56 protein-coding genes (2 of these 56 cut by a window edge) are annotated in these 57,671 nt (G+C 37.1%); 33 read left to right on the top strand and 23 right to left on the bottom strand.

Annotation, left to right across the window (positions count from 1 at the left end):
* On the top strand, positions 1-1,882 hold the 3' portion of the coding sequence (clpB, locus tag BLT95_RS00565; RefSeq protein ID WP_089664140.1) for an ATP-dependent chaperone ClpB. 725 nt of this gene lie to the left of the window's left edge; the window shows 1,882 of its 2,607 coding nt (coding positions 726-2,607); the start codon falls outside the window, past its left edge; its stop codon occupies positions 1,880-1,882.
* Positions 1,883-1,952: 70 nt separating this feature from the next.
* Here clpB and BLT95_RS00560 read toward each other — a convergent pair whose 3' ends face one another.
* Positions 1,953-2,138, bottom strand: coding sequence for a CsbD family protein (locus BLT95_RS00560; protein ID WP_089664139.1), 186 nt, complete (start codon positions 2,136-2,138; stop codon positions 1,953-1,955).
* Between the two features lie 121 nt (positions 2,139-2,259).
* Here BLT95_RS00560 and BLT95_RS00555 point away from each other — a divergent pair, with 121 nt between their 5' ends.
* A complete protein-coding gene (locus BLT95_RS00555) occupies positions 2,260-3,375 on the top strand; it encodes an esterase-like activity of phytase family protein (protein WP_089664138.1) in 1,116 nt (371 codons plus the stop codon).
* A 33-nt stretch (positions 3,376-3,408) separates the two neighbouring features.
* The gene (locus tag BLT95_RS00550; protein WP_089664137.1) at positions 3,409-3,933 is read left to right on the top strand and encodes a phosphoglycerate mutase family protein; all 525 of its coding nucleotides are present in this window, start codon (positions 3,409-3,411) and stop codon (positions 3,931-3,933) included.
* Here BLT95_RS00550 and BLT95_RS00545 read toward each other — a convergent pair.
* Positions 3,930-4,676 (bottom strand): DUF6503 family protein, encoded by a 747-nt coding sequence (locus BLT95_RS00545; protein ID WP_089664136.1) that lies wholly within the window; start codon positions 4,674-4,676, stop codon positions 3,930-3,932. The two genes, BLT95_RS00550 and BLT95_RS00545, sit on opposite strands and share 4 nt — an antisense overlap.
* Before the next feature lie 113 nt (positions 4,677-4,789).
* On the opposite strand from BLT95_RS00545, the gene smpB reads away from it, so the two are divergent.
* Both smpB and BLT95_RS00535 read left to right on the top strand, forming a co-directional pair.
* Complete coding sequence (gene smpB / locus BLT95_RS00540; protein ID WP_041250099.1) at positions 4,790-5,245, top strand: SsrA-binding protein SmpB; 456 nt, start codon at positions 4,790-4,792, stop codon at positions 5,243-5,245.
* Between the two features lie 43 nt (positions 5,246-5,288).
* Complete coding sequence (locus tag BLT95_RS00535) at positions 5,289-7,754, top strand: DUF5686 and carboxypeptidase regulatory-like domain-containing protein (RefSeq protein WP_089664135.1); 2,466 nt, start codon at positions 5,289-5,291, stop codon at positions 7,752-7,754.
* Between the two features lie 199 nt (positions 7,755-7,953).
* Here BLT95_RS00535 and BLT95_RS00530 read toward each other — a convergent pair whose 3' ends face one another.
* The 3 genes from BLT95_RS00530 to ruvX all read right to left on the bottom strand — a co-directional run bounded on the left by BLT95_RS00530 (position 7,954) and on the right by ruvX (position 9,545).
* On the bottom strand, positions 7,954-8,379 hold the full coding sequence (locus BLT95_RS00530; protein WP_089664134.1) for a DUF5606 domain-containing protein: 426 nt from the start codon (positions 8,377-8,379) through the stop codon (positions 7,954-7,956).
* A 57-nt stretch (positions 8,380-8,436) separates the two neighbouring features.
* Complete coding sequence (gene def, locus BLT95_RS00525) at positions 8,437-9,027, bottom strand: peptide deformylase (protein ID WP_089664133.1); 591 nt, start codon at positions 9,025-9,027, stop codon at positions 8,437-8,439.
* A 110-nt stretch (positions 9,028-9,137) separates the two neighbouring features.
* Entirely contained in the window at positions 9,138-9,545 is a 408-nt protein-coding gene (gene ruvX / locus BLT95_RS00520) for a Holliday junction resolvase RuvX (protein WP_089664132.1), read from the bottom strand.
* 88 nt (positions 9,546-9,633) lie between these two features.
* Here ruvX and BLT95_RS00515 point away from each other — a divergent pair, with 88 nt between their 5' ends.
* The 3 genes from BLT95_RS00515 (at position 9,634) to BLT95_RS00505 (ending at position 12,626) form a co-directional block, all read left to right on the top strand.
* A complete protein-coding gene (locus BLT95_RS00515) occupies positions 9,634-10,449 on the top strand; it encodes a 2,3,4,5-tetrahydropyridine-2,6-dicarboxylate N-succinyltransferase (RefSeq protein ID WP_089664131.1) in 816 nt (271 codons plus the stop codon).
* An 81-nt stretch (positions 10,450-10,530) separates the two neighbouring features.
* Complete coding sequence (locus BLT95_RS00510; protein ID WP_089664130.1) at positions 10,531-11,559, top strand: glycosyltransferase family 9 protein; 1,029 nt, start codon at positions 10,531-10,533, stop codon at positions 11,557-11,559.
* Entirely contained in the window at positions 11,556-12,626 is a 1,071-nt protein-coding gene (locus tag BLT95_RS00505; RefSeq protein ID WP_089664129.1) for a CDP-glycerol glycerophosphotransferase family protein, read from the top strand. Before BLT95_RS00510 ends, BLT95_RS00505 begins: the two co-directional genes overlap by 4 nt.
* Here the strand turns inward: BLT95_RS00505 and BLT95_RS00500 are convergent.
* Positions 12,623-13,378 (bottom strand): lipopolysaccharide kinase InaA family protein, encoded by a 756-nt coding sequence (locus BLT95_RS00500; protein ID WP_089664128.1) that lies wholly within the window; start codon positions 13,376-13,378, stop codon positions 12,623-12,625. The two genes, BLT95_RS00505 and BLT95_RS00500, sit on opposite strands and share 4 nt — an antisense overlap.
* A gap of 85 nt (positions 13,379-13,463) precedes the next feature.
* Between BLT95_RS00500 and BLT95_RS00495 the strand changes: the two genes are divergently transcribed.
* The 7 genes from BLT95_RS00495 to BLT95_RS00465 all read left to right on the top strand — a co-directional run bounded on the left by BLT95_RS00495 (position 13,464) and on the right by BLT95_RS00465 (position 20,776).
* Entirely contained in the window at positions 13,464-14,540 is a 1,077-nt protein-coding gene (locus tag BLT95_RS00495; protein ID WP_089664127.1) for a glycosyltransferase family 1 protein, read from the top strand.
* 3 nt (positions 14,541-14,543) lie between these two features.
* Positions 14,544-15,653, top strand: a complete 1,110-nt coding sequence (locus BLT95_RS00490) for a glycosyltransferase family 4 protein (RefSeq protein WP_089664126.1) — start codon at positions 14,544-14,546, stop codon at positions 15,651-15,653.
* Positions 15,640-16,209 carry an L-threonylcarbamoyladenylate synthase gene (locus BLT95_RS00485; RefSeq protein WP_089664125.1) on the top strand — a complete coding sequence of 190 codons (570 nt, stop codon included), beginning with the start codon at positions 15,640-15,642 and terminating at the stop codon, positions 16,207-16,209. Before BLT95_RS00490 ends, BLT95_RS00485 begins: the two co-directional genes overlap by 14 nt.
* A gap of 3 nt (positions 16,210-16,212) precedes the next feature.
* Positions 16,213-17,643: an HD domain-containing protein gene (locus BLT95_RS00480; RefSeq protein ID WP_089664124.1), complete on the top strand. Its 1,431-nt coding sequence runs from the start codon at positions 16,213-16,215 to the stop codon at positions 17,641-17,643.
* 208 nt (positions 17,644-17,851) lie between these two features.
* Positions 17,852-18,892: a COX15/CtaA family protein gene (locus BLT95_RS00475; RefSeq protein WP_089664123.1), complete on the top strand. Its 1,041-nt coding sequence runs from the start codon at positions 17,852-17,854 to the stop codon at positions 18,890-18,892.
* Positions 18,893-19,118: 226 nt separating this feature from the next.
* Positions 19,119-19,631, top strand: coding sequence for a hypothetical protein (locus tag BLT95_RS00470; protein WP_089664122.1), 513 nt, complete (start codon positions 19,119-19,121; stop codon positions 19,629-19,631).
* 86 nt (positions 19,632-19,717) lie between these two features.
* Positions 19,718-20,776: a nucleoid-associated protein gene (locus BLT95_RS00465; RefSeq protein ID WP_089664121.1), complete on the top strand. Its 1,059-nt coding sequence runs from the start codon at positions 19,718-19,720 to the stop codon at positions 20,774-20,776.
* 146 nt (positions 20,777-20,922) lie between these two features.
* On the opposite strand, the gene BLT95_RS00460 is transcribed toward BLT95_RS00465, so the two are convergent.
* The gene (locus tag BLT95_RS00460) at positions 20,923-21,987 is read right to left on the bottom strand and encodes a hypothetical protein (RefSeq protein WP_089664120.1); all 1,065 of its coding nucleotides are present in this window, start codon (positions 21,985-21,987) and stop codon (positions 20,923-20,925) included.
* Between the two features lie 94 nt (positions 21,988-22,081).
* Here BLT95_RS00460 and BLT95_RS00455 point away from each other — a divergent pair, with 94 nt between their 5' ends.
* The 4 genes from BLT95_RS00455 to BLT95_RS00440 all read left to right on the top strand — a co-directional run bounded on the left by BLT95_RS00455 (position 22,082) and on the right by BLT95_RS00440 (position 27,341).
* Positions 22,082-22,987 carry an ABC transporter ATP-binding protein gene (locus tag BLT95_RS00455; protein WP_089664119.1) on the top strand — a complete coding sequence of 302 codons (906 nt, stop codon included), beginning with the start codon at positions 22,082-22,084 and terminating at the stop codon, positions 22,985-22,987.
* Positions 22,987-23,823 carry an ABC transporter permease gene (locus BLT95_RS00450; protein ID WP_089664118.1) on the top strand — a complete coding sequence of 279 codons (837 nt, stop codon included), beginning with the start codon at positions 22,987-22,989 and terminating at the stop codon, positions 23,821-23,823. Before BLT95_RS00455 ends, BLT95_RS00450 begins: the two co-directional genes overlap by 1 nt.
* 205 nt (positions 23,824-24,028) lie before the next feature.
* A complete protein-coding gene (uvrB, locus tag BLT95_RS00445) occupies positions 24,029-26,032 on the top strand; it encodes an excinuclease ABC subunit UvrB (protein ID WP_089664117.1) in 2,004 nt (667 codons plus the stop codon).
* A 91-nt stretch (positions 26,033-26,123) separates the two neighbouring features.
* Positions 26,124-27,341 carry a hypothetical protein gene (locus tag BLT95_RS00440; RefSeq protein WP_089664116.1) on the top strand — a complete coding sequence of 406 codons (1,218 nt, stop codon included), beginning with the start codon at positions 26,124-26,126 and terminating at the stop codon, positions 27,339-27,341.
* A gap of 59 nt (positions 27,342-27,400) precedes the next feature.
* Here the strand turns inward: BLT95_RS00440 and BLT95_RS00435 are convergent, their stop codons facing one another.
* The gene (locus BLT95_RS00435) at positions 27,401-27,844 is read right to left on the bottom strand and encodes an Hsp20/alpha crystallin family protein (protein WP_089664115.1); all 444 of its coding nucleotides are present in this window, start codon (positions 27,842-27,844) and stop codon (positions 27,401-27,403) included.
* Between the two features lie 196 nt (positions 27,845-28,040).
* Here BLT95_RS00435 and BLT95_RS00430 point away from each other — a divergent pair, with 196 nt between their 5' ends.
* Both BLT95_RS00430 and BLT95_RS00425 read left to right on the top strand, forming a co-directional pair.
* Positions 28,041-29,336, top strand: coding sequence for a DUF2254 domain-containing protein (locus BLT95_RS00430; RefSeq protein ID WP_089664114.1), 1,296 nt, complete (start codon positions 28,041-28,043; stop codon positions 29,334-29,336).
* Positions 29,337-29,339: 3 nt separating this feature from the next.
* Positions 29,340-29,576, top strand: a complete 237-nt coding sequence (locus BLT95_RS00425) for a DUF1456 family protein (RefSeq protein WP_011710164.1) — start codon at positions 29,340-29,342, stop codon at positions 29,574-29,576.
* Positions 29,577-29,661: 85 nt separating this feature from the next.
* On the opposite strand, the gene ettA is transcribed toward BLT95_RS00425, so the two are convergent.
* Complete coding sequence (gene ettA / locus BLT95_RS00420) at positions 29,662-31,353, bottom strand: energy-dependent translational throttle protein EttA (protein WP_089664113.1); 1,692 nt, start codon at positions 31,351-31,353, stop codon at positions 29,662-29,664.
* A gap of 68 nt (positions 31,354-31,421) precedes the next feature.
* Positions 31,422-31,901: a DinB family protein gene (locus BLT95_RS00415; protein WP_089664112.1), complete on the bottom strand. Its 480-nt coding sequence runs from the start codon at positions 31,899-31,901 to the stop codon at positions 31,422-31,424.
* A gap of 360 nt (positions 31,902-32,261) precedes the next feature.
* Here BLT95_RS00415 and BLT95_RS00410 point away from each other — a divergent pair, with 360 nt between their 5' ends.
* The 4 genes from BLT95_RS00410 (at position 32,262) to BLT95_RS00395 (ending at position 36,918) form a co-directional block, all read left to right on the top strand.
* Positions 32,262-33,890, top strand: a complete 1,629-nt coding sequence (locus BLT95_RS00410) for a carboxyl transferase domain-containing protein (protein ID WP_089664111.1) — start codon at positions 32,262-32,264, stop codon at positions 33,888-33,890.
* Between the two features lie 3 nt (positions 33,891-33,893).
* The gene (locus BLT95_RS00405; protein ID WP_089664110.1) at positions 33,894-34,781 is read left to right on the top strand and encodes a hypothetical protein; all 888 of its coding nucleotides are present in this window, start codon (positions 33,894-33,896) and stop codon (positions 34,779-34,781) included.
* Entirely contained in the window at positions 34,771-36,408 is a 1,638-nt protein-coding gene (locus tag BLT95_RS00400) for a M1 family metallopeptidase (RefSeq protein ID WP_089664109.1), read from the top strand. The genes BLT95_RS00405 and BLT95_RS00400 overlap by 11 nt, the downstream gene beginning before the upstream one ends.
* Before the next feature lie 87 nt (positions 36,409-36,495).
* Positions 36,496-36,918 (top strand): DoxX family protein, encoded by a 423-nt coding sequence (locus BLT95_RS00395; RefSeq protein WP_089664108.1) that lies wholly within the window; start codon positions 36,496-36,498, stop codon positions 36,916-36,918.
* Between the two features lie 11 nt (positions 36,919-36,929).
* Here the strand turns inward: BLT95_RS00395 and BLT95_RS00390 are convergent, their stop codons facing one another.
* The 9 genes from BLT95_RS00390 to holA all read right to left on the bottom strand — a co-directional run bounded on the left by BLT95_RS00390 (position 36,930) and on the right by holA (position 45,502).
* The gene (locus tag BLT95_RS00390; RefSeq protein ID WP_089664107.1) at positions 36,930-38,261 is read right to left on the bottom strand and encodes a M24 family metallopeptidase; all 1,332 of its coding nucleotides are present in this window, start codon (positions 38,259-38,261) and stop codon (positions 36,930-36,932) included.
* A 12-nt stretch (positions 38,262-38,273) separates the two neighbouring features.
* Positions 38,274-39,371 (bottom strand): AMP-binding protein, encoded by a 1,098-nt coding sequence (locus BLT95_RS00385; RefSeq protein WP_089664106.1) that lies wholly within the window; start codon positions 39,369-39,371, stop codon positions 38,274-38,276.
* A gap of 124 nt (positions 39,372-39,495) precedes the next feature.
* Positions 39,496-40,236 carry a hypothetical protein gene (locus BLT95_RS00380; protein ID WP_089664105.1) on the bottom strand — a complete coding sequence of 247 codons (741 nt, stop codon included), beginning with the start codon at positions 40,234-40,236 and terminating at the stop codon, positions 39,496-39,498.
* A gap of 6 nt (positions 40,237-40,242) precedes the next feature.
* Entirely contained in the window at positions 40,243-40,749 is a 507-nt protein-coding gene (locus BLT95_RS00375; RefSeq protein WP_089664104.1) for a hypothetical protein, read from the bottom strand.
* A 93-nt stretch (positions 40,750-40,842) separates the two neighbouring features.
* Positions 40,843-41,784, bottom strand: a complete 942-nt coding sequence (locus BLT95_RS00370) for a CPBP family intramembrane glutamic endopeptidase (protein ID WP_089664103.1) — start codon at positions 41,782-41,784, stop codon at positions 40,843-40,845.
* A 7-nt stretch (positions 41,785-41,791) separates the two neighbouring features.
* A complete protein-coding gene (locus BLT95_RS00365) occupies positions 41,792-42,826 on the bottom strand; it encodes an o-succinylbenzoate synthase (RefSeq protein ID WP_089664102.1) in 1,035 nt (344 codons plus the stop codon).
* Entirely contained in the window at positions 42,827-43,507 is a 681-nt protein-coding gene (locus BLT95_RS00360; protein WP_089664101.1) for a metal-dependent hydrolase, read from the bottom strand.
* A gap of 86 nt (positions 43,508-43,593) precedes the next feature.
* On the bottom strand, positions 43,594-44,496 hold the full coding sequence (locus tag BLT95_RS00355; protein WP_089664100.1) for a 1,4-dihydroxy-2-naphthoate polyprenyltransferase: 903 nt from the start codon (positions 44,494-44,496) through the stop codon (positions 43,594-43,596).
* Between the two features lies 1 nt (position 44,497).
* On the bottom strand, positions 44,498-45,502 hold the full coding sequence (gene holA / locus BLT95_RS00350; protein WP_089664099.1) for a DNA polymerase III subunit delta: 1,005 nt from the start codon (positions 45,500-45,502) through the stop codon (positions 44,498-44,500).
* An 83-nt stretch (positions 45,503-45,585) separates the two neighbouring features.
* On the opposite strand from holA, the gene BLT95_RS00345 reads away from it, so the two are divergent.
* From BLT95_RS00345 to BLT95_RS00330, 4 genes are all read left to right on the top strand, one after another.
* Entirely contained in the window at positions 45,586-46,035 is a 450-nt protein-coding gene (locus tag BLT95_RS00345) for a type I restriction enzyme HsdR N-terminal domain-containing protein (RefSeq protein WP_089664098.1), read from the top strand.
* The gene (locus tag BLT95_RS00340) at positions 46,032-47,024 is read left to right on the top strand and encodes a glycosyltransferase family 2 protein (RefSeq protein WP_089664097.1); all 993 of its coding nucleotides are present in this window, start codon (positions 46,032-46,034) and stop codon (positions 47,022-47,024) included. The genes BLT95_RS00345 and BLT95_RS00340 overlap by 4 nt, the downstream gene beginning before the upstream one ends.
* A gap of 97 nt (positions 47,025-47,121) precedes the next feature.
* Entirely contained in the window at positions 47,122-47,967 is an 846-nt protein-coding gene (locus tag BLT95_RS00335; protein WP_089664096.1) for an OmpA family protein, read from the top strand.
* Positions 47,968-48,093: 126 nt separating this feature from the next.
* Positions 48,094-49,191 (top strand): hypothetical protein, encoded by a 1,098-nt coding sequence (locus BLT95_RS00330; protein ID WP_157717995.1) that lies wholly within the window; start codon positions 48,094-48,096, stop codon positions 49,189-49,191.
* A 167-nt stretch (positions 49,192-49,358) separates the two neighbouring features.
* Here BLT95_RS00330 and BLT95_RS00325 read toward each other — a convergent pair whose 3' ends face one another.
* The 4 genes from BLT95_RS00325 to BLT95_RS00310 form a co-directional block, all read right to left on the bottom strand.
* On the bottom strand, positions 49,359-50,195 hold the full coding sequence (locus BLT95_RS00325) for an alpha/beta hydrolase (protein ID WP_089664094.1): 837 nt from the start codon (positions 50,193-50,195) through the stop codon (positions 49,359-49,361).
* 105 nt (positions 50,196-50,300) lie between these two features.
* The gene (locus BLT95_RS00320) at positions 50,301-50,921 is read right to left on the bottom strand and encodes an L-threonylcarbamoyladenylate synthase (RefSeq protein WP_089664093.1); all 621 of its coding nucleotides are present in this window, start codon (positions 50,919-50,921) and stop codon (positions 50,301-50,303) included.
* Between the two features lie 61 nt (positions 50,922-50,982).
* Positions 50,983-51,195 carry a DUF2945 domain-containing protein gene (locus tag BLT95_RS00315; RefSeq protein WP_089666800.1) on the bottom strand — a complete coding sequence of 71 codons (213 nt, stop codon included), beginning with the start codon at positions 51,193-51,195 and terminating at the stop codon, positions 50,983-50,985.
* 320 nt (positions 51,196-51,515) lie between these two features.
* On the bottom strand, positions 51,516-53,837 hold the full coding sequence (locus tag BLT95_RS00310; RefSeq protein ID WP_089666799.1) for a UvrD-helicase domain-containing protein: 2,322 nt from the start codon (positions 53,835-53,837) through the stop codon (positions 51,516-51,518).
* Between the two features lie 155 nt (positions 53,838-53,992).
* Between BLT95_RS00310 and BLT95_RS00305 the strand changes: the two genes are divergently transcribed.
* The 4 genes in view from BLT95_RS00305 to BLT95_RS00290 are tightly spaced (at most 13 nt apart) and all read left to right on the top strand, a layout consistent with a single transcriptional unit that may run on beyond the window.
* Positions 53,993-54,529: a DsrE family protein gene (locus BLT95_RS00305; RefSeq protein ID WP_089664092.1), complete on the top strand. Its 537-nt coding sequence runs from the start codon at positions 53,993-53,995 to the stop codon at positions 54,527-54,529.
* Positions 54,530-54,533: 4 nt separating this feature from the next.
* The gene (locus BLT95_RS00300) at positions 54,534-55,814 is read left to right on the top strand and encodes an amidohydrolase (protein ID WP_089664091.1); all 1,281 of its coding nucleotides are present in this window, start codon (positions 54,534-54,536) and stop codon (positions 55,812-55,814) included.
* Positions 55,814-57,409: an FMN-binding glutamate synthase family protein gene (locus tag BLT95_RS00295; RefSeq protein ID WP_089664090.1), complete on the top strand. Its 1,596-nt coding sequence runs from the start codon at positions 55,814-55,816 to the stop codon at positions 57,407-57,409. Before BLT95_RS00300 ends, BLT95_RS00295 begins: the two co-directional genes overlap by 1 nt.
* 13 nt (positions 57,410-57,422) lie before the next feature.
* Positions 57,423-57,671, top strand: the start of a protein-coding gene (locus tag BLT95_RS00290; protein WP_089664089.1) for a hypothetical protein. The gene runs 273 nt beyond the window's last position; the window shows 249 of its 522 coding nt (coding positions 1-249); it begins with the start codon at positions 57,423-57,425; the stop codon falls past the right edge of the window.

Here is a 57,671-nt window from a genome sequence, read left to right as displayed (position 1 = left end):
TTTGATCGCAGGGGCCAAATACAAAGGTGAATTTGAAGAACGCTTAAAAGCCGTTATAAAAGAAGTTACTTCCAGTGATGGAAGTATTGTATTGTTCATAGATGAAATTCATACGCTTGTTGGCGCCGGTGGCGGCCAGGGAGCTATGGATGCTGCAAACATTCTTAAACCAGCACTTGCCCGCGGTGAATTAAGAGCGATTGGTGCCACAACTCTGGATGAATACCAGAAATACTTTGAAAAAGATAAAGCACTAGAACGTCGATTCCAGAAGGTAATCGTGGAGGAACCGGATACTGAAAGTGCCATTTCAATTCTTCGCGGAATCAAGGAGAAATACGAGACACACCACAAGGTTAGAATCAAAGATGAGGCTATTATTGCTGCGGTAGAACTTTCTCAGCGATATATAACCAATAGATTCCTTCCGGACAAGGCGATTGACTTGATGGATGAAGCGGCTTCAAAACTAAGAATGGAGATCAATTCTAAACCAGAAGAATTAGACGTACTTGATCGGAAGATCATGCAATTAGAGATCGAGATTGAAGCAATTAAGCGTGAAAAAGATGAAGCAAAGCTAAAATCGCTTCGATCTGATCTAGCAAACCTGAAAGAAGAGCGTAATGATCTGCATGCAAGATGGATGAGTGAAAAAGATATTGTAGATAATATCCAGAATGCAAAGTCTGAAATTGAAGAATATAAACTGGAAGCAGAAAGAGCTGAACGTGAAGGTGACTACGGCAAGGTAGCTGAAATTAGATACGGAAAGATCAAGGAAGCTCAGGAAAAACTTGAAAAGTTTCAAAAACAGGTAGCCGAAAATCAGAGTGAAAAATCTTTGATCCAGGAAGAAGTCACTAATGAAGATATTGCTGAAGTAGTGGCGAAATGGACCGGAATCCCGGTCACTAAAATGCTGCAAAGCGATCGTGAAAAATTACTTCGTCTGGAAGAAGACCTTCACAAAAGAGTCGTTGGCCAGGATGAGGCGATCATTGCGGTTAGTGATGCCGTAAGAAGAAGTCGTGCGGGATTGCAGGATCAGAACAGGCCTATTGGTTCATTTCTATTCCTCGGTACCACTGGAGTTGGTAAAACTGAATTAGCAAAGGCGCTTGCTGAATATTTGTTCGATGATGAATCTGCAATGACCCGAATAGACATGAGTGAATACCAGGAGAGACACTCGGTTAGTCGATTGGTTGGTGCACCTCCGGGATATGTTGGATACGATGAAGGTGGACAATTGACGGAAGCTGTTCGAAGAAAACCTTATTCTGTAGTGCTTCTTGATGAGATAGAAAAAGCGCACCCAGATACTTTCAATATATTACTTCAGGTACTTGATGAGGGAAGATTAACCGATAATAAAGGTCGTGTAGCAGATTTTAAGAACACTATCATTATTATGACCTCTAATATGGGTAGCCACATAATCCAGGAGAAATTCGAAAATATCAAGGATGTAGATACTGCCATGGAGACTGCAAAATCTGAAGTCTTAGGCTTATTAAAGCAAAGCGTACGTCCTGAGTTTATTAACAGGATAGATGATATTGTAATGTTTAGCCCGTTAACTCAAAAAGACATAAAAAAGATTGTAGGATTACAATTAAAAGGCTTGAAAAAGATGCTGGCGAAACAGCACATAGTGCTGGACGCTACCGAGGAAGCTATCAAATATCTTTCAGCAAAAGGATTTGATCCTCAATTTGGTGCGAGACCGGTAAAAAGGGTGGTGCAAAAAGAGGTTCTAAACAAACTTTCCAAAGATATTCTGGCAGGAAAAATTCAAACTGATAGTATTATTCTTTTAGATGAATTTAATGAAGAATTGGTATTTAGAAATCAAGGAGAGTTAAAAGAAAATGAATAGATCAAACTGGTATTAATAAAAACGGCGGTAGAGTGATCTACCGCCGTTTTTTTCATTAATTCATCAATCATCACCATCTATCAATTTCCTTTTTCAATTCTTCTTTAGACCTACCGGTCTTCTCCTGCATGCGACCAAGCATTTCGTCAAATTTTCCTTCAGAATATTTGACATCATCATCGGTTAGCTTACCATATTTCTGCTTAAACTCACCGCGAATTTGCTTCCATTTTCCTTCAATTTGATCTTCATTCATAACATATTGGTTTTAATCGTTAATAGAATAAAGGTATCTAAACATCACTCTTAGACCTCCTAAAAAAAAGCCATATTTGTCTTAAACATTTGTTATTTTTGGTCACCAACTTACATTCTTCATGAGACAAATAATTCTGCTTCTCCTTTTATATATAGTGTTAAGCAGCTGTGCAGTTACCCGAAAAATTGAAAATGATAATATTCAATTAAGGTTTTTAGATGAATATGTGTTAGCCTCAGATATACAGGTTAAAAAAACCCTTGTAGGCGGGTTATCTGGAATAGATTACAAAAACGGAAAATACTACCTGGTGAGCGATCAGGCATCCAATCCTAGAATTTACCAGGCGGATATTGATATTTTCAACAATACGATAAAAAATATTGAAATTAATCAACTCATAAAAGTTAAGAAACCCGCTAATTTCTCAAATAAAGTACTCGACCTGGAAGCGGTAAGTTTTGATGAAATGCGGGAGGAGTTTGTGGTGACCAGTGAAGGAATGATTGATGACGGTAAAGATCCCGGCATTTACAGACTGTCTAATACTGGAGAGATTCAGAATTCTTTTGAAATTCCTGAATATTTTAAGGCAAAAAAAGAACAAAAACCCAGAAACAATGGAGTTTTTGAAGGACTCACAGAAAGCTATGATCAGCAGGCATATTGGGTTGCAATGGAGTCTCCACTGGAAAAAGATTCTTCCAAACCAAAGATCTTCCCATCAAGATCGCATGTGCGCATCACTAAATTTGATAAGAACACAGGTGAGGCCATAGATCAGTTTGTTTATAAGCTGGATGGAATTGCCAAATTGCCTATTAATTATTTTGCGGTGAATGGCGTAACAGAAATTATCGAATATGCCCAGGATAAATTCTTAATTCTGGAAAGAGCCTATTCTGCAGGATATGGATCGCATGGAAATACTGTTAAAATATTTGAAGTTGACGCCTCTAAAGCTAGTAACACCCTGAATATTGATCAATTGAAAGGGCAAAAATATCAAACAGCGGAAAAGAAACTATTATTCAATTTTAATTCAGTGAAAAAGCAATTAACCAATAAAATTATAGACAATATTGAAGGGATGTGCTTTGGACCTGCGTTACAAAATGGAAAAAAATCTTTACTCCTTGTTTCTGATAATAATTTCAACAGTTTCGCTAAGCAGATAAATCAATTTATTTTAATGGAAATTGATATAAAACATCCGGCTACCGTAACAAATTAAAGAACTAACCGTCCTACCAACAAATAAAACATCATGGCAAATATTATTACACTTTTCTTTTCTATAATTCTGAGTTTTGGATCAAATACTGAACAGCAAATTCCTAAACCATCCAATGATTCTGTGACCACTTTTTATCTCATTCGGCATGCTGAAAAAGACAGAACAAACTCAGAAAATCATGACCCCGCTCTTACTGAAAATGGGCTAATGAGAGCTATAAACTGGGCCAAGGTTTTAAAGGAAGTTGAGTTTGATGCTATTTATAGCACAAATTACAAAAGAACCATCCAGACGGCTAAACCCCTGGCAGATCTTAACAAGTTAGAAATACTCCAATATGATCCCGCTAAATTATATGATTCGAACTTTCAAAAAACAACTTCCGGAAGAACGGTTTTAGTTGTGGGACATAGTAATACCACCCCACAGTTCGTCAATAAAATTTTGAATAAAAAGCAATATGAAAATATTGATGATTCAGAGAACGGAGCTTTGTTTATCGTACAGGTGTTGGAAGATGGCACCGTATTAAGCCAGATGATCTATATTAATTAAGAACCCAGTTTTACTTTTACATCCTTGGTCTCTATAAGTGAAAGAAGTTCCAGTTCTCGTTTTTCATAAAGACTATCTAAATCCTGAAGCGGAGTTGAGAGAATTTCGTATTTATAATTCTCGTAATCTACAAACCGAATCCCTTCGATGATGCGATGATTGAATGCTTTTCTAAACCGAATTCCACCATCATTCACTTCAAAATTATAAGCCAGATAATCCACTTCAAAATTCTGGGTGTCTATCCAATAAAGATATTCGTCTTCATGATCTGTGCCGCCACCGTTTTCCTCAAAGGTTACTTTTAACTCATAATATTCCCGCCCGGCGATACTATCCTTTCCAAGAAGTTCTTTATTGGCCGCACCGGCATTTAAACCGAAAGGCAACTGAACGAAATAGTGTACCGAATTAATTGAATTTCCAACCGGAAGTACTAAAGAATCCTGAAGTTTCACTAAAGTATCGTTCACATAACGCTCCAGACCATCATTATTCAAGATATCGTAAACCTTATTTCCAGCTGAATCTACCTCAGTTCTTTCAAATTGAAATTTCCCACCTTCCCTAATGCTTTTATAAGCTTTATTTCTGAATACAAAATCAATTTCAGCATTTTTATACCGATCCCCGCCTGCATTTTTTATCGCATTATTCACGATTTCATCTGTGGTAAGCTCCTTCTTTTTTTCTGAACAGGCTGAAAGAAGTAATATGATCAATAAAAGCGATAGGTATTTCATAGGGATCTTTTAATTGTCGCAAAAGTAAAAATTTTTGATTAGTCCGTGGCTGTAGATAATTTTAAAATTGCTTTAGTACAAAATTAGCTTAAAGCTTGTATTTTTGTGCTTATATGAAGAATTCTATCAACATAAAAAACCGTAAGGCCAAGTTCAATTATGAGTTTCTGGATAAGTACACCGCTGGAATTAAATTAGCAGGAACAGAGATTAAAGCTATACGGGAAGGGAAAGCAAATATTGCAGAAAGCTTTTGTGAATTTAACAATCATGAACTTTTTGTTATTAATATGCACGTTGAAGAATATTCGCATGCCACTCACTTTAACCATAATCCCAGGAGCCAGAGAAAGTTGTTACTGCAAAGAAGAGAATTGCGAAAACTGGAAAAAGAAGTCACCAATTCAGGTTTAACCATCATTCCGCTACGATTATTCATTAATGATCGCGGGCTGGCTAAATTACAGATTAGTCTCGCCAAGGGTAAGAAATTGTATGATAAAAGAGAGACTATAAAAGATCGTGAAAGTAAGCGTCGCTTAGATCGAATTCAAAAAGAATACAAATAAACCCAATAACTTTTCGTTCTCTTTATAATCCAAAATCTATCCAATGCTTAAAAAGCTGCTTGGCTTATTATTTTTATTGGCAATTTCCAATGCCTACGCGCAGATCACCGGGGTGGTGAAAGATAAAGATGGCGAGCCTCTCCCCTACGTAAATATTTATACTGAAACCGGCTCAAAAGGCACCACGACAAATGAAGAAGGTGTCTATGAGCTGAAATTAACTGAAGCAGGTAAGTACACGCTCGTCTATCAATTTCTGGGATATAAAACACTTAAGAAGCAAATTGAAGCTACAGACTTCCCAGTGAAAATTGATATTATTCTAAAAACTGAAAGTACCAGCCTGGATGAAGTAACAGTCCAAAGTGGGGAAAATCCCGCGAATAGAATCATCAGAAATGCCATAACGCAAAGAGAACTTAATGCAGAAAAATTAGAATCTTTTACTGCTGACTTTTATTCCCGTGGTTTATGGCGTATTAAGAATGCTCCAAAGAAAATTTTAGGCCAGGACGTGGGTGATCTTGGAGGAGGCCTGGATTCTACAAGAAGTGGAATTGTATATTTGAGTGAAACCATTTCAGAAATTGCTTATCGAAAACCAGACGATTTCAAAGAAAAGATCATCGCCTCTAAAGTAAGCGGTGACGACAATGGTTTCAGTTTAAATTCAGCACAGGAAGCCTATTTCTCTTTTTATGAAAACACCCTGGAGATTAATAGTGAAATGGTCTCTCCTATTGCAGAATATGCCTTTAATTATTATCGCTATAAGCTGGAAGGCACTTTTTTTGACGACCAGGGAAATATGATCAACAAGATCTTAGTCACTCCCAAACGTGAAGGAGACAGGATATTCTCAGGATTCATCTACATAGTGGAGGATTTATGGCAAATTTATGGCGTGGAGCTTACTACCACAGGCCAGGCCATTCAGGTTGCTCCCATCGAGGAAATTGTCTTCCGCCAGAATTATAAATATTCTGAAGAAAACAAACTTTATATACAGATCTCCCAAAGCGTGGATTTCAGTTTTAAAATCTTTGGATTTGGAGGAGACGGAAGATTTACCGCAGTTTACAGTAATTATAATTTTACACCCGCATTTGATAAGAACAGTTTTGGAAGAGAGATCCTGAGCTTTCAGCAACAGGCTAACACTAAAGATTCCGTCTTTTGGGAAAAACAAAGGCCGGTGCCGCTTACCTCGGAAGAGTTAGAGGATTATGTAAGTAAAGATAGCATCCAGGAAGTGAAAAGTACTAAAAAATATAAAGATTCAGTAGATCACGTTAGAAACAAATTTGGACTTACAGATGTTCTCTTTGGTTACTCTTATCAAGATTCATGGAAAAACAGAAGCTTTAGTATTAGCGCTCCCATTTCGGGAATAGGCTTTAATACCATTCAGGGTTGGAATACAGATGTAACCCTAACTTATTCCCAAAGAACAGGAAAAGATCAGGAAAATTACTGGAAGGTATTTTCAGACATCGATTACGGTTTGAGCGAGGAAAGGCTTCGTTTAAACGGAGGTTTTGAAAAGAAATTCAACAATTTCAATAAAGCATTTTTAAGAGTTTCGGGAGGAGTGACGTCTCAGCAAATTAATCCTATAGAGCCTATTTCTCCCCTTCTAAACAGTATTACCACTATATTCTTTGAAAGAAACTATATGAAGCTCTATGAGAAAAGCTTCGCCAGTATAGGTTACGGTCAGGATGTTTTTCCCGGAATAAGGCTTTTTGGTCAACTAGGATGGGAGAACCGTCAAGCCCTAACAAACCATACCGAGCATGTAATTATAGATTGGGAAGATCGGAACTACACTTCCAACAATCCGTTACAGCCTTTTAATTCTGGTAGCCTTCCCTTTGCAGAACATTCCATTTTTAAATCAAATATCTCTGCAGATATTACCTTCGCTCAGAAATACATGAGTTACCCCAATGGAAGGTATAATGTTTACGAATCAAAATATCCTAAATTGAAACTGAGTTGGGAAAAGGGATTTGGAGGAGATGATGAGAAATACAATTTTGATCATTTTAAAGCTCAGATTAGGCAGGAATTAAACCTTGGTAATAAAGGAAAATTTCAATATTTAATGAATGGCGGACTTTTTTCCAGTGCTGAAAATATTGGTCTGGTAGATTACCAGCATTTTAATGCCAATCAAACCAGGATTGGTTTTGGAAGTTATGTAGGAAAATTTAACCTGATGCCATATTACGATTTCAGCACCAACCAGGATTATGCTGAATTTCATGCGGAACATGATTTCCAGGGATGGATTCTGGGAAAATTACCTCTCATCAACAAGCTGAATTTTAATCTGGTCTTAGGAGCTCACAGGCTCACAACTGCCGGGAGGAATCCCTATTCTGAGTATTCTATTGGGATAGATAACCTTGGATTTGGCAAATACCGATTTTTAAGACTGGATTATGTGGTTTCAGAGTTTGGTGGAAATAGAAATGGCGCTTTTGTTTTTGGATTGAAATTTTAGAAATAATCATTTCGAAGAAGTGAAACCACTGAGAAATCTTTTTATAAAACAAATCTCTCCCTTTGTCGAGATCGTGATAAAGTATTAAAGTCCAAAAATCTTAATTTGACTACAGAGTAAAAACCTTTCATCATATAGACATAAAAAAAGCTGAAAATTAAATTTCAGCTTTTTCATTATTCAATAAGAAATTAGAATGCTATTCTTCTTCGTCTTTATTTTCTTCTGATTTTTCCTCCTTAGAAAAATCAGTAAAACCGTTTTCAATTAAAATATTATACCACTGAAAAATTTTCTTCATGTCACTGGCATAAACCCTGTCCTCATCAAAATCTGGAAGAATCTCAGAAAAATAATCTTCCAGCTCCTTTTTTGAAGATTTGTGATTGATGGCAGCACCGCCATCTTCCTTTTCCTTTATCTTTTGAAAAACTTCACCAAGCGGAATCTCTTCAGTATATGTATAAATAGCGATCTCGCTCAAAATACTCACATTGTGACGCATATTTACAGCTATCTTCTTTCCATCAAGCATAGATTTTGCAACAAATCCGCCTCTGGTTTGAGTAGTAAGCTCATATAATCCAGGTTTTCCAGAAATGGCAAGAATTTTATCTAATCCCATAGTATTTTTTTATTTAGGTTGGCAAATATCAATTCCCATATTCAAATATCAAAGCCTTTATCGGGCTTTTTTTGCATTTGGAAAGCGCATTTTATATTCTACGTTGATCTTCCCCTTTGAAATGTTTGCCAGTTTACTTTTTATAAGTCTCTTTTTCAGGCTGGAAAGTTTATCTGTAAATAAGATCCCTTCAATATGATCATACTCATGCTGAATAACTCTCGCGGCTAATCCCGAATAGGTTTCGGTATTTTTTTTCCAGTTTTCATCATAATACTCTATGGTGATATCTGGCTGTCTAAAGACATCTTCGCGCACCTCAGGAATACTTAAACAACCTTCACTAAAAGACCATTCCTCTCCTGTTTCTTCGATGATCTGAGGATTGATAAAAACCTTACGCATATCTTTCAATGCCTCCTGTTCTGCCTCATCAAGTTCTTCATCTTCTGCAAAAGGGGCAGGATCTATCATAAACATTCTAATTGGCAATCCAATTTGCGGAGCAGCAAGACCAACCCCGTAGGCATTATACATGGTATCCCACATATTGTTGATCAATTCTTCCAGTTTTGGATAATCCTTATCTATATCTTTGGCTTTCTTTTTTAAAACCGGATCTCCGTATGCTACAATTGGTAATATCATTCTTTAAAGTTTGCAGCTTTAAGCCCAAAGCTATAAGCCTCTTTTTTATTTTAAATAAATTCATCAATTTGGCAAGCTTTTAAACTTGCTGCTTTTCAATATCAACTATCTTATTCATAAAGCCAGGTCTGCAGGATGATCGTCGCACTAATCTCATCCACCAGCGCTTTATCGCGTCGTTTCTTTTTCTTCAAACCTCCATCGATCATGCTTTGCACCGCCATTTTACTGGTAAATCGTTCATCTACTCTTTCCAACGGCATTTCTGGAAATTTTTTAGAAAACTCCTTCAAAAACTCTTGAATGTGTGCTTCACTTTGCGACGGAGTATCATCCATTCGTTTTGGTTCTCCAACCAAAACACGTTCCACTTCTTCATTCTTAAAATAGTCGTCAAGAAATTTTAAAAGCTCAGGTGTTTGAACAGTGGTCAAACCAGAAGCGATCATTTTCAACTCATCGGTAACAGCTACTCCTGTTCTCTTTGTTCCGTAATCCAGCGCTAATATTCTGGCCATTTTAAAAAATTTAGGCAAAGGTAAGGTTTATATTCGTTTGTCCATAAATATTGCCTTATAGCTCTTATATTTGAAAAAAATTACGATTATGGACCAGTTACGAGCGAAAATTGAAGAGGCCTGGAACAACAGAGACCTTTTAAAAGATACTCAAACCACCGATGCAATTAGAAATGTAGTTGACCTTTTAGATAAAGGACAGCTTCGTGTTGCTGAACCTACTACTGATGGATGGCAAGTAAATGAATGGGTAAAGAAGGCAGTGGTGCTTTATTTCCCAATTCAAAAAATGGAAACCCTTGAAGCAGGTATTTTTGAATACCATGATAAAATTCCGCTTAAAAAAGGATATAAAGAGAAAGGAATTCGTGTAGTCCCGAATGCAGTTGCCAGGCATGGTGCTTATATTTCTTCCGGAGTGATCATGATGCCTAGTTATGTTAATATTGGTGCATATGTAGATGAAGGAACCATGGTAGACACCTGGGCGACTGTTGGGAGCTGTGCGCAAATTGGTAAAAATGTACATTTAAGCGGTGGTGTTGGAATTGGTGGCGTATTAGAACCTTTGCAAGCTGCCCCCGTAATTGTAGAAGACAATGCATTTCTTGGCTCAAGAAGTATTGTGGTGGAAGGAATTCGTATTGAAAAAGAAGCCGTTCTTGGAGCGAACGTGGTACTTACCGCCTCTACGAAAATAATCGACGTTACTGGAGAGGAACCAAGAGAATTTAAGGGCTACGTTCCTGCCAGATCTGTGGTTATTCCAGGAAGCTACACTAAAAAATTCCCTGCGGGTGACTTCCAGGTGCCTTGCGCATTGATCATTGGAAAACGTAAAGAGAGTACTAATAAGAAAACCTCACTGAACGACGCTTTACGTGAATATAATGTAGCTGTGTAGCCATCACTAGCCCCTCTCAATTAGCTGATGGGTATCAAGCGAAAAATAAATTAGGGAGTGAGGAAAATACTAGTAATACAAATGAAAATGATTGGGGATGTGCTCACATCCTCAATCCTGTTTGAAGTACTTCGGAAGGAATTTCCGGATGCCGAATTACATTATCTCATCTATAAGCAAAGTCTTCCCGTAGTTGAAAATAACCCGAATATTGATAAAATCATTTTAACTGATAAAGATCAAAACTTTAAAGGTCTTGTAAAACAGGTTCGTAAAGAAAAGTACTACGCGGTTATTGATGTATATTCAAACTTAAAAACAGCATTAGTAACAGGACTTTCCAGAGCAAAATTGAGAATCGCTTACGACAAAAAATATACGCGACCATTTTGCACCCATGTATTTAGCAGAAATATAGAAGCTAAAACTCCGGCAGGAGCCGCTATAGAGAAAAGAATGAGATTACTCTCTCCACTTTCTTCTAATTTCCCGGTAGAAATAAAACCAAAGATTTATCTTAAAAAGGAGGAAATTGAGCATGCCAGAAAGAAGCTGGAAAATGCCAAAATTGATTTATCTAAAAGCCTTATTATGATTGGTGCTCTGGGTAGTTCAAAAAACAAGACCTATCCCTTAAATTTCCTTGCTGAAATACTGGATGAAATAGTTCTACATACCAATGCCAACTTATTATTAAATTATATTCCGTCACAACGAACTGAAGTTGAAAAACTTTATGACTTCTGCTGCACAAAAACTCAACAAAAAATACATCTTGAATTATATGCTGACTCACTAAGAGAATTCCTGGCTCTGACCTCTCACTGTGCTGCGCTAATTGGAAATGAGGGCGGCGCAATAAATATGGCTAAGGCGCTAAATATTCCAACTTTTGCCATATTCTCACCACCTCTTAATAAAGAGAACTGGAATATGTATGAGGATGAAAAGCGAAATATTTCTGTACATCTCAAAGATCATAAACCCGAATTATTTCTCAACAAATCCTACAAGAACCTGGTAAAAAAGAACGATGACCTATACCAGTTACTAAAGCCCTCCCTGCTCCTACCCAGGCTAAGACACTTTCTAAATCAAAATTCTAAATGAATTATAGATTTTTAATATATATCAACCATAGTTACGGACTGCCCATAGGATTGCCGCTTCAGAAAGAAATAAACCGACTAGGATATCCAGTAAAGTGGTTTTGTGGGATGGAAGCTCCAAAAAAGCATTTTCCGGAGAATGGAGAGTTAATAGAAAACATACAGGATGCCGTGGCCTACGAGCCACATATTGTCTTTGCTATTACCGATACCGTCCCAGATTTTATTTCCGGTTTAAAAGTTCAGGTGTTTCATGGCTTTCCCGCCAATAAAAGAAAGGGAACCGATCAATTCACCATTAGAGGCTTTTTTGATCTCTACTGTACGCAGGGTCCTTCCAGCACAATTCCCTTTAAAAAACAACAACAGAAACATCAGAATTTTGAGGTGATCGAAACTGGCTGGCCTAAAATGGATCCGCTTTTTCCTTTGGAACCAACCCTTAATGAGAAACCGGTCATTCTAATTTCTTCGACTTTTACAAAGCAATATAGCCTGGCATTAAAAGAAGAAGTGGTTGCTGAAATAGAAAGATTATCAAAAACAGGCAAATATCAATTCATGGCCGTTTTACACCCGAAGCTTCAAGCTGAAACGGTTGCAAAATTCAAGAGTTTAGAGAACGAAAATTTTAAATTCTACGACACTACAGACCTTATTCCGCTTTTCAAGAAGGCCGATATTATGTTTTCTGATACTACTTCTGCAATTATCGAATTTTTAGTGCAGCGCAAACCTGTGGTTACTTTCATAAATAATATGCCGGGGCCTTATGTTATTGATATTGATAAAGTCCAGGATATAGAAACATCTATTGATCATGCCTTAACGCGACCAAAAAAATTAATGGAAGAAATTGAAAAATTCGCAGAATTTTCTCACCCATTTAAGGATGGAAGATCAAGTGAACGCGTTATCCAGGCTAGTATTGATCTATTGCATACCGATAAGTCTTATTTAAAGAAAAAACCCCTGAACCTTATTCGACGCTATAAAATTAGAAAGCAACTTAATTATTTTAGTCTTAAGTCCTACAGGAAAGCTCCTTATCTTCAGAAAAAAAATTAATTTTTCCAGAATTTAAGTTTATTTTTTAGTTCCTTTTTTCTTCTAAATTTCTCCTGAAACTGATTCGTATAATGCCACATTTTCTCAAAGACTTCTTCTTTAGGTTTTACTATTAATTTTGAATATTCGTCGGCCATCACCTCAACCATTTCTTTCTTTGGTGTAAGACGTGAAAAATTCAGCATTCGTTCTTCAAAAGACAATTCCTTAAAATTCATTCGGTTCAGGTCCACCAGAAAAAACTGGTAATCCTGCCCGTTCTTTTGAATAAGTGTGTTCCCGGGAGAATGATCCAGAAACTGGATTTGCTTTTCGTGAAGTTCAAAAGTAAATCGAGTAAAAGCTCTCAAAATATTTTCGTGATCCTGATAATCTGGCTCTGTTACCAGTTCGCGATAGGTAAGATCATAATTTAAATGTCTGCTTATATAATAACTACTACCAAAACTTAAGCCTCGGTGTTCTTCCAAATAAGCCACAGGTTCAGGAGTGCCCATGTTTTTCTGTATAAGAATGTTGGCATACTCAAAAGATCTCTGTGCCTTAGATTTTCTAAAGAATCGATACACAATTTTATTAACTGCGTTTGGTACCCTAAAAGACTTTACATTGTACAATTCGCTATTGAGCTCAAAGATCTTCAGTTTATTCCGACTGTCTTTAATGGTTTCTCCTTTGGAATTAAAACTCTCCAGGAAATCAAGAATTTCACTTCTAAGAGGTTCAAATTTCGGTGCGAAATGTATTTGCATGCCGCTAAATTAGAATATGAAATAGGATTTTAAAACATTTCCTATTAATTAAATTACCTTTGAACCTGTTTTTCTATTTTATCTTATGCAAAAAAAGCCACAGATTTTTCTTGAATCTCATCATCTAAAAAATCAGTGTACCGGTTTTGGTCAGTTCAACTACTGGTTAATTAAAAAACTTTCAGAACAAAATACTGATTATAAGCTGATCGCGAATGTTAAAAATCGCAGTTATCTAAAAGATTTCGAGGAGGTTTCTTTTCATAAATACTACCCTTTTACTCGCTATAAGCAATTTTATAACAGAAAAAAATATGATCTCTGGCATTCGCTAAACCAAAATACTAAAATAGAGCCTCAGCGCGAACTACCCTACCTTCTCACGATTCATGATGTAATTCTCATGGAACAAAACGAAGTAGAAAGATCTGATAAAAGCTGGATCCATATCAATGATAAAATAAGCCGGTCTCATGCGATCAGCTATATTTCAAAATACGCAAAGGAAACCACGAACAAATATTTTGACATTCCTGAAAATGTTAAACAGGAAGTTATTTATAATGGTAATCCCGTCCAGGCGATAAATCCTATAAAAAACCTGAATGTTTCTATTGATTCGTCAAAACCTTTTTTGTTCAGCATAGGCCAGTTTATGGAAAGGAAGAATTTTCATGTTCTGGTGGCCATGATAGAGAAATTGAAAAATTTTAATCTCGTACTGGCAGGGAATAAAGACAAAGCTTACGGTGAATTTGTACAACAGGAAATTGAAAAGCATCATTTACAGAATAGAATTTTTCTTGTAGGTAAGATTTCAGAAGAGGAAAAACATTATTATTTGCAAAATTGTGCTGCATTTGTATTCCCTTCGCTTTTTGAAGGTTTTGGATTGCCTCCTATTGAAGCAATGGCTTATGGAAAACCGGTTTTTCTGGCAAAAAAAACATCGCTCCCAGAGATAGGTGGGGACGAAGCATTTTATTGGGACAGGTTTGAGCCAGAGTATATGGCAGATATTTTCGAAAAAGGAATGAGTCGTTTTGAAGAAAATAAAACTGACTACCAAAACAATTTAAAAAAGCGCGCAAATTCTTTTGACTGGAACCATACAGCCGCAAAGTATTTAAAATTGTACGATCAGATTCTCAGGAATACCTAATTAATGAAGATCTTACATCTATCTGCTGCAAAAAACTGGGGTGGTGGCGAAAACCACATTGAAAATCTATGCAATGAACTTAAATTCCTTGATAAGACTGTAACTAATGTTATTCTCTGCGTAAAGGATGCATCTTTTCATCAAAAAATAAAGAATAAAGATCTGATAGTAGAGACAGCTCCAATGCTCATAAAATTAGATCTCAGATACACGGCAAAGATCCTTTCTGTTTGTAAAAAACATGGAATAGACCTAATTCACATACATGATTCTACAGCGCTTACATTTGCCGTAATGGCAACGAAACTGGGAACACTTCCGCCATTCGTGTTGAGCAAGAAGACTTCATTTCCAATTAAAGACAGACCTAGAACTTTGTATAAATATAATCATCCACAGATCCAGAAAATTTTATGTGTTTCCGAAGAAACTAAGATGATCGCTTCCAATAGTGTTGCAGATTCATCGAAACTAGCCACCGTATACCACGGAACTACACTGGAAAAAGCTACAAATGTTCAATTTGATTTAAGATCTGAATTAAAAATTCCGGAAGATCGAATCATTGTAGGCAGTATTGCGAACCACATCAGGGCTAAGAATCTAAAAACCTGGGTAGACCTTGTAAATGAAGTGATTAATAATAGAGACGAAAAGAAATTTCATTTTGTTCAAATAGGGAGTTTCACAGACAGATCCCAGGACTACCTCAAAAGAATTAGTGACAAGAACCTGAAAGATCATGTGAGTTTTATGGGCTTTATCCCCAATGCTTCAGGACTCATTCCACAATTCGACATTTCTCTTCTGACTTCCCAGAGCGAAGGAGTCCCTCAATTTATTTACGAAAGTTTTTATTATAAAATTCCGGTAGTAAGCACTAATGTAGGAGGAATTCCCGAAATTATAGAGGATGGAGTAAATGGCATGTTAAGCAATCCTTATGAAGCTGAAAGTTTAGCAGATAAATTGATAGCTTTGTCCAATGATGAAATAAAGATGAAAGAATTCACTGAGTTATCTCATCATAAGCTTATCAATAATTTTACGACCAGAAAAATGGCTGAGCAAACCTTAGCTGAATATAAAAAAGTGCTTTATGGAAAGAATTGAACAAGAAGTTAGAAATTGCATAGACGTCCTGAAAAAAGGAGGAATTATACTCTATCCTACCGATACGGTGTGGGGAATAGGCTGTGATGCCACAAATGCCAATGCAGTAGATAAGGTGTTTCAACTTAAAAAAAGAGAAGAATCCAAGGCATTAATTTGCCTGGTTTCTAATTTTAAAATGCTGGAGCAGTATGTAGAAGATGTTCCGGAAACCGCTTACGATATTCTAAAATATGCTAAAAAACCTACTACTGTCATTTACGACAAACCTGTGCACATTGCAGAAAACTTAGTAGGCGATGACGATTCCCTTGGAATTCGTGTGGTAAGGGATACTTTTTGTTCTGATTTGATCAAAAAACTTAAAAGGCCTTTAGTTTCTACTTCAGCCAATGTGAGCGGACAACCAACGCCACAATCCTTCGATCAAATTACGCCACAAATTTTAAAAGGTGTGGACTATGTAGTAAATTTGCAGCGTTCAAAAAAATCACCAAGACCTTCCGCAATTATCAAGTTAAGCAACGATGGTTTGGTGAAAGTGATACGCAAATAACAGATGCCGAAATACCACAATTACAGTAAAGCTTTAAACCATAAAATTTTCAGAATAATTTCAGAAGCTGCGGAAGATCTTTCTGTAGATGCCTATGTAATTGGCGGCTTTGTTCGCGATCATATTCTGGAACGCGGAGAACCTAAAGATATTGATATTGTGGCTGTTGGAAGTGGAATTGAACTTGCTGAAAAAGTTTCTGAAAAGCTTCCGAATAAACCAAAAGTTCAGGTTTTTAAAAATTTCGGCACTGCCATGCTACGTTCAGAAGACATGGAAATTGAATTTGTAGGCGCCAGGAAAGAAAGTTATCGTAAAGACAGTCGCAAACCTATTGTTGAGGATGGTACGCTGGAAGACGATCAAAATCGAAGGGATTTCACGATCAATGCCCTTGCTCTTAAACTGAATAAAGATGGTTTCGGAGATCTTCTGGATCCTTTTAACGGCTATGAGGATCTTCAAAGAAAGATCATCAAAACTCCGCTGGATCCCGATATTACGTATTCTGACGATCCGCTTAGAATGTATCGCGCTATTCGATTTGCTGCTCAGCTTAACTTTATGATCGAGACAGATTCTTTAAAAGCGATCAAAGCCAATAGAGATAGAATTAAGATCATTTCTAAAGAGCGTATTGTAGATGAGCTAAATAAAATTATGCTTAGCGATAAGCCTTCTAAAGGTTTTGCGCTTCTGTATAAAACTGGCTTGCTGAAGAAAATACTACCGGAGCTAACAGCACTGGCAGGAATTGATGAAGTTGAAGGCCAAACCCACAAAGATAATTTCTGGCACACCCTGGAAGTAGTAGATAATATTTCAGAAAATACCGATGATCTTTGGTTAAGATGGGCAGCACTGCTTCATGATATTGGAAAAGCACCTACTAAGAAATTCCATAAAAAAATTGGCTGGACCTTCCACGGACATGAATTCGTAGGAGCAAAAATGGTATATAAACTCTTTAAGCGATTGCGATTACCTCTGAATGAAAAAATGAAATTCGTTCAGAAAATGGTTTTGATGAGTTCCAGACCTATAGCCATTGCAGATGATCATGTAACAGATTCTGCCGTGCGTAGATTAATATTTGATGCCGGAGACAATATCGAAGATCTTATGACACTTTGCGAGGCAGATATTACTACCAAAAATCCAAAGCGATTTAAAAAATACCATAATAACTTCAAGCTGGTAAGAAAAAAGATTCAGGAAGTAGAAGAACGCGACCATGTAAGGAATTTTCAGCCACCGGTTAGTGGTGAAGAGATCATGCAAACTTTCGGTATTAAACCCAGCCGGGAAGTGGGACTTATAAAAGATGCTATCAAAGAAGCGATTCTTGAAGGTGACATTCCCAATGAATATGAAGCTGCCCGAGAATTTATGCTGAAAAAAGGCACTAAATTGGGGCTGGAGGTTAGAAGCTAGAAATTGGAGAAATTTAATTTATATATCCGTAAAGTATCAAAAATTGAAAAAGGACGTCATTCTAGACTTGTTTCAGAATCTCTGAACACTAATAATCACAGCAATAACTCGAGACCCTGAAATAAATTCAGGGTGAAGAAAACTTAAGTTTTTCAGATTCTAAATTTTCATCCAGAGCGCAGTCGAAGGGAAAAATATTAAAAAACTAATGTATCGTAAATCCGTAAAAATATCGCTCATTCTAGTTTATCTCGTTATTATTGCCGGAGCGGTGGTTAGAATGACAGGCTCCGGAATGGGTTGCCCGGACTGGCCTAAATGCTTTGGATACTACATCCCTCCTACCGAAAAATCTGAACTCGAATTTCAGCCAGATCGAAAGTATGAAAAAGGACAGGTGATCATTGTAGATGAAAGCCTTAAAGTAGCTGCAAAAGATTTCACTTCAGGAATTAATTATCAAGCTTCAAACTGGGAAAATTACGAAAAACATGATTACGCTATTTTTAATCCCACGCATACCTGGGTGGAATATATCAACAGACTCGCAGGAGCATTGGCGGGATTTGCGGTTTTGATCATGGCCTTTCTCTCTTTCCGGAGAAAAAATAAAAAACACAAAACACAAATTCGATTTTTATCTGTGCTTTCGGTATTTTTAATGGGATTTCAGGCCTGGCTTGGAGCAACGGTGGTATATTCGGTGTTGGCACCTGTTAAGATCACCATCCATATGGTGATGGCTCTGGTGATCGTTGCTGTCTTAATTTATTTACTTAAAATTTCTTCGGAAAGAAAATCTCAACAGTTTAAGACTAAAACCTTTCAGAGTTTACTCATTCTGGCGGTGATCATGACGCTTATCCAAGTAGTTCTGGGAACACAGGTAAGACAGTTTGTAGATGAACAGGTTCGGAGTTTAGGATATGAAGCAAAAAATATATGGTTAGCAAATCCTGACATCACTTTCTATATTCATCGCTCATTTTCCATATTAGTATTTGTTATCAACGCACTATTATGGTGGAAGAATAGAAAATTAAATCTTCGGCTCAACCGTATTAATATAGTAATGGTACTTATCCTCCTGGAAGTAGCAACCGGTATTGCCATGTATAATTTCGATTTTCCATTTTTATCACAACCGCTTCATCTGGTGATCGCCACGTTGTTATTTGGGTTTCAGTTTTATCTGTTAATGGAAAGTATGAATGCACCACAAGCCGAATTACGTAAAAGCTGCTCTTAATCTTATTTAAAAGTATTTTTCCGTCAAGCTGAATTCATTTCAACTCCTTAAATGAATTTTATTTTTAATTTGTTTAGATCCTGAAACAAGTTCAGGATGATGTATATTCTATTTACCCCCCTCAGAAAGCAAATATTCATACATAAACACCTGAACAATTTCCAGCAGGAAACCAGGAAATATTTAGTTTAAAAAATTGTAACTTTGCCCTCCAAATTTTTTAGATATGGTTTATAGATTCCGAGTAATTCTCGATGCTGATGAAGATGTTTTTAGAGACATAGAAATGCTACAGGAAAGCACCCTGGAAGATCTTCATAACACTATTGTTCAGTCATTTGGATTTGACGGAACCGAAATGGCTTCATTTTATGTCAGTGATGAAGAGTGGAATCAGGGAGAGGAGATCCACCAGTTTGACATGAGCGGCCATGATACTTCTATTAAATTAATGAATGAGACTTCGCTGGATAGTATCCTTTCAGAAAAGCAAACGAAACTGATCTATGTTTACGATTTTCTAAAAATGTGGACGTTCTTTGTAGAATTAGGCCAAATCGCAGAAATTGAAGAAGGACGTGATTATCCTAATCTAATGTTCGTTCATGGGCAAATTCCTGAAAATGCTCCGGAAACCGAATTTAAGGGAGAAGATGACGGCATGCTGAACGGGGATTATGAAGATGATTTAGAGGATGACGATTATGACGATCTTTTTTTCAATGAAAATTGGAACTAACATTATTGCTTCATGCCTTTTATTCTGAAAAAAATCTTTCAGAATTCACTTTTTTCAACTTTATTTAGTCAAAATCTCAGACATACATGATCAATCTTTTTAATGCTCAAATTGAATCACTTTCCATACATCGCGCAGGTAATAAAAATCGCGGTGAAAACATTTTTCTATCGGCCTCTACTTTTCATCTAAATGATGAAATAAAACCATTGATCAAGGAGTATTTTCTAAAACCATTTCGTGAAAAGGAAGAGACTTATTATCGCTTTCAACATGACACCGATATTGAGTTCAATGAACTCTATAATTTAGCGAATCAGATTTTTGATGATCCTTTTAACACGCATGAATATTCAAAAAAGATCGCTACACTACTTTATGAGCAATCCACACATCCGCACATAAAAAGCGGAGAAGTGTATATCGTCTATTTTGAAGGAATGCAACTGGACAACGAAAAGGTCCCGGCTATTGGGATTTTTAAGTCAGAATTGAAGCATGATTTTCTTCAATTCGAGCAAAAACAAAGCAATCTGGAAATGGTTGTAGAGCAGGGAGTGAATCTTCAAAAACTGGATAAAGGAGCGATCATTTTTAATAAGAACAGAGAGGAAGGTTATAAGATCCTTTCCGTAGACTCCAATCGTTACGACACCAAATACTGGCTGGAAAATTTCCTTGGGGTGGATGTTCTTGCTGATGAAAATTACTTTACAAAAAATTACCTGAATTTCGCTAAGAACTTTGCGAAAGACGTTGTGTTGCCTGCAGAAGACAAGAAACAGGAAGTGATGTTCATGAATAGAAGTATGGACTACTTTGCCAAAAATGATGATTTTGAGGAAAGTAATTATATCAATTCAGTCATCGATAATCCTGCGTTGATTCCTGAGTTTCAGAATTACAAGGTTGAAAAGGCCCCAAAATATAAAGTAGAAGATCTTACTAATTTCCCCATTGCAAATAAAGCAGTTACCGATGCCAGAAAGAAGATCAAAAATGTGATCACGCTGGACACGAATATTCAGATTAAAATGGATTTCGTGAATGCCGATTCCGCAGAGAAATTCGTGGAAAAAGGCTGGGATGAGGAAAAACAGATGTATTACTACCTGGTTTACTTTAATAAGGAGGAGAAAAAGTAACTATCGTCGCGTAAAGCTTTGATTTTTAAACTTCAACTCACTTTTTTGGCGTCATTCCGAACGAAGTGAAGGAATCTCATGAGACTGCTTCACTTCGTTCGCAATTACTACCAAATTACTTATAGCTTAAAACTTACGGCTGATAGCTATTCTAACAACCGTTGCATATTCACAGTATCATAATTACGCTTTACAAAATCTAAAGCCGTTCTTAAAATTTGCCCCATGGTACTGGCTCGTTTAAACTTCATATCTTTTGAAAAGGCATAAAGATCATTCCGGAGCTGCTTTACGTTGTCTTTCGTAGATACGTGATCGTTGATCATACAGCGAATAAGCTCTTTATATCTGCTTTGGGTATTAATCATCCTTTTTGCCAGCAAGGAGCGTTCTTCTTTACGATATTGCTCAATTGAAGAATTCTCCAGTTTATCTGAAACCAATTGTACCATCTGAAAGTTCTCTTTAAAAAACTGCGGACGATACACCTTTAAGTTGCCTTCAAAACATTGCTGATCAAAATCGATAGCGCGTATCTGATATTCCACATGATCAAAATCATGGGTAGGGATCACTACATAATTATAAGAGCGCATATCCCCTAAAAGTCTTACCGTGCAACGCTCATTGAACTTCACGAATTGCTTTGCTATCTGGGTTTGTGCCCTAAGATCGCATTTTGGTAAATGATCATCTATAAATACATCTCCCGGAATTCCCGCGATATGCTCTTCGATCAGCGTATCCTTATATACCAGGAAATTAATACGATGCGGGGAAAGTAAATGCTCAAATTCGAGTCCGTACAAACGGGAAGCATCTGCTTTTTTCACATAGAAATAGGTGAAACTATCGTTCAGTATATTTCTTACTTTCACTCTGAAAGGTTTAGAATTTCCAAACGTACAGTAATCAATAGCATCTACATTTAAATACTCCAGCGAATCGTCACTACCATCAGAATGAAGAATAGTATATACCTTTTTTAAACTTTTATCTATCTCCACTCTCTCAAATTCGGGATAATAACAACGTACCCAAAAAGTATCTTCATCATGTTGGTCATACACTACGATAGACCCTGAAAACCGAAGCAGATCATCATAAAAAACGGGAATTTTAGTATTGCGATTATACTTAGCTAGATATCTGTTGAAGCGCTCATTAATAGGAAATGCAGGCTTCTTCTTTGACATCAGTTTTTCTTCCATAGTTTTCCTCGTTTTGCTCAAAATTAAGCTTATTATAGGGAAACCTGTAACAAAATCCTATTTTAGACGTCGTATTTTAAACACTTCATCAATCTTGGAAACAATTTTAAGTTTAAATAACCTCACAAAGAGATTCGGCAGGATTACCGCCGTGGATAGTTTAAGTTTTAGCATCGAAAAAGGAAATGTATATGGCATTCTGGGGCCAAACGGTAGTGGTAAATCTACCACCCTTGGTATGGTCTTGAATGTAGTAAACAAAACTTCCGGAGATTTTAAATGGTTCAATGGTAATTTATCTACCCATGAAGCTTTAAAAAAAGTGGGGGCAATCATAGAGCACCCTAACTTTTATCCTTACATGACCGCCGAACAAAATCTTGCTTTGGTATGTAAGATCAAGGGCACTGGTAAAAACAAAATTCATGAAAAACTGGAAATTGTAGGTCTCCTGGATAGAAAAGACAGTAAGTTCAAAACCTTCTCACTGGGAATGAAGCAAAGACTGGCCATTGCCTCTGCCCTATTAAATGATCCTGAAATTCTCATTCTGGATGAACCTACCAACGGATTAGATCCACAGGGAATTCATCAGATCAGGGAAATTATCAGAAAAATAGCCTCTGGAGGAACCACCATTCTTTTAGCCTCACACCTTCTGGATGAAGTGGAGAAAGTTTGCTCACATGTGGTGATCATTAGGAAAGGTGTTAAACTATATAGTGGACCGGTAGATGAGATCATTAACAGCCATGGCTTCTTTGAATTGAAAGCTGCAGATATGCAGAAGCTGGAATCTTTACTTAAGGAACATTCAAAAATTGGAAAGATCACTGAAAAAGAAGGAACGCTTACTGCCTTTTTAGATGATCCCATGGATGCTGAAGAGATCAATCGGTATTTATTTGAAAAGGGACTTTCACTTTCTTACTTATTAAAGCGTAAAGAAAGTCTGGAAGAACAATTTCTCCAATTAACCAACCAAACTACTCAAAACTAATGTTACGTTTACTCGAAATAGAATATAACAAACTACGCTATAGTAGATCTGCAAGAATCCTTATTATCACTTACTTTATACTGATCACTTTTATAGCTTTAATTGCATCTATAGAATTTAATATTGGAAATATTGAATTTCGTGTGGCAGATCAGGGAATCTTCAACTTCCCGTATATCTGGCATTTTAACAGCTATATCGCGGCGATCCTGAAGCTATTTCTTGCGATCGTGATTGTTTCTATGATGTCTAATGAATATAGCAATAGAACTATCAAGCAAAATTTAATTGATGGGTTAAGCAAGAAGGAATTCATCCTGTCAAAATTTCTCACGGTACTGGTATTCTCCGGTATTTCAACCTTATTCCTTTTTGTAGTGACCATGATCCTGGGTTATTCTTTTTCTGATTTTACTGAAATCTCAATAGTATTCTCAGATCTTGAATATCTGCTGGCTTATTTTATAAAACTAACCGGTTTTTTTGCTTTTTGTATGTTCCTGGGGATTCTGGTAAAACGATCGGCTTTCGCCTTAGGCTTTTTAGTGGTATGGTTCATTTTTGAAGGAATTCTCTACGCAATTCTAAATTTCAAAGTTTTTAAAGGCACTGATCTTGCAACGAACATCATGCAGTTCTTTCCTCTGGAATCTATGAGTAACCTCGTAGTAGAGCCATTTTCGAGACTAAATGCCGTACAAACCGCAGCTACCCAGATTGGCGGAGAATTGACAAAAGATTATGGAATTCACTGGTACCAGCTTCTAATCGTAATAGCATGGACACTTATTTTCGTTTACTCATCCCTGGTTTTGCTTCGAAAAAGAGATTTATAGTAAGGTGACAATTCCTTTCATTAATCATTTCACACTTGTTAGATGATTCCTAAAAAATTGATTTAGGTTTTATAATTGTTTAATTTCGTGAGGCTAAAAAATGAGCCATTTAATATCCTGTGATAAAACAGGATAATCAACTGGCAAATCACATTTAACCGTATGAAAGCGGCTATTTATGACAGATGAAAAAGAACTCTGCTAAATGAAATTCAATATAAAGTCAGATTATAAACCTACCGGAGATCAGCCAAATGCTATAAAACAACTGGTTTCTGGAATAGATAAAAATGAACAATACCAGACATTGCTTGGAGTTACAGGCTCTGGTAAAACATTTACCGTTGCGAATGTGATCGAAGATGTGCAGAAACCTACCTTAGTTTTAGCCCATAACAAAACACTTGCAGCCCAACTTTATTCAGAATTCAAAGAGTTTTTTCCGGAAAATGCAGTAGAGTATTTTGTAAGTTATTATGACTACTACCAGCCTGAAGCATTTATTCCCAGTTCAGGGACTTATATTGAAAAGGATCTATCCATCAACGAAGAGATCGAAAAACTACGTTTAAGCACTACCTCTTCCCTATTAAGCGGAAGAAGGGATGTAATCGTCGTAGCTTCAGTCTCCTGTTTGTATGGTATTGGAAATCCTGTGGAGTTCAGAAAAAATGTGGTTTCCATTGAAAAAGACATGGAAATTTCCAGAACTAAATTTCTCCACAGGCTTGTGCAAAGTCTTTATTCACGGACAGAAGCTGAATTTAATCATGGTAATTTCAGAATAAAAGGCGATACGGTAGACGTTTTTCCAAGTTATGCCGATAATGCTTTCAGAATTCATTTTTTCGGTGATGAAATTGAAGAAATTGAAGCTTTTGATCCCGGAACCAATGATATAATCGAGAAATATGATCGGCTGAATATTTATCCAGCGAATATGTTCGTTACTTCCCCGGATGTTTTACAGGGAGCAATTCGTGAAATTCAGGATGACCTCGTAAAACAGGTGGATTATTTTCAGGACATAGGGAAAACGCTGGAAGCAAAGCGATTAGATGAAAGAACCAATTTTGATCTTGAAATGATTCGTGAATTGGGGTATTGTTCAGGAATTGAAAATTATTCCCGATACCTGGATGGAAGAAAACCGGGCACCCGACCTTTCTGTTTACTGGATTATTTCCCAGATGATTATTTGATGGTGGTTGATGAGAGTCACGTAACCATTCCTCAGGTACACGCAATGTTTGGAGGTGACCGCTCCAGAAAAGAAAACCTGGTGGACTATGGCTTTAGACTTCCGGCCGCAATGGATAACCGTCCCTTGAAATTCGAAGAATTTGAAGCACTTCAAGATCAAGTGATTTATGTGAGCGCTACTCCTGCAGATTATGAGCTACAGAAAAGTGAAGGAATCTATGTTGAACAGGTGATTAGGCCAACAGGACTTTTAGATCCAATAATAGAAGTTCGTCCTAGTTTGAACCAGATTGACGATCTAATTGAAGAAATTCAGCTTCGAGTTGAAAAAGATGAAAGAATTCTTGTGACCACCCTTACCAAAAGAATGGCGGAAGAGTTGACCAAATATATGACGAGGATTGATATTCGGTGTCGGTATATCCATTCTGATGTAGATACTTTAGAACGAGTTGAGATCATGCAAGATCTAAGAAAAGGAATTTTTGATGTGCTGGTAGGAGTCAACCTGTTGCGTGAAGGTCTGGATCTTCCAGAAGTTTCCCTGGTGGCAATTATAGATGCTGATAAGGAAGGTTTTCTTAGAAGTAATCGTTCATTAACCCAAACGATTGGCCGGGCCGCAAGGCATGTGGAAGGAAAAGCGATTTTATATGCAGATAAGGTCACTGCCAGCATGCAGAAAACCATAGACCAGACGGAATACAGACGTGAAAAACAAATAGCTTATAACAAGGAAAACAACATCACTCCCACAGCCTTGGTCAAAAAATACAATAATTCCCTGATCAAAGAAAAACTGGACATTTATGATCATGAGAAACGTCCGGATCTTATGGCTGCTGAGGAAGAAGCTAAATATCTAACTAAACCACAGATGGAAAAACAAGTTAGAGAAAAAAGAAAAGCTATGGAAACTGCAGCTAAAGAGCTTGATTTTATGCAGGCAGCTCGACTTAGAGATGAAATAAAAATTTTGCAGGAAAGAATAAGCGAAAATGCATAAAAAATATCCTTGATATCTATTTTTATTTTATATTTAACTCATCCTAAGACAATTAGATAACACTTAAATGACAAACAAATACTGTTTGTCTATGAAACATTTCTATGCTTTTATTTTTTTCCTGATAAGTTTTTCTGGCTTTTCACAAGTAGGAATTGGCACTTCAGATCCAAAGGCTCAATTGGATATTACTGCCACAGATAAAGCCAATCCGGCTGCTATTGACGGCATCCTTATTCCAAGAATTGAAAAATTTCCCACGGAGAATCCAGCTGCCGCTCAGCATGGTATGCTGGTATTTTTAAGCCAGAGCGTGACAGGCTCCTCTTCAGGCTTCTATTTCTGGAATGCTTCAGAATCTAAATGGAAAGCTCTCCATACAGAAGTGTCTGGCGCGAATTTCTATAAACCTGGCTCTGTTCAAAGCCCGAATAATATTTCAGAAATCATGTATCGCGATGCCAGTATAGGTATTGGTACAGAACAAATCACGTCACGACTTCAAATCGCCATTGCTGCGGGAAAGGATCTCACGTTAAAAAAGGGTTTGGAGGTAGATAATGCAAATTCTGCTACCGATAACTTAACTACCTACGGAATTATAAATGACAACAGAAGCACTACCAACGGAAGCAAATATGGAATCAAGACCAATGTGGGTGGAGTTGGCACGGGCATACATTATGGTATTTTTAATGAAACCTATCAAAATACAGGAACTAATGATATCTACGGCATCTTTAATAGGGTAGGTAGAACCTTTGGTGCAAGAAGTAATAATTACGGTATTTATAGTGAAATTGGCAGTATCCAGGGAGTTGGAAATATTTATGGGATTTACAGTCTTGCTCTGGGAGATTCTAATAGTAATGTTTATGCTGGTTATTTTGCAGGAAGAGTTGGAATTGGAACCACTCCGGAAACAGATTATATTTTGCCGGTTGTTAGAGGCCTTGAAGGACAAACCATGATCTTGAATGCTTCAGGACAAGCCTCATGGGCAAATCCCGGATACCAAAATTACTCTTCTACTACTAGTGCAACAGGGGATTTTGTAATTACCGACGAAGTTGGCACTCTTAGAATAAATAATCAGATTTCCGGATTAGTGATCCCGGCATCCTCTACGAATAAAGGTCGTATTATAAGACTGATCAACTGGCCGGCTAATTCTGAAAAAACATTTGTATTCCAGGGAAGTGACGATCTTTTTGATCCGCGAAGCAATTCTAAGATTCTAAGCATAAAACCTCAGCAAATATTTACTATACAGAGCGCAGGAAATAGATGGATTCTATTAGATCAATAAAAAAGACGCTCATTTTGAGCGCCTTTTCTCCTTTAACTAACTAACCAAACTAATTAAGTTTATGCAATCTCTATTAACCTTTTAGCCTGTACCTTTGCCTCTTCTTTTTTAGGAAGAGCAATTTCTAACACTCCGTTATGATACGAAGCAGATATCTTAGCACTATCTACAGAATCTGGTAGACTAAAAGCCCTTTTAAAGGTGCTATAACTAAATTCTTTTCTGGTGAATCTACCTTCCTTATCTGTAGACTCATTTTCTTTTTTTTCTTCAGAAGAGATCGTTAATACATCATTATCCAATTCAATATTGAAATCTTCTCTTGCTTTTCCAGGAGCAGCTACCTCCACGTTAAAACTATCTTCAGTTTCTTTAATGTTTACTGCCGGAATACTAGTTCCTATACTATTAACATTAGTAGTTCCTCCAAGCCAGTCAGTTCTGAACATATCATCAAAAACTGAAGGCAACCATCCTGATTCGGTTCTTTTAATTAAACTCATAGCTTATATTTTTAAAAGTTATACTTGTATTTATTTACATTTAATCTTTAGCAATTCCAGTACCAATAGAAAAAACATGTCTTTTTGTCTGTTTTTACATTAAAAATAATGTCAATTAGTCACTTTCATAAAACATTATTAAATACCGTGGACTTTACCGAGTTTGATTAACTTTAAAATCTGAATTTCTGGGCTGATGAAACAATTCTACAACCGAACCATTTCTTTCTTTAATGTTATTGAAAGCAAGATCGCTTTCTATCCTACTGTACTAGCATTATTAGGCTTTATATTCGCCATGGTGATGTTATTCCTGGAAAACAGAGGGATTTCAAAGTATTTAATAGAGCATATGCCTATTCTTGTAGTAGATAACGGTGATACTGCTATGACGATTTTAAGTGCTTTGATCTCAGGACTTATTTCTGTAGTGGTTTTTAGTTTTTCAATGGTGATGCTATTATTAAGCCAGGCTTCCAGTAATTATTCGCCCAGGCTTTTACCAGGTTTGATAAGCGACCGTAGGCACCAGGTAATTTTAGGGGTTTATCTATTCACAATTCTCTACTGTATTTTTGTGCTTTTTTCAATACAGCCAACGGGGGATAAATATCAAATCCCAGGATTTTCAGTACTTCTGGGTATTATAGCAACCGTCATATGTATCTATGCCTTCATATACTTTATCCATAATATTTCTCAGAGTATTCAGATAAGCAATATTCTTCAAAAAATATTTGAAACAGCAAAAAGGCGGTTACATGAACTCATAGATAAAGAAGAACATGATTTAAGTGAATTTCCCAATACAGATGACTGGTATGAATATCATTCGGAAAATAGCGGATACCTTCAAAATATATCTTTTACCAATCTTGTAGAGATTTGTGAGAAAGAAGATACACAATTACATATACTGCCCATTAAGGGAATCTTTATTTTAAATGGAATCCCATTATTTAAATCAAAGAAAGAGCTCGATGAAAATACTGTTAATAGGGTCCTCTCTAATTTCAATTTTGCCAGGGAAGAGCTCGTTTCAGACAATTACACCTTAGCTTTTAAACAGATTACTGAAATTATCGTAAAAGCGATGTCTCCAGGAATCAACGATCCGGGAACAGCAATTAATGGCATTGACTATCTAACTGAGTTATTGGGAATCCGAATGCAAAAAAAGGACACTAATAAGATAAAACGCAATGATAACGTCTACATAAAAATGAATACTGTAGATTTTGAAGATCTAATTTACAATATCATGGCGTCCATAAGAACCTATTGCAAACATGATATAATTATTGTACAAAAACTTCTTCTGATGTTTCATTATTTGAAAAAACAACAATCTGAAGAGTCTTCATATCGTGATGTATTAAACAAAGAAGCGGCGAATCTCATTAAAGATGCAGAAGAGTCTATAAAAAATCAGGTAGATATTGAACGTGTTAAAAAGCTGGCTTCTACCTTTAACTTAAAATTTCAAAATTAAAATATGGCATTAACCAATAACGATGTTTTTAAAAAGCTTAGAGTAGCACATAAACTCACCAATGATGATATTGTGAAAATCTGTGAACTTGTAGATTTTAAAGTTTCTAAAAGTGAACTTGGTGCAATTTTCAGGAGAGAAGATCATGAAAAATACATGGAATGTGGCGATCAGTTTCTTCGGAATTTTCTCGACGGACTCATTATTCACTTGCGAGGCCCTATGCCGAAGAAGAAGTAAAACGTTAGAAGTTCTAGACAAAAATAAAAAAGGGAGTTGAAAACATTAATTTTCAACTCCCTTTTAATTATTCAGAACAATGACCCTAGCGAACCAATTTTTTGTATTTAATACGTTTCGGCATCACATCTCCACCTAAACGTTTCTTTTTATTTTCCTCATAATCTGAAAAACTACCTTCAAAGAAATATACCTGAGAATCACCTTCAAACGCAAGTATATGAGTACAAATTCTATCCAGGAACCAACGGTCGTGAGAAATAACCACCGCACAACCGGCAAAATTATCCAGACCTTCTTCAAGAGCTCTTAAGGTATTCACATCAAGATCGTTTGTTGGCTCATCCAGTAAAAGAACATTTCCTTCTTCCTTAAGCGTCATAGCAAGGTGTAAACGGTTACGCTCCCCACCAGATAGCATATTCACTTTTTTATTCTGCTCGCTTCCGCTGAAATTAAATCGGCTTAGATACGCTCTGGAATTTACCTGGCGACCTCCCATCATGATCAATTCCTGCTCATCACTAAAGTTCTGCCAGATGGTTTTTTCCGGATCAATATTCGAATGGCTTTGGTCTACATAAGCGATCTTAGCCGTCTCACCAACTTTAAAATTACCCTTATCTGGATCTTCCTCTCCCATGATCATTTTGAAAATGGTAGTTTTACCAGCACCATTTGGCCCGATAATCCCTACAATTCCAGCCTGCGGAAGATTAAACTGAAGATCTTCATAAAGCAATTTATCGCCAAATGCTTTGCTAACAGCTTCAGCATCGATCACATTCGTACCTAAACGAGGACCATTTGGAATATAAATTTCCAGCTTCTCGTCCATCTGTTTTTGATCCTGACTCAACAACTTATCATAATTCTTAAGCCTCGCTTTTTGCTTGCTCTGTCTTCCTTTAGGGCTCATTCTGGACCATTCCAGTTCTCGCTCCAATGTTTTCTGACGCTTACTTGCCTGTTTCTGTTCCTGAGCAAGTCTTTTAGATTTTTGATCAAGCCATGAAGAATAGTTCCCTTTCCAAGGAATCCCTTCTCCTCTATCAAGTTCAAGGATCCAACCCGCGACATTATCTAAAAAGTAACGGTCGTGCGTTACAGCAATTACGGTTCCCTTATATTGAGCTAAATGATGCTCTAACCAATGAACCGATTCTGCATCAAGGTGGTTGGTGGGCTCATCAAGCAACAAAACATCAGGTTCCTGCAGTAAAAGCCTGCAAAGCGCTACTCTCCTTCTCTCTCCCCCTGAAAGCACAGAAATCTTCTTATCTGAATCTGGAGTTCTTAAAGCATCCATCGCAATCTCCAGTTTGGTGTCGAGTTCCCAGGCATTGCTGGCATCAATTTTATCCTGAAGTTCAGCCTGCTTATCCATAAGCTTTTGCATTTTATCTGCATCTTCATAAACTTCCGGAAGACCAAACATATCGTTGATCTTATTATATTCATCAAGAACAGCAACTGTTTCGGCAACCCCTTCTTTCACAACTTCCAGCACGGTCTTATCTTCATCAAGTTCCGGCTCTTGTTCTAACATTCCAACGCTATAGTTAGGGGAAAACACTACATCGCCCTGGTAATTTTGGTCGCGCCCGGCAATTATGTTCAATAAAGTAGATTTACCAGATCCATTAAGACCCAGAATTCCAATTTTAGCGCCATAAAAAAAACTGAGGTATATATTCTTTAGAACAGGCGTATTCGCATTTTTAAAAGTTTTGGTAATTCCAGACATGGAAAAGATTACCTTATTATCGTCTGCCATATATTTTTAAATTTTTTGTTTCTTAATACTAATTTGAGATTGCAAATATCCTGAATTTTTCAGAGAATTTAATTATCATAAACACCCAATAATCTTTGAATCATAAGTAATTGTCCCGTATGATAAGCGGTATGCTCGACCACAAGGAATATCTCTCGTAGAAGCGTATGCTCTTCTGAATTAGGCACAGGTTCATTAAGTTCATTATTTAAATCAAGAATATATTCCCTGAAGATTCTTCGATCTTCAAAATATTCAGCCTTTAGATCTTCCCATTCTTCTTCATTATTTGGATCTGGCTTAGCAGGCCAATAATCATCAGGCCAGTTGTGTGTTTCATAATTTCCTGAGATAGTATATTCAAGAATATCCTTTTGTGAGAAAGTAATATGAAAAAAGACTTCGTAAAATGAATAAGGTAAGCCCGAAGGCCTTACTCCAATTTTTTCAAAAGGTATCGCATCTATGAAGCTTTCTATGGATGCGAAAGCAAGTCCGCCTTCCAGATGCTTTACTAATTGATTTCTTTGTTCGATCTCCTGTATCATCGTTTTACTTTAGCTTTTAAGTCATTAAATTTCATGAAATCAGAAAACTCAGTTCTTACTTTTGCAAACCCAACGTATATCTTATTCTATAATATTTGAGATATAATAAGGGTTGATGCAACCAACATATAATAAAAAGACATGCCCAAAAACCGGTGTTACTTTTAATTACTATTTATTCTGAATAATACAAATATCGTCTAATTTTTAATGATTTTTTTAAACACAAAAATTGATGTGATTTTGTATTTTAGCCAAAACCCATTTCTGGATTAAAATTCATAATATTTCTTCAGAAATCAGATTAATTTAAAATTAATCACATTAAAACAATCGAATTCTTGTAAAAAGCTCAAAATAATGGATATCAAGTTTAATAAAAATGAAGATTATAATAAACTATTGGTTTCCTCTCTAAAACAGAAGCTTGCAAAAGTGAAACTGGGCGGTGGAGAGAAACGAATAGAAAAACATCATTCTAAAGGTAAAATGACTGCCAGAGAACGAATCGATTTTCTTTTAGATGATAACGAAAAATCAATAGAAATTGGTGCTTTTGCCGGGGAAGGAATGTATGAGGAGCATGGCGGATGTCCAAGCGGAGGTGTAGTAGTAAAAATAGGCCATGTATCTGGTAAGCAATGTATTGTTGTAGCAAACGATGCTACAGTTAAGGCGGGTGCCTGGTTTCCTATCACCGGAAAAAAGAACCTGAGAGCCCAGGAAATCGCCATAGAAAACAGATTGCCTATAATTTACCTGGTAGATAGTGCCGGAGTTTACCTGCCAATGCAGGATGAGATATTTCCTGATAAAGAACATTTCGGAAGAATATTTCGAAACAATGCGGTAATGAGCAGTATGGGAATCACTCAAATCGCTGCTGTGATGGGAAGTTGTGTCGCTGGAGGCGCATATCTCCCAATTATGAGTGACGAAGCACTCATCGTTGAGAAAACAGGAAGTATATTTCTGGCCGGAAGCTACCTGGTTAAGGCAGCTATTGGTGAATCTATAGATAATGAAACACTTGGTGGGGCAACCACCCATTCTGAGATTAGCGGAGTAACCGATTATAAGGCAAAAGATGATAAAGATGCGCTAAACAAGATCCAGAATATCATGGATAAGATCGGTGATTTTGATAAAGCCGGATATAGCCACAAGAAATCTGCTAAACCAAAAGAAAATCCAGAAGATATCTACGGATTACTTCCGAAGAAAAGAAGTGATCAATACGATATGCACAAGATCATTGAAAGGCTGGTGGACAACTCAGAATTTGAAGAGTATAAAGAGGGGTATGGACAAACCATTATTACCGGCTACGCCAGAATTGACGGATGGGCTGTTGGAATTGTTGCCAATCAGCGTAAGATCGTTAAGACTAAAAAAGGGGAAATGCAGTTTGGCGGAGTGATCTATTCAGATTCAGCCGATAAGGCTACCCGTTTTATCGCAAATTGTAATCAGAAAAAAATTCCCCTCGTATTCCTACAAGATGTAACCGGATTTATGGTGGGCAGCAAAAGTGAACATGGTGGAATTATTAAAGACGGTGCCAAAATGGTAAATGCCGTAAGTAATTCTGTAGTCCCAAAATTCACTATTATTATTGGGAATTCCTACGGCGCTGGAAATTATGCCATGTGTGGAAAAGCTTATGACCCTAGATTAATTGCCGCATGGCCAAGTGCAGAGCTGGCGGTTATGGGAGGCACCCAGGCTGCCAAAGTACTCGCTCAAATAGAGACGGCGTCTATGCAGAAGAAAGGTGAAAAGGTAGACGAAAAGAAGGAGAAGGAAGTATTTGAGAAACTGAAAGCTAAATATGATGAGCAGACTTCTGCTTATTACGCAGCGGCCAGATTATGGACAGACGCCGTTATAGATCCTTTAGATACCAGAAAATGGATCTCTATGGGAATAGAAGCAGCCAACCATGCCCCTATTGAAAAAGATTTTAATATGGGCGTAATTCAGACGTGATTTATGAAGAGAGCATTCCTTCTTATTATTGCGATATTTATAAGTTTTTATTCTTTCAGCCAGGACACTATTAAACAACATCGGCCGGTAAAAAAGTTTATTCCTCTTGAGGTATATGAAAATCACTTTGGAAAGACTTCTGACACTACTGAATTTATGTACAAGGATAATGATACATTGGTTCGGGTTCCTAATGATTTTGATCCTTTTGAAGATCAGGATGGTGTAAAAGTTGAATATGAACCTAAAGACTCTACTTTTCTAAGTATTTATAAGAATATAGTTTACAACACCGGTAAGTCCGGAACTTCCAAAGAAAGAATGCGTTATTGGAAGGATGAGATCAAAATTTATTTTGATGAGAGCGTTCCCGCTTTGCATTCAAAAGAATTGATGGATTTTGCAGAAAATATTTCTAAAGGAATTGACTCCCTTAACATTAGCAGAAATTTTATTCCGGAAAAAGCGAATTATCATGTTTACTACCTCAACAGAGAACATACTACCGACTATGAGCCTAGAATAGGAAACTCAAAAGGCGGCTATTATATCAGCTGGAATGGAAAACAACAAATCTATGATGCAAAACTTAAAATAAATACAGAACTAAATAAAGGAGACAAATATCAAATTCAGCACCTGAAATTTCATTTTTTTAAATCTTTAGGACATTTTAAATCTTCTGAACAGCTCAAATGTGAGAGTTATCTTTCTGCCTGCAACACAAGCAGAGAAATAACTCCGATAGATTTGGAGCTCCTGAGCTATCATTATTCCTATGACATTTGTAAAGGGGTGGATCTGAATACTTTTACTGAACAAACCGAAAGGTTTAACAAGCAATTAAAAGAAGAACCCAATTCTAAAATATATGTAATTCATGTGGAATAAATTACTCATTGTAATCGCCCTTTTTACAGGTTTTTTTTCCGAAGCTCAGATCGTTGGAGAAAACCATTCTAATTATACCGAAGCGGATACGTTAAGAGGTTCGCTTAGGCCAGAACGTACCAATTTCGATGTCAAAAAATATCATCTAAAACTTAAGATTGAACCGGAAAAGCAATTTATCTCTGGATCCAATACGATCAGTTTTAAAGTACAGGAAGATTTGCCGGTGATGCAGCTGGATCTTTTCGAGAATATGCAAATCGATTCAATTATACATAATAACAAAGCATTGAAATATGAGCGTAAATACAATGCTGTTTTTATCAATTTTGAGGACACTTTAAAAAAAGGAGCTTTAGACTCTATTCAGTTTTATTATCACGGAAATCCTATTATAGCCGAAAATGCGCCCTGGGACGGGGGATTTGTATGGTCTGAAGATAAAAATGGGAATCCGTGGATTGGTGTCGCTGTTCAGGGAACAGGGGCCAGTTTATGGTATCCTAATAAAGATCATCAAAGTGACGAACCCGAAGAAGCCAGAATGGATATCGCAGTTCCAACGGGTCTTACCAATGTTTCTAATGGTCGATTTATTAAAAAAACTGATCTTAAGAATGGATTTACTGAGTGGAGCTGGAAAGTGATAAACCCGATTAACAATTACAATATTATGATCAATGTCGGGAAATACGCTCACTTTTCAGATAGATACAAAGACCTCGATCTTGATTATTATGTACTGGAATATAATCTAAACAAAGCCAAAGAACAGTTTGCAGAAGTAAAAGATATGATGGCTTGCTTTTACGAAAAAATGGGACCTTATCCTTTTGAAGAGGACGGGTTTAAACTTGTGGAAACTCCATACCTCGGCATGGAACATCAAAGTGCCGTGGCGTATGGGAATGAATACAAAAAAGGATATTTAGGAAGAGATCTATCAGGTACCGGAATTGGTTTAAAATGGGATTATATCATCATTCATGAATCTGGACATGAATGGTATGGAAATAGTATCACCGCAATAGATATTGCAGATATGTGGATACAGGAAGGTTTTACCAGCTATACTGAAAGTATTTATGTAGAATGTCGCTGGGGAAAACAAGAAGCCTTGGAATATCTTCGGGGTACCAGAAGAGGTGTAAGAAATAAAGAGACAATTATTGGTGATTACGGGGTAAATGCTGAAGGTTCAGGCGACATGTATTTTAAAGGGGCCAATATTTTAAATACTATTAGAAGTATTTACGATAATGATGAATTATGGTGGGATACATTTAGGAACTATACCAAAACATTTAAGCATCAAACAATCACTACCATCGACACTGAAGAGTTCTTTAATAAAGCTACCAAAGTAGACTTACAACCTGTTTTTGATCAATATTTAAGGCATGCTTCGCTACCGGTTCTTCAGTTAAGACAGGCAGATGACCAGATACTATATCGCTGGAAAGCCAATGTGGCAAATTTCAAAATGCCTGTAGACCTTATCATTGATGAAGAGGAAATAAGATTCTACCCAACTTCTGAATGGCAATCTTTTGAGACCGGAGAAGAACTGGATGAGCTAAAGGTAAATGACCTTGAATTCTATATTAATACTGAAATAGTAAAATAACCAAAAGGCACATAAAAAATAATATTTTCAGACTCAATCGCTCTGTATTACATTGATTTTTAGTAAATTAATGTAAATTTTCTCATTATGTTAAGCATCAAATCACTTAATAAATGGGCCAATGCACATACGTACTATTGGTTAGATGTCTTAAGGGTAGCTCTGGGTGTTTTCTTTTTTATTAAGGGGATCAATTTTATTTCTCAAACTGAAACCCTGGTAGAATTAATTGAACCACTTAGAGGTTTTGGCGGGACTATGTTAGTTGTTCATTATGTAGCTTCGGCACATCTTGTAGGCGGAATCCTAATTGCTTTTGGACTTCTTACCAGATGGGCTCTCATAGTTCAAATACCAATTCTTCTTGGAGCGATTCTCATTAATTTCCTTGGAATTATGATGGTCCCTAATCTTATCCTGGCACTGGTAGTATCTGCATTTACCATTTTTTTCATCTTTTATGGCTCCGGAAAACATTCCGCAGACTATTTGATGAAAATGGGTTATTAGGCCACCAATTTTTAGTTTTCAGCTTCTTCCGAAGGAATTAGCATAAGATTCCTTTGCCTTTTATTTACATATCTAAACCCATTTTCGCCCCAAAACCCTGCTTCTTCCAGCATGATCCTGATATTTTTATTCCATTCGGGAATTTCCACCTCCGTATTTAACTCTATTGCATATACCGTATTTTCAAATAACGAGTAATCTCCAGTTCCCGGAACGCCGTCCTGCTGATCCCACATTCCAATAGTTGGCCCTGCAGAATGCCCATACAAACCAAGAGGATGTGTATATATGGAAGCTTTTAATCCCTTATTTTTTGCTTCTTCTAAACTTCGACTTAATATTTCATTTCCGCTTAATCCGGTTTCAAAATTTGAAGTAAGAATATCCTGAAGTTCATTTCCCCTGTTAAAAGCCTGTTGAAGAAATTCAGGCGCCTCTACTTCCCCTTCCCTAAGTACATAGGCCATTTGCTGACAATCTGTATTTAATCCCAAATAGGTAACCCCAAAATCACAATGCAGCAAATCCCCTGGCAGAATTACAGAACTTCCGTTATCGTTTGAAAAAGCGGTGATATGATCTACTAGCTTTTCTTCATTTCTTTGAATATCCACGGTGGGATGAAACCATGTTTCCAACCCCAGATCTGTAACTTTCTGTCGCATCCACCATACCACATCATCCGTGGTGGTCACCCCTGGCTGGATCACTCCTGAACTGAATGCCTCATCAATAATGTCATGAGTAAGTGCTACCAAAGAACTATAAATCGTCATCTCCCGGAAAGTTCTTGTCTCGATCCAACCTACTGCAAGATCTTCGGCAGATATGATTCTGTTCTTATACTCATCTGGTAATGCAGCAGTAAATTCATCGAAATCGGTTTTTACCAATCCATCTGCAATCCCAAAGTTTTTTGAAATATTGAGACCTATTTTTTCTGGATCCCTATCTTTTATAATATCAACAAGAGCTTCCCATTGATCTGGCTGTTTCTCCTTATCCCAGGCCGAATCTATATTTTTCCCAATATTATACCTGGCAATCGCCAGTTTCTCGAGTGTATCCTGAGACTTATCCCGGTTAAAAACCAGAATTGTCCTTCTTCTCGCATTTAACCAGGTAGATGGAAGCATGGTTCTTAATACCGGGTCTTCATTATATTCGCGGGAGATCAAAATCCACATATCAATTCCGGTCCTGTCCATAAGGTCTGGTAGCACCTCGTTAAACCGTTCATCAAGTATTTGATCTACAATTTTAGACCTTTCTCGTTCAGCAAGAATCTGGCTCTGTGCTATATTTGTAAATATGAGCACTAACAGCAGAAGTATTTTTTTCATGTAATGTTGTATTTAACTCACCTTACTTTTCAGCGTATTTTCGCGGTGAATTTTGCCATTGGGAGTTTCTTCAAATTTTTCTATAAGATAGATTTTCTTTGGCTTTTCATATTTATCTAAAGATTTAATATGATCGATCTTTTCTTTAAGCTGATCTATAGTCTCTTCTGAAAAATCGTCTTCTACGAAAAGGATCAGCTTCTCACCCAGGGAATCATCGGGCATGGAAGTAACAAAAAACCGACGATCAAGCACTTTATTCAACTTTTGCTCGATCTGCTCTGGAAATAACTTAATACCTCCTGAGTTTATAATGTTATCATACCTGCCTTTCCAAAGAAATTTCTTGTATGTAATGATCTCCACCACATCGTTGGTAATAATTTCTTCGTCCAGAATATTTGGAGCTTTAATTATTAGACAACCTCTATCATCCTGAGCTATACTTACATTTGGCATTAATTTGAAGGGTCGCTCATTTTTTTTCTTTTTCTCCGGATTGAGTTTTTTTGCGGCTATGTGACTGCAGGTTTCTGTCATGCCATAGGTTTCGAATAAAACCGAATCTACGTCTCTTAGCATTTTTCGCAGACGCGGTGAAACAGCTCCGCCACCAATGATCATTTTTTTAACGAGATGTAACCTTGCTATGGAATTATCTAATTGAAAAGGCGTCATTGCAGAAAAATCATAAACCTTAAAGACCCGATCTAAAGGATTTGAAGAAGGTGGTACGGTATCTAAATGCCAGCCTAGAAACATCGCCCTAACAAGCATCATTTTGCCCGCAATATATTCAGCAGGAAGACACATCAAAGCGGTCGTGTGTGCTGGTAATTTAAAGAATTTTGAAGTTGCCAAAGCAGAATTGATCATATGCTGCTTTTCCAGACGTATTTTTTTAGGTGTACCGGTAGAACCTGAAGTATGTACCTCTATATAAGACGTTGGTTTTAACCAGTCTAATAAAAAATCCCCTATTTGTTGCTCAAAAGGTTCCCCTTCTTTGATATAACTGTAAGCCACCTGTCTAAGCTCAACATTTGTAAAATGTCTTTTATTGAGCCTAAAATCTGGATGGGTTTCAGGTATTTTATATGTATTTGTCATATTCCAAACTAAGTTGATCAATAACTTATTACTGAAAGTTAACAAATTGCAATGAAATTCTTAAACATCTTCTGAAACATTTAGGATATCAGGCGATTGGAAAGCTTGTTAAATTGTTTAAAACTTAAAAAGTGAATGCACTAAGATTTTCATATTCTTCAACCTTTTCCGCATTTAACGCGTATTGATAAAGGCCTTCCGTACCAATTACGAACAAATGATCATTTTTAATAATTAAATCAAAAGCATCTACGGGTATCCCACCCAATAAATCTGGCATGGCAGGATTTGTAACATCAAAAATTCGTACAACGCCTTCATCAGTCACTAATAAATTATCGCCATAAAGCCCCAAACCTATAGGTCTATCCATATTCACGGTATTCAGTAATTGAGGAGCCATTGGATTCTCTACATTATAGATTTCTAACTGATTCACCTTACCTTCACATGAAGTGCTGGTATGTAAGGTCACATAAGCAAATGTCCCATCAGAAACCACAGGATCGCAACTTCTAACATGTTCAACTTCTGCTAGCTGCAAAGGGAATTCGGGATCTGAAATATCATAAATAAACATTCCAAGTCTGCTACCTACAAAGAGTTGCTCCCCTAAACTGTAAAGCGTTTCTATATCAAATCCAATATATTTTTCATTCACAAATTCAGGTTTATCCCGGTTACTGATATCAAAGATCCTGAGAGATTGGTTATCTACGGTATATAAATATTCACCGGCAAGGGTAAAACGTGCAAGAGAACCACCCACTCCATCTCCCTTCGCATCTCCACTAGGTCCACCGGCATTTTCGGTACTACACGAAATTAAGAAACCACACAAAATTGATAATAGAAACTTTTTCATATTGTCTTAATTTACGGGTTGATATCCTATTATTATCTGGTTCTCATCCACATCAAAATCTTCAGCCAGAAAACCGTCGGGAGAGTTGAGTCTTGGGAACACATTCTTTTCTCTGTGAAATATCTCTATTGAGGTTGTATTGTATCGCATAGCGACGAGATCTACGGCGTGATGAACATACATTGTATTGTTTCTAATTGCGAGATCTGTAGCCAGAGGAATTTCTATGAAGGATATATTTACCGGATCTTTTGGGTCACGATTGTCCAATACATGAAAGCCTTTATTAAGTTCATTAATAAAAACAATATCCCCGTTTACATAGATTTTGCCTGCTTCCTCGATCTGTCTTGGAGCACTTACAGAGATTGTACTTTCAAAGGTCTCCCTATTTAGAGTAACCGGTTCAAAAGAACTCTGATGGGAATCTGTACTTACTGGCTCATCATTACGATGGAGCCAGCACGACTGAAATAAAATATTAATAAAGAGTAAAAGAAGGATCTTCTTCATATTGGTTAGTTTCTAACTAGATACACAAAATGCTAAATGGTTGCGTCTCAAGCATTTTACAGATCATAAGTTTTAACCAATAAAAGATCTTTCTTAATAATCCTGAGCCTGGATGATCTCAGGCTTCTCTACCTTTCCGAATAATTTTTCCTTCCAGTTAGACCATTTGTATTTTTTTGCCATAATGAAAAGAAATAGCGGATAGATAACCAATACAGGAATTAATACATCCCAACCGGCAGAAGGTTCAGAAACATCCTTAAATATGGAATTTGTCTGAAAAGCGGTCCAGTCTGCAGTAACAAGTAGCGCGGTTAAAAGGTTATTTGCTGCGTGAAAACCTAGAGAAAGTTCAATACCTTCATCCATTAATGCCATGATACCCAGCATAAAACCGGTACCTATGTAGTAAACCATTATGATATTACCCAATTTTGTCACTTCCGGATTAAAAAAATGAAGTCCGCCAAAAATAACGGAAGTGATAATTAACGGGAGCCAGCGATTACGCCCTAGCACACCAATTCCCTGCATTAGGTATCCTCTAAAGAAATACTCTTCAAAACTGGTTTGTAGAGGAACAAATAATACGGCTACTACCAATAGAATTAGAAAGGGTTTTAATTCAAAATTCCACTGATAATCCTGCGGATTGCTATAATAATCTCCAACGGTGGTAAGAAGAATAAATACAGCTACGAGTCCAAATGCAAACCAGAATCGACTCCAATCTATTTTACTCCTTGAAGTGGTGAGAGAGCGTAAAGTTTGTCCATGAACCTGCTTTACGGCGATAAAAAGAAAGACCAAAGCCACCGCAAAAGACAGCAACATAAGAAAAAGGAAATAGTTAGAATCTAAAACGGTCATCATCTCACTCTCTGTAAGAGTTACAGTTTCTGCCACACCAAGCTCCATAAATAAAGCTGCCGTTAACGGAATTTGACCTACAAAAACCCCGGCAAGTACCATGACAACTCCAATAATATACCTCCAGAAATCGTGCTTAAATTTAAAAGCCTGTGCTATAAACATATTTTATCTAAAAATTAATCTCCCACTTTTTCGCAGGATTGTATTGGATATTCCCGTTATAAACTTCTAACGGACTCTCAAAATTATTGGTATATAGACCTCCGGTTCCTAAACCTTGTGGTAGCTCAGAATTTAGGGTAAACGTATATTGTGCAATTGCATTCAACCCAATATTACTTTCCAATGCACTGGTGACCCACCATTGTACATCATTGGTTTCACAGATATTTTTCCATTCTTCAGTTCCTCTAAAACCTCCGATCAAACTGGGCTTGAAAATAGCAAACTGAGGTTTTATTGTTTGTATGAGGTTTTCTTTTTCTGTTACATCTGTAATCCCAATTAACTCTTCATCCAGGGCAATAGGAAGTGGTGTTTTTCTGCACAGATTTGCCATTTCATTAATCTGTCCCTGTTTTACAGGCTGTTCTATACTATGCAGTTGGAATTTAGATAGTAAATTCAATTTTCTTAGTGCATCCTTAGGGGTAAAAGCACCATTAGCATCAACTCTTAATTCAATCTCCTTTTCAGAAAAATCCTCTCTAATAGATTCTAACAGATCAAGTTCTGTGTTAAAGTCAATGGCCCCTATTTTTAATTTGATGCAATTAAACCCCGCTTCGATCTTTTCTGAAATTTGCTCTTTCATAAATTGCTTATCACCCATCCAGATAAGCCCGTTTATGGGAATAGTTTTTTCTCCGAAAGTAAAAGCAGACGGAAACAGCAGAAAAGGATCTTTGGCATTCAGGCTTTTAAAAGCCATTTCCACCCCAAACTGAATGCTGGGAAACTCCCGAAGCTCTTCCCAAAGCATTTCTTCTCCAAGATTGATATTATTACACACCCATTTAAGCTTGTCTTCATAATCTGGACGATCGTCATGGCTAAGGCTTCTAAGGATTCCGCATTCCCCAATTCCGAAATTATCCCCGTCAGAAATTTTCAAAAACCAGGTTTCTTTTTCAGTAAGAACGCCCCGGGAAGTTCCGCTGGGGCGTTTAAAGTTGAGTATGTATTTTTTATAAGATGCCGTCATTTACAATTCTATTGATTCTCCAATGTCCAGCAACATCAAATCTTTCCCTTTTTCATAAAATTTCCTTTTAGCTTCTTCATGATCTATTTCGATATACCCAAAAGTATCATAATGACAGCCAATGATCTTATCACATTCTATAAAATCGCTTGCAATGATGGCGTCTTCAACACCCATGGTAAAGTTATCTCCAATGGGCAGGACAGCAATATCGAGTTTTGTATGCATTGGGATCAACTTCATATCCATCGTTAAAGCTGTATCCCCGGCGATATAAATGTTTTTATGCTCTCCTTCTATCACAAATCCGCCGGGCTGGCCTCCATAACTACCATCTGGAAAAGAGCTGGTGTGAATCGCATTCACATATTTCACTTTTCCGAATTCAAAATCCCAGCTTCCGCCATGATTCATTGGGTGAATTTCAAAACCTTTTGCTTCATAGTGATTGGCTATTTCAAAATTACTCACAATGACGGCTCCAGTATTTTTAGCTATAGCCTCTGCATCCAAGATATGATCCTGGTGAGCATGTGTGAGCAGGATATAATCAGCTTTTATATCTTTAATATCAACTTTATCTTTAGAAAGGTCATTCCCGGTAATAAATGGATCTACAATAACATTTATATCTCCTATTTTCAATGCCAGACTGTTCTGACCGTAAAATGTGATTTTCATAATTTCAGGTTTTATTTAAAAATAAGGATTCACAAAAAATATCCCGAAAGCAACACCGTATAATTTTGTTAAACTTATCGTTGAAGCTACCAAATTAAACCTAATGCAAAAAGCAGTGCAATTCCAAAGGTAGAAAGTGCGACAATTTTCAATTCTGGATCGAGTTTTTTAGGATCTTCATTGGTGACCACTCGTTTTAAATGAAAAATTAAAGGAATGAATGCCAGTACATATATAAAATCGTTCAGCTCTGATGATGTGATCGCGGAATAGATAAGCAGGCAGAACAAAGCTCCTAAAATGAGTATATAATGATAATCTTTTGCTTTTCTATCTCCCAGTTTCACTACCAGGGTAATCTTTCCCGCTTTTTCATCAGAAATTCGGTCTCTTAGATTATTCAAATTTAATACTGCTACGCTAAGCAATCCCATTGAAATAGCTGGAAACACACTAACTATTTCATGATCATGACTATATAAATAATACGAGCCATAGACAGCTACCAAACCAAAAAATAAGAACACAAAAATATCGCCCATCCCTCTGTAACCATAAGCTGAGTTCCCAACAGTATATTTAATGGCGGCAACGATGGCAGCGACCCCCAGCAGAAAAAATATGATCGCAGAAAGAATATTTTCACTTCCAAAAGCGGCATAAATAAGTAAAATCGCAAGCAATAAGGTAGCTACAGCGGTAATGATCATTGCCTGGAACATCTCTTTTTGAGTAATAAGACCGCTTTGTATGGCGCGTGCCGGTCCTATTCTATCTTCATTATCAGTTCCCTTTACACCGTCCCCATAATCGTTGGCAAAATTGGAAAGGATTTGTAGGCCCAGAGTAGTCCCTAAGGCCAGACTGAAAATTGCCAGATTAAAATGACCATCATAAGCAGCAATGCTGCTCCCCACAAGTATTCCTGAAATAGAAAGTGGTAGGGTTCTTAGCCTAGCGGCATTTATCCAGGATGAAATTCTGTTCATTCTAATTCATGATTTTTACAAGAAGTTCTTTTAAAAGATCCCCCTGAGAAATATTAGTTGCCCCTACTCCTTTGCTTTTTACATCAGTTTCCTGAAGCAGACTAATTGCATGGCTCACTTTTTTCATAGGATAATTCCTGGCTGCCGTAACATAATCACTAACAAAATAAGGACTTACTTTTAATTGCTTTGCAACAACTCCTTTAGATTTATCATTTAAACCATGGTATTGAAGTATCTGAGAAAAATATGAAAACAGCAACGATATTGTCACAACCATTGGATTATCCTTTGGATTCTGTGAGAAATAATTTATAATCCTGTGAGCTCTTAAAGAGTCTTTTTCTCCAATCGCTTTTCGAAGCTCAAAATTATTGAAGTCCTTACTTATCCCTATATTCTCTTCAATGATCTCGGGGCTTATTACCGTACCTGCCGGACAAATTAATTGAAGCTTTTCCAGCTCATTATCAATCTTTCCAAGATCTGTCCCTAAAAATTCCACGAGCATTTGAGAGGCTTTTGGAGAAATGGAATACCCGCGACTTTTTAAGTTTCTGGTGATCCAGTCTCCTACCTGATTTTCATATAAGCGCTTTCCTTCAAAAATCACCCCGGTCTTGTTTACAGCTTTATAAAGTTTTTTGCGTTTGTCTATTTTCTTGTACTTATAGCAAACTACCAGAACCGTTGTAGGCTGAGGATTCTCTGCATAATCCACCAGCTTTTCTATAGTTCTGGAAAGATCCTGGGCCTCCTTAACGATCACGACCTGCCTTTCAGCCATCATCGGGTATCGCTTAGCATTACTTACAATCTCATCAATGTTCGTATCTCTTCCGTAAATTAGCATCTGGTTAAAACCGCGCTCTTCTTCAGACAATACATTCTCTTCTATAAAGTCTGATATCCGGTCTATATAATAAGGCTCTTCGCCCATCAGGAAATAAATTGGCTTAATATTTCCTTTTTGAATATCATTTACAATCTGTCTGGCTTCGTCCATACGGAATTATGCGGAGGTTTTTGCTGAAAGAAATCTCAAAGAGTACCTTGCGAGCCTGTAATATTGTTTATTACTTTTGGTACATGCAAAAATTGAATTTCCCTCAATATTCATTTCGGTTCAAAAATAATCAAAATAAAATAGCTGTTTTTGATGATTTGAGGAAAAAATTTGTCATTCTTACCCCTGAAGAATGGGTGCGTCAACATTGCGTGAAATTCTTACAGAGTGAAAAGAATTACCCCTTAAGTCTTATTAATGTTGAAAAGCAACTCAAAATTGCGGGACTTACCAAGAGATATGATATTGTTGTTTTTGAACCTGATGGCAATATTCAAATAATCGTGGAATGCAAAGCCCCGAAAATTAAGATCACCCAAGATACATTTGACCAGATAGCGCGGTATAATTTAACTTTGAAAGCTAATTTTTTAATGGTCACGAACGGAATAGATCATTTTTTCTGTAAAATGGATTACGAAAATGAAAATTATATTTTTTTAAAAGATATTCCTGAATATTCCAAAGTATGAAAATAGCAGTCGTCATTTTAAACTGGAATGGAAAGTATCTATTAAAGGAATTTCTTCCCTCTGTAATTTCATTCTCTGAAGAAGCAAGTATATATGTTGCTGATAATGCCTCCAGTGATGGTTCTGTTGAATATTTAAAATTGAACCACCCTGAGGTCACTATCATCCGGAATAAAAAAAACGCAGGATATGCAGGAGGATATAATCTTGCCTTAAAAGAAGTTCCAGAAGACATCCATATTTTACTAAATAGTGATGTAGAAGTTACCGAAGACTGGTTACTCCCAATATTAGAAGTTTTTAATAGCGAACCTAAAACCGCTGCTGTTCAGCCAAAGATTCTGGATCACAAGAAGAAGGACCATTTTGAATATGCTGGCGCTGCCGGTGGGTATATCGATAAATTCGGATATCCGTTTTGCCGGGGAAGAATTTTTAACGAGCTTGAAGAAGATCTTGGACAATATAATAGTGACGAATATATTTTCTGGGCAAGTGGAGCCTGCCTGGCGATACGAAAGAATGCATTTGATGAAATTGGAGGATTAGATGAAGATTTCTTTGCTCATCAGGAAGAGATAGACCTTTGCTGGAGACTTTTGCATAAAGGTTATAAGATAAAATTTGTAAGTGCATCCAGAGTTTTTCATGTGGGCGGAGCTACATTAAAGGATATAAATCCTAAAAAAACATTCTATAATTTTAGAAACGGGCTTTTCTTACTTTTAAAGAACGTGGAGTCCTCACGACTTTTTTATATTTTATTTATTAGAATGATCCTGGATGGGATCGCTGCATTTAAATTTATTTTTGAAGGAAAATTCAATCATTTTCTCGCCATTTTAAAGGCCCATTCCAGCTTTTACAGGCATTACGGAAAAATTTATAAGAAAAGACCGAAAGAATTCATTTTCAGGAAATACTATCTTATTTCTTCCGTTGTATATGCACATTTTATTAAGAAAAAAAACAAGTTCCGGGATCTTTAAATATAAATAAAAAAGGAAATGTTAAAATACCTTTCCACCTTACTATTTTTTTGATATTTTTGATCCTTCTAACAATTTAAAATTTAAGAAACGAGTTATGAGAAAAATCATGCTTTTGTCGGCAACAGCTGCCATTTTGCTATCTTCATGTGTTTCACAGAAAAAATACAATGAACTGGAAACCAAGCAAAGAGAAACACAGGATCAATTAAATACCGCTACGGTTAAATTGAACTCTTGTCTTGATGAAAAAGATAGAATGACTGAGACTATTGGTAGACTAAACAATACCAATGCTGCACTATTAAATAACGTAGGAGATCTTGCTACCCTTTCAAAGAAAGAAGCTGAAAATCTTGAACGTTCTTTAGAGAGTATTAAAGAAAAAGATCTTGCTATCCGTTCTATGCAGGAAGCGATGAACAAGAAAGATTCAGTAACTCTTGCTCTTGTAACCAGTCTTAAAGGAGCTCTTGGAAACATGAGTGATGAAGATATTGAGATCAATGTTGAAAAAGGTGTCGTGTATGTATCTATTTCAGACAAGCTTTTATTTGATAGTGGTCGTTATAACATTACTCCACGTGCAAAAGAAGTACTTGGAAAAGTTGCAACCGTAGTAAAGAACAAGCCGAATATCGAATTTATGGTTGAAGGCCACACAGATGATAAAGCAATTAGCACTTCAATGTTCCAGGATAACTGGGATCTAAGTGTAAAACGTGCAACTTCTGTAGTAAGAGTGTTACAGGACGATTTTGGTGTTGAACCGGCTCGTATGACTGCTGCTGGTAGAAGTTATTATGTTCCTGTTGCTTCTAATGCAACTGCTGAAGGTCGTGCTAAGAACAGAAGAACAAGAATAGTTGTTCTTCCTAAGCTAGACCAGTTCTACAGTATGATTGAAGACGGAATGGAGAAAGCTACTTCTGGTGAAGAATAAGCATTTGAATTCACAATAAATTAAAAGCTTTGCTATCGCAAGGCTTTTTTTATTTTAACATTTAAAATTCTAGTAATCAGTATTTTGTATTAATTTTAGTCATACAATCACCTAAATATTAATGCTATGAAGAAGACAGATGTCTACATCTGGTGCAGTGGTGTGCTAATATTTACTTTACTGTTACAATCCTGCTCCAGGGAAGAAATTATTTCACAAATGTCAGTGAAAAATGACCTCAATTCTCATTTTAGCCAAATAAAAGGATCTGGAAATTTTTATTCCAAACCAGCGCCAGGCAATTTCTCTTTAAGTGATAGGTTCCAGAATGAATCTCTAGTCTCTATCCCGTGTGAATCTACCAGTTTCGGAGATGTTCTTTCCGGCTATTTTGAGAGTATTATTAAAGATCCTTTCTTCGATTTTGATCTTTTAAATTACTATCTGGAACTCAATAGAAAATATGTCACCTTTTATCGAGGTGAGAATTATTATGGCGAAAATGGAGAGTTCAATCAGCTTGCAAAGAAAAGAATACGGGAACTTATAAAGTTCTGGAATCTTGACCGGGAGATATATCTCAACGGTCAGCATACCGCTTTTCTAAATGATCGTGAAATTCTCACCGACATGATAGAAAGTTTTGATAGAACTGTTAGAAACAGAACTGAAGCCTATAAAAAAGCTGACCTATTATTAGAAATAAATAAAGCGTCATCTAACTTCCCTGAAAATCCGTATTTCGCATTTGACGGCTTTACCCGGTCTAATGGTTTATTGGTAATAGGTGACGGTCTGTTGGAGAGTATCATTGATATTGGAATTGACGGAGATCTGGCCTTTACGGCAATCCTTTCGCATGAATGGTGGCACCAGGCGCAATTCGAAAACCCGGACTGGGAAAATGTCAATCCAAATATGAGTCCGGCTGAAATATCAAGATTCTCTGAATTAGAAGCCGATTTTGCCGCTGCATATTTTTTAACTCACAAAAGAGGAGCTACCTACAACTGGAAAAGGATCGAAGAATACTTCAGGCTGTCGTTTAATGTTGGGGATTGTCTAACAGAAAGCACGAATCACCATGGAACTCCAAATCAAAGGCTGGAAGCAGCAGAATTGGGTTACAAGCTTGCTACATCAGCTCAAAAGAAGGGATTTATACTTAGTCCCACAGAAGTTCATAATGCTTTTCTGGAAGTTTATGAAAAGATAATTCTATAGCATAAACAAATATAAGAATCTTAAAAAGGTTACCTGAAAATGTAATTGTCATCAACCTGAATTCTGCTTTTCGCTAACTTATTTCACTGGCGAAAACCAGCTTTAAGTCTGAATAAATCCGGGCGAGACTTTGGCACATTTTCAGGCAACACCTATACTATAAAAAGTTACTTTTTAAGAAAGTCAATTAAAATTTTGTTGAATTCTGCTGTATGTGTAAGTACCAGACCGTGTGGCGCTTCCTCGATCACATGATATTCGCTTTTGGAAATCGCATCTGCGCTCTTCTTTCCTGAAATTTCTATAGGTACGATTTGATCTGCATCCCCATGCACCACAAGTGTTGGCACATCAATTTTTTTAAGGTCATCTCTAAAATCTGTCAGGCCAAAAGAATCAATGCATTCTAAAGTGGCATTCGGCGAAGCATTGCAAGCTATAGACCAGTAGTAATCTGCCATTTCCTCGCTTATACGGTCTCCAACTTTATCAAAATTCACGAATTGCTTTCCGAAACCTTTTAAAAACGCTGGCCGATCCTTCTTGATTTCCTTTTTAAAACCTTCAAACACTTCTTTTTCAAGTCCGTCTGGATTGTTGTCTGTTTTCAACATAAATGGAGGAACAGCAGAAATAAGTCCTGCTTTCGACAATTTAGAAGTTCCATAATTTCCAATATATCTGGCTACTTCGCCTCCACCCATTGAAAATCCTACGATACTAACCTCAGAAAGATCAAGCCTGGTAATAATATCATTTAAATCCTTTGCCAGGCTATCATAATCATAATTTGTCCAGGGCTTATCACTATCTCCAAATCCTCTCCTGTCGTAAGCGATACACCTAAAACCGGCTTCTACAACTTCATTGATCTGATATTCCCACATGCGATGACTTAATGGCCATCCATGGATGAGGATCACGGGTTTTCCTTCCCCGTAATCTTCATAATATAGATTGATGTTTTTTCCTTTTTCTTTACTCGTAGTCTCAATAAAACTCATAACAATATATTTTCTACTGAAAGTATGAATGTTGAATTCTATTTAAAAGAAAGAAGCTGACTTTAATATGTAATTAACTTGAATGGAGCGATTTTCAGAAGATTTTCACATGATCTCAAGACTTCCTTTGCCTTCTCTAATCACTTCAGGATTGGGAGTGGTAAGATCAATCACCGTTGAAGGAATATTATCTCCATACCCACCATCTATCACAATATCTACTAAATGATCCCATTTTTCCTTGATAAGTTCTGGATCGGTCCCATATTCTAAAACCTCATCATCGTCCCTTATGGAAGTAGAAACGATGGGATTGCCAAGACTACTTACTATAGCCTTACAAATATTATTATCTGGAACACGAATACCTACCGTTTTTTTCTTTTTGAAAACATTAGGAAGGTTATTCCCTCCCGGTAGAATGAAGGTATATGGTCCCGGCAAGGATCGTTTAAGTATCTTAAATGTTGCTGTATCTATTTGCTTCACGTAGTCTGAAAGGTTGCTTAGATCTTCACAAACAAAAGAAAAATTAGCTTTTTCCAGTTTCACTTTTTTTATCTGTGCTATCTTTTCCAAAGCGGCTACATTGGTAATATCGCATCCTAACCCATAAATGGTATCAGTTGGATAAATTATGAGTCCTCCTTTGCGAAGGGTCTCAACTACTTTATTAATATGTTTTGGAGCCGGGTTCTCGTCGTAAATGCGCAGTAATTCTGCCATAATCTAATATTTTTTAATCTATTGAAAACTAATTTTTACTACAACAGTTAGATACGAAGGATTATTCTAACTTCTCAACTTCACTTTCAAGCTTTAATACCTTAGCACCATCTTCCTGCTCAATATACAAGGCTTTATTTCCTTCTTCTCCGTTTCTGGTTATATCACTGCCATCTATTTTCTTTGTGACTTCCCTAGTGTAGCTGGAAACAACTTTTCCAGTTGCAGTTCCATTTCCCCATTTCCATTTTACGCTGCTTCCTTCCCTTATCATTTTTCCTTTCAAGATAAAAAATATAAGTTATACTTTCTTCTAAATGAAGTTCTGTGAAGCCGATTTTACATGATTTTTAACAAAACCATTCGTATTCAAGTTAGAAGTAAGCTTTTAAGAAATAATAACTAATAACACACTACTAACCGGAACATCTTAGTAACCTATAAGCCTCAAAAATCTTTAAATAAAAAAGAGACCCTGTTAAGGTCTCTAAAAAACTATGTTTTTGTTTGGTTTTTGAAATTTTAATAAAGGTAGGGCTCTATTAAATTCTCGAAGCTAATATATGTAAAAAATACATGACTACAAATCACTGATTATGACAGCACTTTCAACTTAGCAAAACGCAATAGCAGTTTCTTTATTCCGCCCTGATCGAAATCTATTTCGGCTTTTCTATCCTGTCCTGCGCCTTCTATTTTTAAAACCTTACCTCTTCCAAAACGCATATGCTCCACTTCGTTCCCTTGTGAAAGATCTAATGTATTTCGTGCTTTTGAAGGCTCTGAAGCAGCTGGTTTTAATTTTCTGAGTTTTCTAAGCTGTTCTTCTGATGGTTTATGAGCAGGTGGTGGAGTTCCACTTTTTGGTTTTGTTTGTCTCAGCCTGCTTTTATCTACCTCATCCCCAAAAATATCGGTATCAATTAATGGCTTGTACTTATAATCATCCTGAGGCACCATTAGATCAAGGTATTGATCGTCTATCTCCTCAATAAATCGACTTGGTTCCGCATCGACCAGTTTTCCCCAGCGATAACGTGAGAGGGTATAAGTTAAATATGCCTGTTTTTCTGCCCTTGTTAATGCCACATAAAAAAGGCGACGTTCCTCTTCCAGCTCACTTCTGGTATTCATACTCATTGCTGAAGGAAAAAGATCTTCTTCCATTCCAACGATGTAGACATATGGAAATTCAAGACCTTTGGCCAGGTGAATCGTCATAAGCGCCACTCTGTCGTCATCTCCGGTATCATTATCAAGATCGGTGGCGAGAGCCACATCTTCTAGAAATTCAGAAAGAGAGCCCGTAGCATCTGCCAGCTCTTTCTGACCTTCTACAAAATCCCGAATACCGTTTAGCAATTCTTCAATATTTTCAATTCTGGCGATACCTTCTGGCGTCCCGTCTTTCTTTAGTTCCTGAACCAATCCCGTCTTTTTGGTAACAGTTTCAGCAATCTGAAAGGCATCACTGGTCTCATTCATGATCGCAAAACTGCGAATCATATTCACAAAATTTTCCAGTTTGGTTTGGGTACCGCGATTGATTTTAAGATCGAGCTTCCCCAGATTTTGAATAACTTCAAACATAGATCGGTTATGCTCATTGGCAGCAATAGCCAATCTATCCATAGTAGTTTGCCCAATTCCGCGAGAAGGATAGTTTATCACCCTCTTTAAAGCTTCTTCATCCCTCGGGTTTAAAATAAGCCTTAAGTAAGAAAGCACATCTTTGATCTCCTTTCTTTGATAGAAAGAAAGACCTCCATAGATTCTATACGGAATATCCTTTTTTCTTAGAGCGTCTTCCATCGCCCTACTCTGGGCATTGGTTCTATAAAGAATCGCAAAATCGCCGTTATCCATCTGATTTTGCATCCTATTCTCAAAAATTGAACTGGCTACATATCTTCCTTCTTCCCCATCTGTAAGCAATCTGTTCACAATAATCTTTGGGCCGTCTTCATTAGCCGTCCAAACGATCTTATCGAGCTTTGTTTTGTTCTTATCAATAATAGAATTGGCAGCCTCCACAATATTTTTTGAAGAACGATAATTCTGTTCCAGGCGATACATTTGAACGTCCTCATAATCCTTTTGGAAATTCAAAATATTATTAATGTTGGCTCCTCGGAAAGCATAAATACTTTGGGCATCATCTCCCACCACACATATATTCTGGAATTTATCTGAAAGGGCTCTTACAATTAAATACTGAGAATGGTTGGTATCCTGATACTCGTCCACCAGAATGTATTTAAACCTGCTTTGATATTTATGAAGCACCTCTGGAAAGCGATTTAGAAGCTCATTGGTTTTCAGAAGCAGATCATCAAAATCCATGGCCCCGGCTTTAAAACATCTGTCTACATATGCTTTGTAAATTTCACCAAGGCGTGGTTTTTTAGACATCGCATCAGCTTCCCGAAGTTCAGGATTCTGGAAATATGCCTTTACGGTAATAAGACTGTTTTTATAAGAGGAAATTCGGTTGTAGACCTGTTTATATTTATACACATCTTTATCAAGCCTCATTTCCTTTATGATCGCCCTGATCACACTATGGGAATCCTGGGTATCATAAATGGTGAAATTGGAAGGATACCCCAATTTATCTGCCTCGAACCTCAATATCTTAGCGAAAACCGAATGGAAAGTACCCATCCATAGATTTTTAGCCTCACTGCTTCCAACGATCTTGGAGATACGTTGCTTCATTTCTCTTGCCGCCTTATTGGTAAAGGTGAGCGAAAGAATATTGAAGGCATCTACCCCCTGATTCATCAAATAAGCGATTCTATAAGTAAGCACCCGTGTTTTACCGGAACCTGCTCCGGCAATTACGATCATGGGGCCATCTTTTTGCAGCACCGGAGCCCTCTGTGCATCATTCAATTCAGCTAAATAAGCTTCCAAATTTTCTCCGTTTTTAAAAACTGAAAGGTAACCAAAATGCACAAAAAAGGAAACCTGACGGCATGCCTTTTTTAAACAATTACGTTTATTGGCAGGTGCAAAGGATTATAATTTAATATCTTTAAAATCCTAAATTCAAATACCAGAAAATTTTCATGAAAAAAGCCTTATTTCTCCTATTACTTCTGGCTGCTACCCCATCTATTTCACAGCAACTGGAATCTGGAACTGTGATTCCGGAATATGGTAAAACATACCCCATCGCTTCTCCAGAATTCAAAACAGATACCAATGCTGTGCTAAAAGTTGTTTTTGATGTAGACCGAAGTTTCAAAGCCTTAAAACCCAATGCACTCATTGAAACTGCCGCCAGATTTTTGAATATGCATGAAAAAGCTGGAGTAAATTCTGAAAACATGAAGGTAGCCCTGGTTTTGCATGGGCAATCTGTAAATGATGTATTGAAAAACGAATATTATACTGTTAAAAATCCCGGAGTATCACAAAATCCAAATTTAAAACTAATAGAAGCTCTTTCTAAAAATGGTGTAGAAATCATTCTCTGCGGACAAAGTGCTACGCATCATAAAGTCACCAGAGAAAAAGCAAGTGAACATATAACATTTGCCTTATCAGCAATGACGGCTCTGGTACAATTACAAAACGACGGATATCAACTAATTAAATTTTAAATTTATGACTCGTAAAATTCACTTTCTTCTCTTTGGAAGCCTGCTTTCATTTTTCTCTCAGGCACAGGAAATAATTCCTTCCGAAGAATTTGAAAATATAGAAGATAAGGTTATAGAGTGGCGAAGGGATTTTCATGAACACCCTGAACTTTCCAACCGGGAATTCAAAACCGCTGAAAAAATCGCCAGTCATTTAAAGTCCCTTGGAATTGAGACTACCACAGGGGTAGCTAAAACAGGAGTGATAGGAATTTTAATAGGAGATAAACCGGGAAAAACACTGGCCCTTAGGGCAGATATTGACGCACTGCCGGTTACCGAGAATAACGATCTACCATTTAAATCTGAAGTTACTACTGAATTCCTCGGTACTAAAACCGGGGTAATGCATGCCTGCGGGCATGATACACATACCGCTATCTTAATGGGGGTTGCTGAAATACTTTCAGAAAATAAAGACAAGATTAAAGGAACCGTGAAATTTATATTTCAGCCCGCTGAAGAAGGCCCGCCACCCGGAGAAGAAGGTGGTGCTTCTTTGATGATAAAGGAAGGTGCTCTAAAAAATCCAGATGTTGATGCAATTTTTGGACTACATATTAATGCGGCCACTCCGGTAGGAACCATTAAATACAAGCCTGAAGGCACCATGGCTGCGGTGGAAAGATTTGTAATAAACGTAAAAGGAAAACAGGCCCACGGTTCAGCTCCCTGGAGTGGTGTGGATCCTATTCTAATTTCAGCAAAGATCATTGACGGACTTCAAACGATTATAAGCCGAAATGCAGAACTTACGGAATCGGCTTCCGTTATCACGGTAGGAAAGATCACCAGCGGGGTGAGATTCAATATAATACCAGAAACTGCCGAAATGATTGGTACAGTAAGAACTCTGGATCCAAAAAACAAGGAATTGATCCTTTCCAGAATGCGCGAATTAGTACCAGCGATCGCCAAAGCTTATGGTGGAGAAGCCAGTATTGAAATTCAGAATAATACAGCAATTACATATAACGATCCTGCTCTTACCAATCAAATGCTGCCCAGCTTAAAATTAGTTGCTGGCGAAGAAAATGTAAATTTAATGAAAGCTACTACCGGAGGTGAAGATTTCTCTTTCTTTCAGGAAGAAGTACCGGGGTTTTATTTTTTCCTTGGCGGAATGCCTGCAAATGCACAACCTACGAGACATCATACCCCAGACTTTTATATTGATGAAAGCGGCTTATTATTAGGTGTAAAAGCAATGACTCAACTGAGTTTAGATTATTTAAACCAGGGTTAATGAATGAAATTTTAATGATTTTAGGGTATATTCCCTGGTGGGGATGGTTACTTGTTTTCCTTTTACTTATTGGCATTTCAGATATTTTCTTCAACAAGAAACATACGATAGTTCATAATTTCCCTGTGGTGGGACATTTACGCTATTTCCTCGAAAGCATAGGCCCGGAGCTAAGACAATATATTGTCGCCAGCAACAGGGATGAGCTCCCATTTAACAGGCGGGAAAGAGGCTGGATCTATGCTTCGGCTAAAAATGAAAATAATTACGAAGGTTTCGGGACAGATCAGGATATTTTTTCCACTCATTATATTTTTATCAATAATGCACTGTTACCTTATAAACTTCCGGAAGATCATCCCAATAGAAAGAACTCCGGGCTTATCCCCTGTGCTAAGGTGATGGGTAGCTGGAACAAAAGAAGAAGACCTTACCGGCCAGCCTCCGTTATTAATGTTTCGGCGATGAGTTATGGATCACTTTCAGCCAAAGCAATTGAATCTCTAAATGAAGGTTGTAAGCTTTCAGGTGCTTATCACAATACCGGGGAGGGTGGACTTTCGCCTTATCATCTAAAAGGAGCAGATGTAGTATTTCAAATTGGAACCGGATATTTTGGGGTACGCGATGAATTTGGCAATTTCTCTATGGAAAAACTGGTGAAGCTTGTAAAAGATAATCCGGAGGTTAGAGCTATCGAGTTAAAATTATCGCAGGGAGCTAAACCGGGAAAAGGCGGTGTTCTTCCTGCTGCCAAAATATCTAAAGAAATTTCAGAAATTCGAGGAGTCCCTATGCACAAAGACGTTATTTCTCCTGCGTACCACACAACTTTTGATACCATTGAAGGGATGGTAGATTTTGTTGAAGAGATCGCCCAGGCCACTGGTCTACCTACCGGTATCAAATCTGCCGTTGGTAATTTGAAAGACTGGGAAATTCTCGCGAGAATAATGCAGGAAACAGATTATGGCCCAGATTTTATTAGTATTGATGGTGGCGAAGGGGGAACCGGGGCTGCACCACCGAGTTTTGCAGACCATGTTTCCCTTCCATGGATATATGCCTTTACCGATGTTTACAAGATCTTTCAAAAATATCAGCTTACAGACCGTATTGTTTTTATTGCTTCGGGAAGGCTTGGGTTTCCTGCGAAAGCGGCTATGGCTTTTGCCTTAGGTGCAGATTGTATTAATGTTGCGCGGGAAGCGATGATGAGTATTGGCTGCATTCAGGCCCAAAGTTGTCATACCAATACCTGCCCTACAGGTGTTGCTACACAAAATAAATGGCTACAATCTGGTATAAATGTAAAAGACAAAGCCATGAGAACGAATTTCTATTTTGTGAAATTCAGAAAAGAACTATTAAATATTAGCCATGCCAGTGGTTATGAGCACCCATGTCAGTTTAATACAGATGATGTAGACATCAACCTCAGCGATAAGAATCTTGCAAAAACCCTGGCAACTACTTTTTCATACCATAAAGATAAAGTAAATTTCGCTTCTGTTAAGGAGTTGGTGGAATGTTCCCATTTAGGCGGAAGGCTTAATCTTGAGCATTTACAAAAAACAGAAAAAGCAATAGACTAAATTTTATTACCTGATGAACGAATCTGAAATCCTTGATCTTTTATTTGCCATTTTACCGGCGATTGTTGTTGGCTTGATCTCCTTTTATTTCTTTCATACCTATTCCAAAAATGAAGAAAACAGAAGGCGGTTTCTTCTTTTAAGAGAAAAGCAAAAAACTTCGTTACCAGTACGGTTACAGGCTTATGAGAGGCTTGCACTTTTTCTGGAAAGAGTTTCCCCCGGAAAAATACTTTTTAGAGTTGCTGCAACTTCAGAAGAC

Source organism: Gramella sp. MAR_2010_147 (assembly GCF_900105135.1).
Taxonomy (GTDB): domain Bacteria; phylum Bacteroidota; class Bacteroidia; order Flavobacteriales; family Flavobacteriaceae; genus Christiangramia.
Note: the sequence above shows the minus strand (reverse complement) of the source record. Positions and strands in the feature narration are given on the sequence as shown.

Excerpts from the sequence above, each read along its gene's own strand:
- BLT95_RS00560 (WP_089664139.1), bottom strand. The coding sequence starts at position 2,138 with ATGAATGAAGATCAAATTGAAGGAAAATGGAAGCAAATTCGCGGTGAG.
- BLT95_RS00555 (WP_089664138.1), top strand. The coding sequence starts at position 2,260 with ATGAGACAAATAATTCTGCTTCTCCTTTTATATATAGTGTTAAGCAGC.
- BLT95_RS00550 (WP_089664137.1), top strand. The coding sequence starts at position 3,409 with ATGGCAAATATTATTACACTTTTCTTTTCTATAATTCTGAGTTTTGGA.
- BLT95_RS00545 (WP_089664136.1), bottom strand. The coding sequence starts at position 4,676 with ATGAAATACCTATCGCTTTTATTGATCATATTACTTCTTTCAGCCTGT.
- smpB (WP_041250099.1), top strand. The coding sequence starts at position 4,790 with ATGAAGAATTCTATCAACATAAAAAACCGTAAGGCCAAGTTCAATTAT.
- BLT95_RS00535 (WP_089664135.1), top strand. The coding sequence starts at position 5,289 with ATGCTTAAAAAGCTGCTTGGCTTATTATTTTTATTGGCAATTTCCAAT.
- BLT95_RS00530 (WP_089664134.1), bottom strand. The coding sequence starts at position 8,379 with ATGGGATTAGATAAAATTCTTGCCATTTCTGGAAAACCTGGATTATAT.
- def (WP_089664133.1), bottom strand. The coding sequence starts at position 9,027 with ATGATATTACCAATTGTAGCATACGGAGATCCGGTTTTAAAAAAGAAA.
- ruvX (WP_089664132.1), bottom strand. The coding sequence starts at position 9,545 with ATGGCCAGAATATTAGCGCTGGATTACGGAACAAAGAGAACAGGAGTA.
- BLT95_RS00515 (WP_089664131.1), top strand. The coding sequence starts at position 9,634 with ATGGACCAGTTACGAGCGAAAATTGAAGAGGCCTGGAACAACAGAGAC.
- BLT95_RS00510 (WP_089664130.1), top strand. The coding sequence starts at position 10,531 with ATGAAAATGATTGGGGATGTGCTCACATCCTCAATCCTGTTTGAAGTA.
- BLT95_RS00505 (WP_089664129.1), top strand. The coding sequence starts at position 11,556 with ATGAATTATAGATTTTTAATATATATCAACCATAGTTACGGACTGCCC.
- BLT95_RS00500 (WP_089664128.1), bottom strand. The coding sequence starts at position 13,378 with ATGCAAATACATTTCGCACCGAAATTTGAACCTCTTAGAAGTGAAATT.
- BLT95_RS00495 (WP_089664127.1), top strand. The coding sequence starts at position 13,464 with ATGCAAAAAAAGCCACAGATTTTTCTTGAATCTCATCATCTAAAAAAT.
- BLT95_RS00490 (WP_089664126.1), top strand. The coding sequence starts at position 14,544 with ATGAAGATCTTACATCTATCTGCTGCAAAAAACTGGGGTGGTGGCGAA.
- BLT95_RS00485 (WP_089664125.1), top strand. The coding sequence starts at position 15,640 with ATGGAAAGAATTGAACAAGAAGTTAGAAATTGCATAGACGTCCTGAAA.
- BLT95_RS00480 (WP_089664124.1), top strand. The coding sequence starts at position 16,213 with ATGCCGAAATACCACAATTACAGTAAAGCTTTAAACCATAAAATTTTC.
- BLT95_RS00475 (WP_089664123.1), top strand. The coding sequence starts at position 17,852 with ATGTATCGTAAATCCGTAAAAATATCGCTCATTCTAGTTTATCTCGTT.
- BLT95_RS00470 (WP_089664122.1), top strand. The coding sequence starts at position 19,119 with ATGGTTTATAGATTCCGAGTAATTCTCGATGCTGATGAAGATGTTTTT.
- BLT95_RS00465 (WP_089664121.1), top strand. The coding sequence starts at position 19,718 with ATGATCAATCTTTTTAATGCTCAAATTGAATCACTTTCCATACATCGC.
- BLT95_RS00460 (WP_089664120.1), bottom strand. The coding sequence starts at position 21,987 with ATGGAAGAAAAACTGATGTCAAAGAAGAAGCCTGCATTTCCTATTAAT.
- BLT95_RS00450 (WP_089664118.1), top strand. The coding sequence starts at position 22,987 with ATGTTACGTTTACTCGAAATAGAATATAACAAACTACGCTATAGTAGA.
- uvrB (WP_089664117.1), top strand. The coding sequence starts at position 24,029 with ATGAAATTCAATATAAAGTCAGATTATAAACCTACCGGAGATCAGCCA.
- BLT95_RS00440 (WP_089664116.1), top strand. The coding sequence starts at position 26,124 with ATGAAACATTTCTATGCTTTTATTTTTTTCCTGATAAGTTTTTCTGGC.
- BLT95_RS00435 (WP_089664115.1), bottom strand. The coding sequence starts at position 27,844 with ATGAGTTTAATTAAAAGAACCGAATCAGGATGGTTGCCTTCAGTTTTT.
- BLT95_RS00430 (WP_089664114.1), top strand. The coding sequence starts at position 28,041 with ATGAAACAATTCTACAACCGAACCATTTCTTTCTTTAATGTTATTGAA.
- BLT95_RS00425 (WP_011710164.1), top strand. The coding sequence starts at position 29,340 with ATGGCATTAACCAATAACGATGTTTTTAAAAAGCTTAGAGTAGCACAT.
- ettA (WP_089664113.1), bottom strand. The coding sequence starts at position 31,353 with ATGGCAGACGATAATAAGGTAATCTTTTCCATGTCTGGAATTACCAAA.
- BLT95_RS00415 (WP_089664112.1), bottom strand. The coding sequence starts at position 31,901 with ATGATACAGGAGATCGAACAAAGAAATCAATTAGTAAAGCATCTGGAA.
- BLT95_RS00410 (WP_089664111.1), top strand. The coding sequence starts at position 32,262 with ATGGATATCAAGTTTAATAAAAATGAAGATTATAATAAACTATTGGTT.
- BLT95_RS00405 (WP_089664110.1), top strand. The coding sequence starts at position 33,894 with ATGAAGAGAGCATTCCTTCTTATTATTGCGATATTTATAAGTTTTTAT.
- BLT95_RS00400 (WP_089664109.1), top strand. The coding sequence starts at position 34,771 with ATGTGGAATAAATTACTCATTGTAATCGCCCTTTTTACAGGTTTTTTT.
- BLT95_RS00395 (WP_089664108.1), top strand. The coding sequence starts at position 36,496 with ATGTTAAGCATCAAATCACTTAATAAATGGGCCAATGCACATACGTAC.
- BLT95_RS00390 (WP_089664107.1), bottom strand. The coding sequence starts at position 38,261 with ATGAAAAAAATACTTCTGCTGTTAGTGCTCATATTTACAAATATAGCA.
- BLT95_RS00385 (WP_089664106.1), bottom strand. The coding sequence starts at position 39,371 with ATGACAAATACATATAAAATACCTGAAACCCATCCAGATTTTAGGCTC.
- BLT95_RS00380 (WP_089664105.1), bottom strand. The coding sequence starts at position 40,236 with ATGAAAAAGTTTCTATTATCAATTTTGTGTGGTTTCTTAATTTCGTGT.
- BLT95_RS00375 (WP_089664104.1), bottom strand. The coding sequence starts at position 40,749 with ATGAAGAAGATCCTTCTTTTACTCTTTATTAATATTTTATTTCAGTCG.
- BLT95_RS00370 (WP_089664103.1), bottom strand. The coding sequence starts at position 41,784 with ATGTTTATAGCACAGGCTTTTAAATTTAAGCACGATTTCTGGAGGTAT.
- BLT95_RS00365 (WP_089664102.1), bottom strand. The coding sequence starts at position 42,826 with ATGACGGCATCTTATAAAAAATACATACTCAACTTTAAACGCCCCAGC.
- BLT95_RS00360 (WP_089664101.1), bottom strand. The coding sequence starts at position 43,507 with ATGAAAATCACATTTTACGGTCAGAACAGTCTGGCATTGAAAATAGGA.
- BLT95_RS00355 (WP_089664100.1), bottom strand. The coding sequence starts at position 44,496 with ATGAACAGAATTTCATCCTGGATAAATGCCGCTAGGCTAAGAACCCTA.
- holA (WP_089664099.1), bottom strand. The coding sequence starts at position 45,502 with ATGGACGAAGCCAGACAGATTGTAAATGATATTCAAAAAGGAAATATT.
- BLT95_RS00345 (WP_089664098.1), top strand. The coding sequence starts at position 45,586 with ATGCAAAAATTGAATTTCCCTCAATATTCATTTCGGTTCAAAAATAAT.
- BLT95_RS00340 (WP_089664097.1), top strand. The coding sequence starts at position 46,032 with ATGAAAATAGCAGTCGTCATTTTAAACTGGAATGGAAAGTATCTATTA.
- BLT95_RS00335 (WP_089664096.1), top strand. The coding sequence starts at position 47,122 with ATGAGAAAAATCATGCTTTTGTCGGCAACAGCTGCCATTTTGCTATCT.
- BLT95_RS00330 (WP_157717995.1), top strand. The coding sequence starts at position 48,094 with ATGAAGAAGACAGATGTCTACATCTGGTGCAGTGGTGTGCTAATATTT.
- BLT95_RS00325 (WP_089664094.1), bottom strand. The coding sequence starts at position 50,195 with ATGAGTTTTATTGAGACTACGAGTAAAGAAAAAGGAAAAAACATCAAT.
- BLT95_RS00320 (WP_089664093.1), bottom strand. The coding sequence starts at position 50,921 with ATGGCAGAATTACTGCGCATTTACGACGAGAACCCGGCTCCAAAACAT.
- BLT95_RS00315 (WP_089666800.1), bottom strand. The coding sequence starts at position 51,195 with ATGATAAGGGAAGGAAGCAGCGTAAAATGGAAATGGGGAAATGGAACT.
- BLT95_RS00305 (WP_089664092.1), top strand. The coding sequence starts at position 53,993 with ATGAAAAAAGCCTTATTTCTCCTATTACTTCTGGCTGCTACCCCATCT.
- BLT95_RS00300 (WP_089664091.1), top strand. The coding sequence starts at position 54,534 with ATGACTCGTAAAATTCACTTTCTTCTCTTTGGAAGCCTGCTTTCATTT.
- BLT95_RS00295 (WP_089664090.1), top strand. The coding sequence starts at position 55,814 with ATGAATGAAATTTTAATGATTTTAGGGTATATTCCCTGGTGGGGATGG.